The sequence below is a fragment of the Nonomuraea sp. NPDC049646 genome (assembly GCF_044465525.1).
Classification (GTDB): Bacteria; Actinomycetota; Actinomycetes; order Streptosporangiales; family Streptosporangiaceae; genus Nonomuraea.
The window spans coordinates 53886-109288 of sequence record NZ_JBITLU010000026.1 but is presented as its reverse complement, the minus strand read 5'-3'; the positions used below and the strand labels follow the sequence as shown (position 1 = coordinate 109288).

Genomic DNA, 55403 nt, shown 5'->3' with positions numbered 1-55403 from the left:
GGCACGGGCCCGTCGACACCGGCCTGGGCGGACTGCGCCGACAAGCGGCTGGCCGAAGAGCTGCGTTGCGCATCCGTCACCGTCCCGCTGGACTGGGCGAAGCCGTCAGGACGGCGGATCGAGCTGACCGTCGGCCTGCTGCCCGCCACCGGCGCCCAGCGGCGGATCGGTGCCGTGTTCGCGATCCCCGGCGGACCGGGGGCCTCGGGTGTGGCGGAGCTGAGCGAGAACGCGGGCAGCTTCGCCGAGCTGCGCGACCGGTTCGACGTGGTCAGCGTCGAGCCCCGCAACACCATCGACAAGGGCGTGCTGCCCTACGACTGCCTCGTCTCCGGCCCCTGGATCACCTGGCCCGACACCCGCGCGGAGTACGCCGAGCTGGGCAGGCGCAACCAGGCGGCGGCCGAGCGCTGCCGTGCCGCCGACCCCGACTTCTTCGACCACATGGACTCGGCCTCCGTGGCACGCGACATGGAGTCCGTCCGCGCCGCCCTCGGCGAGGACCAGTTGAGCTTCATCGCCAACTCCTACGGCGGTATCCCCGCGATCGCCTACTCCCGGCTGTTCCCCGGCCGGGTGCGCGCGATGGTGTTCGACGGCACGGCCAATCCGTATATGTCCCGGGCGCAGACCAGGCTTCCACACGAGGAGTCATTCGCCCGTTTCGCCGCCTGGTGCACGGCGAGCACTGCCTGCGCGCTGCACGGCCAGGACGTCGGCGAGGTCTGGCGGTCGCTGGTGGCGCGGGCCGACCGCGTCCCGGTGCCCGTCGAGGGCGAGCCGCCGCAGGCCGCCTACAGCGGCTTCGACCTCAAGGAGGCAGCCGCTCCCAGCATCGTCTCCCCAGGCCCCGCGCCCGGCTACCCCCGGTGGACAGAGCTCGCCGAGGCGATCAAGCGGGCCGCCGGCGGGGACGCCTCGGGCTTCGCCGACTACGTCCGGCAGAGCACGAAGAGCCCGAAGGTCCCCTCGTTCACCGGGATGAACATGACCCACTGCCTCGACGGCCTAGGTTTCCGCGACTACGCGGAGTACCGGGCCTCGCGCCGCGAGGGCGAGCGCCTGCTGCCGAACCTGGCCGGAACCGAGCTGTGGCACCCGCTCGCCTGCGTCGGCTGGCCGGCCCCCGCGACCAACCCACCCGCGCCGCTGCCCTCCACAGGCCTGCCGCCTTACCTGGGCGTCGGCTCCTGGACGGACTTCGAGGCCACCGCGGACCTCGTACGGCGGGTGCCCGGATCGGGGACGGTCGAGTACCAGGACCACGGTCACGGCCTCTACAACGCCGGCAAATCCTGCATCATCGCCCACGTCAACCGCTATCTGATCAGCCTGCGCCTACCTGCGGCGGGCACCGTATGCGGCCCGCAGGGAGTACAGCCGGCCACGTGAGCCGCAGGCCACCTCGATCGGCTCCGGGTGGGCGTCGTACCAGGCGCCGGTCACGCCGGGCATCCTCACGGGGCCGCCGCCGCAGCGCGCGCAGGAGAAGGAGATCTCGTCCACGTACAGGCGGTGCGGGCCGGGGCCGGACACTCGCCTCCGGCCAGCGCCTCCAACTCGGCGAGGTATCCGATTGCGGTCATGCTGGATCTGGCCGCCGAGGCCGAACTCCTCCTCGCCCAGGGCAACATCGAACAAGCCTGCGCCCCATGGGGCCGGGCGATGGACCACATGGACGGCGTCGCCTCCGCCCGCACCCGCAGGACCATCACCGAGATGCGGCGCGACCTGTCCCGCTTCGCGCCCGCGGCCTGCGCTGCGCCCAGCAGCTCGACGAGCGCGCCATCAATCTCCTGCGCGCCTGACACGCCACGCGGAAGGCATCGATCGAACCCCCGCGCTCGTCTCCTGGGTGCCGCCAGACGCAGGCGCACCGTGACATTCACGGCCGGGACCCCCATGACGGACGTCTACGGCATACTCCGGCTCGCCCCGCCGGCAGCACGATGGCCCGTCGTCGGTCGCGGGGCCATCTCACCCTGCCCGTGCCTCCTTCAACGGCACGAAGCGATGGCTGCTCAGGGAGTCGGTCCCAGCTGGCGCTGTTGCGCGGGCCGCAGTGGCCGCCATCCGCTGGCGTCGAGCTTGGCCGGCTCCGCCTCTACGTCGACGTTGATGACGCCGAGGAAGTTGATGTTGTCGCTCTGGCCGGGCGAGATGTGCGACCACCGAGTTGGTCAGCACGGTCAGGCACCACGCCTGTTCGGCCTGCTGCTCCGGATGCGGGCGGATGATCGTGCCCTGCTGGGCGTGATGCAGGTCGCGGCGCAGCGCGTGCAGGCTCTCCCCCTTGTTCGGCTGCCGCGAGATCTTCCCCCTGAAGACCGGATCCGACAGCTATTCGGCCAGGTGGACAGTCCTTCTGAGCATGCCCCACTCCTTCAGCGCGGCAGCCAGGGTGTTCTGCCGGGAGGCCGCCGACCACTTGCCTACGATCAGCGAGGCGGTGGCCTGCCCGTACTTCAACGCCCCGGCCATCCGCAGCAGATCCGGCCAGCAGGCGGCCACCAAGTCCTCGTTCCAGCGCGCGCCCAGCAGCGGCCCGGCGTGCGGATAGCGCTTGGCGATCTCGGTCGGGGTCTCATCGCGCACGAGGGTGACCCGGGTCAGGTCCCGCAGGCGCCCGCACGCGTCGGCTCACTGCCCTCTCCGACGGCGGCCGGGGAGACGACCGCGTCACCATGGCGACGTTCAGTTCGGACGGCCACCGGCTTGCCATCACGTACGGTGACCGCGTCGAGCTACGCGACGGCAGCACCGGGCAGTGCCTGCCCGGCCCGCCACCACTGCACTGTCCGGTAACCGCCTCAGAAGTGCCGGGGCGATGCCTGGTGGTCGCCGCCTTCCGGCGCGACGGCCGGGTCCTGGCCTACAGCGACATCTTGCAGACACCGCCGTTCAGGGCATGGCTTTGGGATCTCGACGGCCGACGCCTCAGCGCCACCTCCCCGCCCCTCCAAGACGGAAAGAGCCTCGCATTCGCCGGCGACAGCATCCTGATCGGCGGAAATCCCATCCTCGGCAACGATGCCTCCCACCTCAGCAAGACCATCGTCTGGGATCCGATCAAAGGCGGCATCTCCGCGACCGTGCCCTTCATCAGCGGCCGCCTCGCCGTCGACCCCACCGAGCGGCTACTGGTCAGCTCGCAGGGGCATGTCGCCGATCTCACCGCGGCAGGGCCGACGCGCCGCGCGGGCAGGATCGGCGCGTCCGGCGCGCTGGCCTTCAGCGCCGACGGCGCTACCTCGCCGTCGGCCCGGGGAGCGGGCAGACCGCCCTCTGGAACGGCAACGTACGACGCCACCTCGGCCGCGGACGTCACCGCCCTGGCCTTCTCCCCGGATGCGCGCGTGCTCGCCGTCGGGATGGCCAACGGCGCGATTCAGCTGTGGGACGCCGAAACACGGCAACCCATGGGGCACCCGTTCTCACTGCCGGCGATCTCGTGTTGGCCATCGGCCTGGACGGCGACGTCCTCTACGTCGCCGGCGATCACCTCCCCTACCAGCGCTTCGACCTCATGCCGGAGGACTGGGCCGCCCACTTCCCGGGCTACCATTCCAGCCCACCTGCGGCCGTGACGCGCGGTGAGGCTGATCGGCAGCAAGGTGTGTTCGCGCAGTGGGAGGGCCGGCTCGGGCGGACCGCGGACGCCTCCCAAGGACGTGGGTGAACGCTGTCGTCGGCGACGCCGGCCGGGGCCGGCCGGCGTCGCCTGGTACGTCAGGTCACGGTGAAGCGGATGGGGCCCGCCAGAACCGTGTAGCCGTCGTTGTGGAGGTAGTACGCCGCGTACGCGCCCGGGCCGGGGAGTCTGTCGGTCGGCATCACGAGCGTGCCGGTCGCGCCGGGGGTGTAGCGCCAGTCGATGGACTCGCCGTCCTTGGGGGCCTTGGTGGCCGGGTAGAGGCCGATCCAGTTCTTGTCGCTGACCGTGGCGGGCAGCGTGGAGTAGGTGAAGGTCAGGCTCGTGCCCTTGGGGACCGACGTCGCGCCCAGGGTGACCTTGCCGTCGGGGGCCGCCGCCGCGGCGGGCGGCGCGGCGGTGAGCGGGGCGTCGTCCGGTTGCAGATTGTGGTAGGCCGCCAGGCGGCCCACGATCGTGTCGGCGTACGGGGCCAGCCGGGCGAAGTTGCCCACCAGCGCGGCCCTGGCCGCCTTGTTGAGTGCGGCGAAGTCCTTCGTCGCGCCGGTTAGATGCGGCTGGAGCTTGGTGATGAGCGCGTAGTCGCTGGCGATGCCGAGCGACCCCATCTCCTGGGCCAGTGACGGTGTGCTCACACCGGTGTCCAGCACCCGGCTGACGAACGTGACCCGGTGCATGATCCGCCAGCACGGCGGCTTGGTCTCGGCCTGCTGGGCCCGCTTGAGCGCCAGCGCGTTCGGGTCGGTGCCCCGGTCCAGCCACTCGGGGTCGATCACCTTGCCGTAGAAGTCCTCGAAGTTGTCGGTGGTGGTGTCCAGGTAGAGCGTCATGAACCGGTAGGCGTCGACCCGGCCGGGCACCAGGATCGGCTTGCCCGCCGCGTCGAACTGCGGTTTGTCGCCGACGAACTTCTGCAGCTCGGCGCCGGGCCCGCAGCTCACATCGAGGCTGAACGTGCGGGTGGCCTGTTTGGACTTCTTGCGGGTGACGCTGTACCCGGCACTCATGGACGCCTCCAGGCCGAACTTGTGGCCGAAGTCCATGACGTCGAAGCTGATGGCGTAGTTGCCGCCGAAGGTGGACTTGAAGGAGAACGCCCCCGAGGTGGTCTCGGTGACCTGGTCGGTCGTGGCCGTCGTCTCGGCGAAGAAGCCGCCTGCGGCGGTCCACACGTAGGTGTTGACGATGTTGCGGCGCGAGGCTGATCTGGTGGCCGCGCGATTGGCCTCGGGGTCGCCGCCGGAACCGGCCTCGGTGGTGGCGCCGGTGCCGCCCGTCATCCCGTTCAGCACCTTGGCCGCCTGGCCGTGGGTGGGGTCCCAGGTGTGGGTCTGGATGGACACCGAGTCGTAGAAGCCCTGCAACTGCTGCTGCTCGCGCTGGATGCGCTTCTTGATCCGGTAGGCCTCGGCGGGTCGGTAGTAGCTGTACTCGCCGCTCACCCCGTCCGCGGCGTTGGGGAAGTGCGGGTCGGGGAACGGACGCAGGCCGGGTACCTGGCCGTACTCGTGGAAACCGACGATCCCGTCCAGGGTGCCCTGTTTGGTGTAGCGGGGGTTGATCGGGAACGGGATCAGGTTCCAGTCGCGGGGGATGTCGGGGCTGGGCAGCATCCGGTAGGCGACGACGGCGCCGGTGTGCGTCAAGCGCAATGCGTACATGTCGGCGGTCTCGGACTGCACGACGGCGAAGCCGGTGTTGGCGGGCACCCAGCGGCGTCCGACGGTGGGATTGACGTGCTTGGTGCCGTCGGCGTCCTCCCAGCCGCCGGCGAGGGTGACCTTGCTGGTGCGGGTGGTGTTGGCGCCCTGGGACACCTCCGTGGTGTCGCTCCAGCTGTTGGAGAAGTCGAGGGACAGGTAGAAGCCCCACTCCTGCTTGACCGCGCTCATCGGCTTGGCGGTGCCGGCGCCCAGCGGCGCGAGGACGGCCCAGACCTCGTCGCCGAACGCCTGGTCGAAGGCGATCTTCATCGCGCTGTCGACGCTGACGTCCCGCTGGGAGGACAAGGTGTTGACGACGTTGTCGGCCTGCACGAAGGCGACCGACGAGGTGCCCGCGTAGTCCTTCTTCTCGTCGATCATGTTCTCCGACGGGATCGGCGGCGCGCCCTCGATGTAGCCGATGAGCTGGGGGTCGAACTGCACCTGGCCGACCCAGGTGGTGGCCAGTTCGCCGACCTTGAAACCGGTGCTCAGCGCCCACGACTTGTCGTCCTGGAGGTAGCCGTAGGCCCGCTTGAGCACCCCGATGATCGAGTCGTCCGGGAGCCGCTGCACGTCGCCGTACTCGGTGGCGGCCGGGGTGGTCGCGATCGTGCCGTGGAAGGAGGTCTTGATGCCGGTCAGCGCCGAGCGGATCCGGGCGGCGTCGGTGGAGATCGGCGCCGTGGACAGTACGATCTTCGGACCGGGCGCCGACTGAGTCAGGTGCTGGCCGCTCAGCCCTGCGTCCTTGACCAGCGCCCCGGCCACCGTGTCGTCGGCCTCGAACGGGTAGTAGGCGAGCAGGTGCTGCCGGTCTCCCTTGACGCGGCCGAACATGTTGTCCAGGATCTGCTCCTGCGTACGGGCGGTCCGCCAGACCCGGATCTCGTCCAGGTCGCCGGTGAACCCCTCGCCCACCACCGAGCGTGGCGCGGCGGACCGGGCGACGGCCGCCTGCCTCGCCGGCTCCGTCGCCACGGGGCTGCCGTTGCGGTACAGGGTGAACCTGTTGCCCGCCGGGTCGGGGGTGCGCACCCGGGTCACGGCGCGCAGCGTGGCGGGATAGGAGCCGCACATGTCCTGAGTGGTGGAGCCCTTGGACTCCGGGAACCTCCACCAGGCGACCAGCCCCTGCGCTTTGGGACTGATGGACACGCCGATCTGGTCGGCGTCCCTGGCCACGTTCCAGATCCGCACCTCCGACAGGATGCCCTTCAGGCCGGACACGGTCTTGCCCTCGACCATGCGGCCCAGCTCGGCGGGCGCGTCGTTGCCCACGGGCTTGGCGCCCTTGTAGCGGTGCGTCCCGGCGTCGGCGCCGTCGACGTAGAAGCGGATCTCCACGCCCGTCTCGATGCCGGTCGGGTTCCTGCGCACGACGGCCACCCTGTGGAACCTGCCAGTTGTGAGGGCCATGGTGGATTTGTGCACGACGGGGGCGGCCGTACCGGATCCGGCCTCGAAGGCGAAGGCAAGGCGGTTGTCGTTGTCGACGTACAGGCAGTAGGGCACGGCCGTCTGACCGCCGTCGCCGAGCACGCCCTTCCCGACGAGCCCGTGCCGGCCGCTGGACTCGATCTGGACGAACGCCTCGATGGTCAGGTTCTCCACGATGTCCAGGCCGCCGGGGCCGCCGGCGTCCAGGTAGCCGACGCCGTCCATCCGCATCGCCCAGTCCTGGGTGAACGCGACGGCCAGGTGGGCCCATTCCCCCGGCGGGAACAGGTCGACGGTGCGCACGCTCTGCTCGTTGACGGTCGCGTCGATCTGGTAGGCGAAGGAGCCGTCGCTCTTCAAGAGCTGCGTCAGGCTCAGCGCGTACCGGGTGGGGCCGGTGTCGGTGGCCAGGATCAGGGCGCCGTTGTTGACCACGGTCGGCCTGATCCACGCCTCCATCGTCAGGTCGCCGGAGGCGGCCAGGGCCGCGATGTTGGCGGTGTCCGCCAGGTGCAGACGGTTCTTGGCGTCGCGGTCGAAGGAGAACGCCCGGCCGGGGGAGTCGCCGTGCCAGCGCGGGCCGAGCGGCTGGCTGACGTCGGCGGCGGTCCCGGCGGGGACCGGCCCGGTGGCGCTCTGGGCGTGCGCGCTGACGATCAGCGAACCCGAGGCCACCGACACGCCGGGGGCGCTGCAGGTGGCCTTGGTGTAGTCGTAGGCGGGGGTGCGCACCTTGGCGCCCGTGCCGGCGGTCAGGCCGCCGCTGGTCAGCGTGATCTGCGCCGAGCCGGCCGGGGTCGCCTCGGCCGTCCGGCTGTCGGCGCCGACCGTCACAGCCGAGCCGGCGGTCAGCGCGGTCGCCAGCGGCTCTATCAGCGTCACCACCTTGTCCTGGAGCGACAGCACCGTGCCCAGCTCGGCTCCCTTGGCGGTGCCGTTCAGCACCGAGGCCAGCTGGTCGGCCCGGTCGGGCACCGAGGGGAACGTCTCCTTGGTCGTGCCGCGGCTGACCTCGACCGTGCACAGGCCCGCCCCGGTGGCGGTCACCTTGACCGCGAAGTCGGCCGAGCGCAGGGCCATGTCGCGGGCCGACAGCCGCAACGTGCCGTCGGCGACGGTGAACTGCTTGACCGCAGGGGCGATCGTGGCGGCGTAGTAGGTGGCGAAATACTGGCCGGCGCCGCCGCGGAAGTACAGCGCCACCTCGCCGGTCGAGCTGTCCAGCAGCGCGGGGGCGTTGCCCGTCCAGGCGAAGGACAGCAGCGCACCGAGTGTGGTGAGCCCGGCACGGTCGGTGTGCAGCGTGGGCATCGGCAGCACCGCCTCGGCCGCGCCCGCCTGCGCGCCGGTCAGCGTGGCCAGGGTGTTGAGCGCGGCGTCCAGGGCCGCCTTGTCGGCGCCGAGCCGCTGAGAGGCCTCCAACTGCTGCAGGTACCTCTGCGCCAGCGGCACCGCCTCGGCCATGATCTCGGCCTCCCGCTGCCGCTCCGCGTTCCTGGCCGGTCCGACGATGGTCCTGTTGAGGGTGTACAGGCTGAAGATGCCGCCCCTGGTCAACTCCTCCTCAAGCTGCTTCAGCCGGGCCACGCTGCTCGGCATCCAGTCGGTGAGCTGCTGGTCGGTATAGAGCTTGCCGCGCGCGACGGTCACCGCCTCCTCCGCCTGACGGAGTCGCTCGGTGTCCTTGGTCGGGTCGGGTGTGCCGATCCAGGCCAGGTCGACGACGCCGGGCAGCCTGGCCAGCCGGCCGTCCTTGGAGACGGCGAAGTCCAGGGTGGCGACGTAGGAGCGATCGGCCGGTTCGCCCTTGGGCGGCGGCCCGGAGGTGGCGAAGGCCAGCATCACGCGCGCCTGCCTGCGTTCGGGCACCGGCGCCTGGCCGTAGCCCGTCACCGAGGACTGCTGCTGGTAGTACAGCGTCGCGGTCAGGCCCGCGACAGCCTTTCGGCCGGTGACGGTGAACGACTGGCGGGTGATGCCGGGGCCGTCGTAGACGGGGGCATCGGAGTCGGCCCACACGGGGCCGGGGTCGAAGCGGCCGGAGAACTTGTTGGCGCTCCGGTCTCGGACCTCCACGCCGGCGCCCTCGTCGAGGGGGAAGTAGGCGTACAGGCCGGTCTCGCCGCCCGACAGGCGCTGGCCCCGGGTGGCGAAGTCGGCGCGCGCGATCGTCCAGACCCGCACCTCGTCGATCTGGCCGGTGAACACGTCGGCGGAGGTCTGACCAGGGCCGCGCCCGCCGACCACGATCCGGGCGCTGACGTCGACCTGCTCGGACGTGGTGAGCGAGCCCGCCGCCGCGCCGTTCACATACAGCCGCAGCGCCGCTCCGTCGAAGACGGCCGCCACGTGCGCCCAGACCCCCATCGGCGCCACCGTCGTCGAGGTCAGGGTCTGCGTGCCGTGGCCGAACCGCAGTTTGCCGTCGGCCTGGAGGCTCACGTGCACAGGGCTGTCCATGCTGGTGCGCTGGGTGCGTCCGATGATCAGCCCGGTCCCGGTGGCGGCGGCGGGCTTGATCCAGGCCTCCAGCGTGTACGGCCCCGCCGGCGCGGCCGTGACGTCCACGCCCGCGATCACCGGAGCGCCCGTGCCGTCGAAGCGCAACGCTGTTCCGGCCCGGTCTTGCGGCGGTTTGACGGGAACCAGCAGCTTGCGGGTGTGCGAGTCGATCCCAGGGGACCGTTCCAGCACCGAGGCGGCGTACTTGGGGTCGGGGCTGGTCCACAGTTGGGTTCCGGCGGGGTTGAACAGCCCGTCGGGGCTCTGCTCCAGGTTGTGGCCGTGCACGGTGCCGGAGGCGTCGGCGGTGAAGATCTGCCAGCGGGTGTGCCCGGTGACGGCCGTGGGCAGCGTCAGCGCGGTGAACAGGCCGCCGGTGAGCCGTCCGGCGAACGACAGTTTCATGGTCGGCTCGTAGAACAGCCGGCCCTCCATGTCCCGGGTGCCCAGCGTGTCACCGCCGGAGGCGGGCAGGATCCGGCTGCGGCTGCGCTGGTAGCGGACGTCCACCACCGGCTTGAGCTCGGCGCCCACCAGGACGAAGCGGTCGCACAGCAGCGCGGCGTCGGCCTTGGCCGCCTTGCCTCCGGCGGCGTCGCCGGTCAGCCGCCCGGTGGTCGTCTCATAGACCGAGCCGGCCGCGCCCGCCGCCACCGATTGGCGGAACACCAGCAGGTAGCGGCCGTCGGAAACCACCTGGATGGGGAACTCGGAGGTCAGCCGGGCGGTCGTGGACAGGAACGGGTCCTCCTCGCCGGGCAGCAGCTTCTCCGAGGGCGGCACCTCTGCCGAGCCCAGCTTCTTGACGACCGGCATGACCGCCACCTGAGGTGTCTCGGGGCCCACGTCGACGATCTCGGTGGGGAACACCAGCACGGCCGGGTCGGCGTTCCAGTAGGCCGCGTCGAGTGCGCCGCGCGCCCGGTCGGCCTGGTCCAGGCTGAGCACGCTGTAGTAGACGCGGCGGTCGGCGCCGAGGGCGAAGCCGACCACGGTGCCGTTGTGCCGGACCATTGTCGTGGAGGTGTACTCGCGGTCCTTGTAGACCTTGATCAGGTTCTTGTCGTGCACGAAGTGAGCTCCTTGCCGATCAGTCCGCATCCAGGCGCTGGATGGGTTCGTCGTTGCTGTCGGTGTTCTCGGTGCGCATCGCCTTTTCGAGCGGCGATCGCTGGCACGCTGTGGACGACCTGGTCGGCCTCGTTGAAGTCGACGCTGCGGGCTCCGGCGCAGGTGACGGCGCCTTTCAGGTTCTCCGACGGCACTGGGGGCGCGCCGGCCTCGATCCTGCCGCCAGGTTTGACCGTCGGCATCGCGGCCGCGCCCGCGATCCCGTGACCGACCCCGGTGACCTTCCGCTTGAACGGCGGCTCGGCGGGGCCGTCGGCCGTGTACGCCGCGTCCGGGTCCCCCTTGGCCGCGTCCAGGACGCTGTAGGCGATCCGCCGGCTCGCGTCCATCGCCGGCGTCACATGCGTGTACGCGAGGTCCCCGTGGACGTTGATCAGTGCATCCCCGGCCCCCATCGCCCCCCTCCCCCGCCCGCTTCGCCGTCGAAGCCCTCTCGACGATGAGCCCGACCAAGCGATAGGTCAAGACGATCACGATGGCCACATTCGGCCATCCCACAGCCGCCCATCACACCTGCTCAGGCACCACCGAACGAGGGGCGTACCCGACCGCGACTCCCACGGCCTCAAGAACGCACCCGCCCCGGCCCCGGCGAGATCGAACTCCTCCACCCCACCGCCCGACCGGGCCGATGCCATCGCCGAGCTCTGCGACGACGCCGAGGCGAACCGGGGCAGCGGGAAGATCCGGCCGAGTATTGGCGCCAAGGGCCGACGCGCAGCTCAGGGCCCGCCATGGGCGTCCCGGTGGAGGAGGTCCAGGCGCTCCTGGGGCACGCCTCCCCCGTCACCACCCAGCGCTACGACCGCGGGCCCCGGCCGGGCCGCCGATGCCCCCATCGCAGGCCCCGACCGCGCGCAGGCACGCGATCTGCGCTCGTAACCATGCCGCGCCCCAAGGATCAGCCACTGGTGCTCACTCTCGTGACGAACTGGCGCTGGCTCTCACGTTCATATTCCCCTGTAGTCCGCTTCGAGCAAGTCTTGGGCATGGCCATCGTTTTCTGCTAAGGCCAGTTCGTCCCAACACAGAGCCCAACGGCGCGCACCACCCGGACAATATTTGAGCGGTACACAGGGGAAGGCTAGATCGAACAGCATCGATGTTCTGGTGGTCCAGTCGTACAGGACCACCAGAACGGGACACTCTCTAGCCGCCGAAAACGGCGTGTTCCACCTCGATCAATTGCTCTCCGGTCAGTTTTGGAGGCACTCCTTTCAAATTGTGAACTCTACTGACGAATTCGGCCGGCAGGTCGACTCCGTAGTTAGCTACGTAGTAGCTCATATCGCTCGGCCACATCCAGCAGCCATCGGTTTGTGTAAGGAGCGAACCGATTAGGACGTGCTCCGCCGAGATGATGTCCTGGACCTCGGTCCCCGATACCGCCAGATGTGATCCGTTTCGAAGATATTCGCTCACGAAGCGTCGATCGGCATTGACCTTATTTATGCCGGCAAACAAGCGTAGGGCCGCCCGGATCCCCGTGGCCAAGCTCTCGAAAGAATCCTATTTCTTTCATTTTCGCTACTTCCGAGGGAAGAATGATTTCCATGTACCAGAGGGATGGCGTCGGTAGTCTGGTTGATGGGCACTGACGTGATCTCAGCGAATAGCCAGCAGGTGGTCGTGCTCGAAATGGGTGAGGACGAGCGCCGCGCGGGCGATGTCGCCGATTCCGCTGGGGCTGATGGCGATGTGCTGGAGGGTGCGCCATCGACCTTTGAGCAGGGCGAATCCGCGCTCACCAAGGCACCGCAGGGCACGTAGGAGTCGGCTGTAGGTGCGGTTGTCCGGGCTGAGGACCTGGTCTCCTTCGGGCTGCGTGATCGGGGTGTGAATGCCGATTCCGGCGCCGTCGTAGCCGCTGTCGGCGAGGGTGGGCAGGCCGTGTGCAGCGGCGACGTACAGCGCGCCCAGCACGTGCATGCGAGCGGCGGTGAGGTAGTGAACGGAGCCGGCTTCGACCTCGGCGATCCACAATGGCAGCCCGCCTGGCGACGACAAGGCTTGGAGGTTGCCGGCGTGCTGGTGGGCCTTGCCTGAATACCACACGTCGATGGACTCGCCTATGACGCTGAGCGTCTGCTCGGCACAGCGATCGATCGGGATCAGCACGCCGTCCAGGATCACAGACGCAAGTCCCTCGGCTTGGGCGCGGTCGAGAGTCTCACCAAGACCCGGTGCTTGAGCAGCGAGAACTGCGATTCCTCGTGGACGTAGCGGTAGGCGGTGGCCCGGGAAACGTGGTGATCGCGGCCGAACTTGGGGATGTCGTGCTCGCCTCGGGACCAGCGCAGCACCATGACCGCCTGCCAGAACGAGTCAAGGCCCGGCCGCCCTTCGAGGTGCCGCGCAGCTGGCGCTCATTGCGCAGCAACCGGGCGACGTACTGAACGAGTGCGCGGGAGACGTCGAGCGTGGCACGATGAGTAATCATGTGGAGCCTTTCGGCGGCTGTGCTTTCTTGCGGCGAGAACTCAACTACCGGAGGATCCACGCCTGTCTCCGGCCTTCGACGACTCCTCCCGAAAGGCCCGACACGTCATCGCTCCTGTCCGAGAAGTCCTCAATCGCCCCGAGTTATCTCTCCGAGATCCCCTCAATGGCGCACCACGTCAGCCTCGGGCGGTGCGACCATGGACATCTTCACCGCCGAAGGCGTTCACAACAAGGTTCACCTGCCATGATTGAAGAAGAGATAGTGCGTGCGGTCCTGACATCGGGACTCGATGACTGGATCTCCCTAGACGAGATTCTGTCCTACGCGAAGCCCCCTCAAGCTGCCATCGCCGTGATCCGTGATCTGCTCGATCGAGGGCTGATGCGTGCAGGCGAACTCGGTGAGACAGGTTTCGAGCCCCGAGAAGCCTCCGTCGCGGAAATCGAGCAGGCATGCGTCGCGTTCGATTGGCGTCCCATGGGCGGCTCAGGCTGGTGGTTTGCAAATACCAAACGAGGAAATCACCTCGTCGCCGCAGGCTAGCGAGCTGCAGTCCGGCTAACAAAGGTAATCGACGGTGGTCGGCATACAAAGAAGGTCCTCATGCCGCTCGCCGCCGTGGGCATCCTGGGATGCAGTGTCGGGTTTCCCCGGGAACCTGTTTGGTCCAAAAAATCATCGACCATCAGCCACGCGGCTCAAGCACAGAGCGCTTTGAGGCATCCTGCTGGTGGTGTGGTGGGCCTCGCTCTACATGACCCTCGTCGCTGATCGAGTCCTTTCTGCCAACCCATGGTCATCGCCACGGGCTGAGCGTCGGGGCGCATGGTCGCGCCGGTGGTGAAGCGGGCCTCGGGCTTGAGGAACTGGTGCACCCAGAACGCGATGTCCACCGGCTCGCCGAATACGCCGAGGGGCATCGGCGTCGGGAAGTCGTCGGCGTCGCCGGTCCCACCGGCTGAGCCGAGCATGAGCGGGGTGAGCACGGCGCCCGGCGCGATCGCGTTGAGCAGCACGCCATGCCGCGCCCATTCCGGGGTGACGGCGGTGCGGCGCACCCAGCGGGCGAGCGCGAACTTGGCGGAGGCGGAGGCGTAGGCGGAGATGCTGGGGGCGAGCTCGCGCAGTTCGGCGGGCATCGCTTCCGCAGCGGCACGGGCGTGCTCGCGGGCAGCCTCCTCCTGCCCCGCCAGCGCCAGCTCCACCAGGCGGTCGTCGCTGAGCGGGACGGTGGTGGCGGAGTTGGAGCCGATCACGACGGCGCGCCCGGCGCCCGAGGCCGCCAGCGCGGGCCGCAGGAGGTCCAGCAGCCGGACCGGGCCGAAGTAGTCGATCGACACCACCGCGGCGGCGTCCGGCAGGTTCGGGCCGACGCCCGCGACGGCGGCGACCCTCTCCAGACGCCCTTCGCAGCGGGAGAGGATCTCCCCGGCGGCCTTGTTCCGCCCCTCGACGGTGCCCAGGTCGGCGATGATGTCGGCGTCGCGCAGGCCCACCCCGATGACGGTGTGCCCGGCTTCGGCGAGGGCGGCGGCGCTGGCCGCGCCCATGCCCGAGGCCGATCCGGTGACGGCGAAAGTGGCCATGATGCTCCTCAGAAGGGGATGGTGCGGTCAGCCCCGCGGTGACGAACGCGATGACGGTCGCGGTCTCGGGCAGCGGCACCGCGGCGGCCGGGGCGGGCGCGACCGAACGGCCGTAGACCTCCAGCATCAACGTGAACGCCAGCCGCCACCGCTCGGAGACCTCGCGCACGGACAACACCGGCAGCGCCCGCCCGAGCATGACCTCGAAGGACGCGGCGCCGAACCGGCGTCCGCGCACGCCTGCAAGGCGGCCAGGATCCGCGACCAGATCCCCTCCCGCTGCCAGCGCCGGAACAAGCCATACACGGTGAACCAGTGGCCGTAGCAGGCAGGAACGTCCCGCCACCGCGCCCCGGTCCGGATCACGCCATCGGATCCCATCGATCAACTGCCGCCTGCTCCACCTCGGCGGACGCCTCTTGCCCAACGCGGCAGGCAGATGCGGCTCCAGCGCCGCCCACTGCGCGTCAGTGAGGTCGTGCCGCCTCGTCACCACTACGCCGGCCACGAGGTCTCCGGCGTTTCGTCCTTCTTGGTCGTTGAACCAACTACCGGAGACCTCTACGTTCAACGATCAGCGACACGCCTCAGACCCGGTGGGCGTCGGCGCACTTGCACGGCCGCCTCGCGGGGATGTGCCATGTCGGCCTCGGCCTGACCCTCGGTGTCGGTGGAAGGCTCTGATGGACGCGGGCTGGAGCGATCAGGTCATGGGACTGCCCGGGTCGCCGTCCTCGAGCGCCCGGTACAGCATCGACCTGCCGACGGCGAGCTCGCGGGCGATCTGGATGCCCGGACTGGCCGCGCCCGCGCCGGCGGCGAGCACGCCGCCGGTAACCTCGACCGGACGGCCGACGGCGCGGGTAGTGAGGAGAGTCGCGACGCTTGCCAGAGGGCAGGAGACGGTGTTCGTGAGAGAATCGGGTCGTGGAGCGGCCTGGATGTGTTGCTGTCATCGGGGTAGGCGTTCTCGGAGCCTGTGTGGGCTGGAATTTGGCGCGGCACGGCGTCAAGGTGGTGTTCGTCGAGGCGGGCCGGCCGGGTGAAGGGATCACCGACTGGTCGTTCTCGTGGGTCAACGCCAGTGCCAAGACCGCGAGCAGGCCCTACTTCGACCTGAACGTCGCCAGCATGGCGGCGTACCGCGAGCTTGCCGGGCTCATCGGGCCGGACCCATGGTGGCACCCCGACGGCCACCTGCGCTGGGCGGACGACCCCGCGGCGGAGGCGAGCCTCCTGGAAACGGCCGCGCTGCTGGCCGGCTGGGGCTACCGGGCCGAGGTACGCACGGGAGCCGAGGTACGCCGCCACCTCGAACCCGCGCTCACGGTGTCCGACGAGGTTCCGGTCGTGTTCTTTCCCGACGAAGCCTGGGTGCACGGACGCCATCTCGTCGGCCGCCTGGTCGGCCAGGCCGTCGCGGCCGGGGCTGAACCCCGGTTCGGCACCACGGTCCATGATGTCGGCACCGGCGCCGACGGGAGCGTCCGGACCGTCGCTCTGTCCGACGGCAGCCGTCTCGACGTCGACGCCGTCGTCAACGCCGCGGGACCCGGCGCCGCCCACGTCGCCGGGCTCGTCGCGCGGCACTTGCCGATGCGCCGGGAGCCCGGCCTCGTCACCCGGATCGAGTGTGCTCAGGTGCCGATCCGCCGGACCATGCACGCGCCCCGCGTCGCGATCCGACCTGACGGAGACGCTTCGGTGGTCCTCCACAGCCGCGAGGTCGACGCGCTCATCGACACCGGCGAAGATCCGGCGGCGCTCCAATGGCTGCTCCACGAGTCGGCGCGACAGGTCGTTCCCGGGTTCGAGGACTCCCGCATCGTCGGGACACGGGTGGTCGACCGGCCCATCCCGGGCGACGGCTACCCCTCGGTGGGAGCGGTGCCGTCCGTGCCGGGCTACTACGAGGCCGTCTCCCACAGCGGCATCACGCTCGGGCCGGTGATCGGCCGGCTGCTCGCGTCGGAGATCGTCAGCGGGAGGAGGGACGAGAGGCTCGCCGGCTTCCGCCCGGAACGGTTCTCCCATGACACCCCGGCAAGTTGACGGTACGACCTCTCCCGCAGCGGGTCTGAGCCTGCCGAGGGCACACCACCACGAACGCCCATGAGGGAGGAAGCACGATCGCCTGACCGCGTCGCTGGTGCTGCACCACCTGGAGGACCGGCCTTCGAGGAGGCTGGCTGCAGGAAACAGCGGTGAAGAGTTGATCTTGATGCCTCTTCCGGCTGGATCGCCGGGCCTCGGCCTGTCGGTAAGGTTTGCTCCACCAGCCGCCATCAGTGACATTTCTGCAGGTGAACAGGGACCAGCCCACCGGATACAGGCTGGCCGAGGTCGAGCCGTACGCGGCGCACAGAACGCTTCCACAAGCACCTACGACAGCGACGAGTGTCGGTGGGCCTTTCACCGCACTCGCGACCAGCGCTGGCGGCCCGTCGACCATCTAGATCGTGCTGGACAAGCCGTCAGCGCGTTGCCAGGGTCTTCTCCCCGGCTCACCGTGGAGAAGATCAGAGTCAACGACTGAGCAGGTAACTCCCGGGGGTGGTGCCGACGGTGCGGCGGAAGGCGGCCAGGAAGGCGCTCGCCGTGGCGTACCCCACGTCGTGTGCCACCCGCGACACCGGCTGCCCCTCGGCCAGCAGCGGGAGGGCGGCGCGCAGCCGTACCTGCGTGCGCCAACGGTCGAAGTTCATGCCCGTGTCGCGCACGAACAACCGCGTCAACGTCCGCCTGCTCACGCCCGCCGCGCGGGCGTGAGCCTCCAGGCTGCGCGGGTCGGCGGGGTTGGCCAGCAGGGCGGCCGCCACCACCCTGACCCGCTCGTCGGTGGGCTGGGGCACGTCGATGGGCCGGGTGGGCAGGGGGCGTAGCAGGTCGGGCACCACCGCCTCGGCGCGCAGTCGCGCGTCGTCGGTGAGGTCGGTGCGTGCCAGATACCCGATCAGCTCGGCCAGCAGGCCGTCGACGCCGACCGCCGTGGGCTCGGGCCAGTCCAGCGGGCAGCGCTCCGGAGCCAGGTACAGGCTGCAGAGCACGGCGTCGCGGGTCGCGCCGGTGGTGTGGGTGACACCCGCGGGCAGCCACAGTGCCCTGCTGGGCGGCAGGACCCAGTACACCTCGCCCACGCCGACGCTCAGGACGCCGCGCCGGGTCCAGGCGATCTGGTGGTGGGTGTGACTGTGCGGGGAGATCCAGTCACCCGAGGCGAGCGGGAAGTGGCCGACGATGATCGCGCTCATGTCCTCCATGCGACATAGTCTGGCCTCATCGCGGATTGTGGCCAAATACGGCGGATCATAGCGTCGTCGGGTGCCGATGATTGTGTTGTGTCTTGTCCAGTTCATGCTCGTGCTCGATGACACCGTCGTGAACGTTGCCCTGCCCAGCATTCGCGATGAGCTGGGCTTCAGCGCGTCCGGCTTGCCCTGGGTCGTCAACGCCTACTTCCTGGCTTTCGGCGGTTTGCTGCTGCTGTGCGGCCGGATGGCGGATCTGCTGGGCCGCCGTCGCGTCTTCCTCATCGGGGTGGCGTTGTTCGGGGTGGCCAGCCTGGCCTGCGGGCTGGCTCAGGAGCCGTGGCAGCTCGTGGTCGGGCGGTTCGTGCAGGGCGGCGGTGCTGCGATGGCCAGCCCGGCGGCGATGTCGATGATCACGTTGCTGTATCCGGGGCCGGAGGAGCGGGCCACGGCGCTGGGCATCTGGGGCGGTATCGCGGCCCTGGGCGGAACCTCGGGCCTCGTGCTGTCCGGGGCGCTGACCGAACTGGTGTCCTGGCGCGGCATCTTCCTGATCAACCTGCCCATCGTCGCCGTGGCCCTGGCGTTGCTCCCGCGCCTGGTCCCCGAGTCCCGCGCCCCCGGCCGACGCCGCCTCGACGTTGCGGGCGCGGTCCTGGTCACCGGCGCTGCGGTGTCGCTGGTGTACGGGCTGCTGCGGGCCGGAGAGACCGGCTGGAGCGATCCGATCGTCTACGGGGCCGTCGTGTTCTCCGCGGCCCTGGCGGCGGCGTTCCTGGTGGCGGAGTCGCGGGCGGCGGCGCCGCTGGTGCCCGCATCGTTCCTGGCCTCGCGGACGCGGGCGGTGGCCAACGGCGCGACCCTGCTGTTCTCGATGGCGATGTACGCGATGTCGTTCCTGCTGATGATCCAAGTGCAGACCGTTCTGGGCTACAGCCCGTTCCTGGCCTGCATCGCCTATCTGCCCTACGGCGCCGGCATCCTGGCAGGCATGTGGCTGTCCTCCCGCATTTCGCTCAGGATCGGGACGCGCTGGGCGCTCCCGCTGGCGTTCTTGGTCAACATCGCCGGCCTGCTGCTGCTGTCCGGCGTGGCGGCGGGCGACTCCTACATCGCCCACGTCCTGCCCGGCATGCTCATACTGAGTGTGGGCAACGGGCTGAGCCTGCCCGTCATGGCAGTGACCGCGGTCGATGGCACCACCGAGGAGGACGCCGGTCTCGGCGCAGCCCTGTTCACCTCCGTTCAGCAGGTCGGCGGTGCCGTCGGGGTGGCCGCGCTGGCCATCATGGGCTACTCGGGCGGGCTCACGGCGGGCGCCGTCTGCGTGGCGCTCGGCGCCGTGATCATCGTCGTGCTGCTGCCGTCGCGGGCCGGCGGCCCGCGGCAGACCGCTGGACATGGAGCCGATGGCCGAAACAAGCCGGCAACCGCTCCCCGGCGTCGCACCCACTGATCAGCAGATCACGGATCGCTGGGCCAGTGATTGATGACGACAGACGCGCCGCCATCCTCGCTTGCCGCGCGCGGTGAAGTCATCCACACCATCGCCGCCGGAGTCGGCGTCAGGGCCACTGACCGGCCCCCGACTCCCTGAGATGCTCCGCTGACCGAAGGCGGGCTGAAGGAGTTCGATCTCGATAGCAAGCGCGCCGAGTGCCTCTCCTACTGGCAGGCCAAGTTCGATTCTCGACACTCGCGTCATCGGCGGGGCAAGGGTGGCTTGCAAAACGCTCTCTGAACAGCCCGCGCGTCCGCCACACAGTTCGGTGAGCGTGGCGCCGATCTCGGTGTCGGTGACGTCGGTGAGCGGCCGGTCGCGGCCGAGCAGGGCGATGACGCGGTCGACGGCCGAGGCGTGGGCGCGGTGGGTGTTGGGGTTGGCGGTGCGCGCTGTGGCGAGGAAGGCATCGGCGGCCGCGGCGAGGGGACGCCTCCGCCGCGCAGGGCGGTGATCTCCGGTGCGACGCTCATGCCGGCCGCCGCGCGACCCCGGCGGCGATGTACCGGATAAACGTGCCGGAGTCGCGCACCGCCCCGGCTGACGGTTCTCCTGGTCGCCACGCCGCCATGATCGCTCATGTACGTGAGCTTCGGCTGGGGCGGCGAGGCGGGGCTGCAACCGCATCGGCATGCACGGGGTGCCGGTAAGAACGCTGTCACCAGCCGCAGTGCGCCCCTGGACGACAGTCCAGGGCAGTGACTCGCCAAGCGGACCGCCTCCCCCTCATCGGTGCAGGTCAGCGATACTCGACCGATTCCCCAGGATTACGGCCACTTCGCGAGCAGCTCGACGTCGGTGCCCCCACACGTAGATCTCGCGCCGATTCACGAGGGTTGTTTTGAGGCTCGTCGCAGGGACCAAGCAGTGGGCCATGGCCGAGGCGTCAGCACTGGATGTACGCGCGTCAAGTGCGTGACAGCGCCATCATGAATCAGGTCGTCTCACGGGTGCACCGCCCGCGATTCTCGATCGGCGGAGTCGGTAAAGGTGGCGCCGATCTCCGCCATCCGCTCGGCCGCGTGGCCGGGGTCGATCAACGCCTCGGGGGTGTGGAGGCCGGGCGGCACGGGGGCGCCGCGCAGGCCGAGCAGTCGCTCGACGCCGAGGGCGACGCCGAGCGCCGTCAGGGGGCGTTGCCCTTCCGGGTGGAGGAGGTAGCGGCTCGTCCTGAGTGGTGCCCCCGCGTGGTCCACGCCTTCGAGGTCGATCCTGACCTCCGTGGAGGCGCGCCCGCCGCGCCGCCTGCCCGCCGATTCACCGATCGCGAACGCGAAGCGGACGTTGGGCGCGCCCGTCGCGAGGGCCAGGCTCGGCACGTCGAGAATGGGGACGATCCGGCCGGGCAGGACGGTGCCGTCGACGCTGGTGACCTCCACCTCCGCCTCGGGGCCGGTGACCCAGTGGAAGACGCCGTCGCGGCGGACGTGTCCCGCCGAGGTGGCGGCCAGCAGGCGTTCCATGTCCGCCGTGGCCGCGGGCCCGCCGCTGTCGTGTTCGTCCAGCACCCCGCTGACCTCGATGGTGTCGAGCCGGGCGAACTCCCTGACCAGGCCGAGCACCGCAAGGACGACGAGCCCCGCATACCAGTGGCCGGCCAGCAGGATCGGCGCCGCGCCGGCTCGCAGGCCGGTGGCGACGACTTCGGGTCCGATGTCGACCAGGCCGCTGGAGATGCTGACGTACGGCAGACCGCGGTCCTGGGCGTGACGCAGTCCGTTCAGCTGGCTGTCCCACACCGTTGCCACGACCGCCGAGTAGCCGTCGGCCTCCCGGAGGCCGAGGTCACCTCGCCGCAGATCGATGGTTGTGGCTGTCGCGCCGCCGAGCTCGTCGGCGACCCGTCTGGCGCGGCCGAGATCGCGGCCGGCGATCGTCAGCGGCAGCTCCGGGTACCAGCGGCGCAGCAGGGTGGCGGTCCCCGCGCCTGCCTGGCCGGATCCACCCATGATCAGTACGGAATGCTCCACAGTGACGTCCTCCCACTAACCTACATTCTGTAACTTACATTTTGTAGCTTAAGCTGGAAGGCAACGCAAGGGAGGACGATGGCCACCGGATCGACTCGCCTGTCCAAGCCGGCCAGGCGGGAGCAACTGCTCGACACCGCCATGGCGATCGTGCGCGCCCACGGCACCGACAGCCTCACGCTGCTCAGCCTGGCAGAGGCCGCCGGAGTGAGCAGGCCGGTCGTCTACGACCATTTCGGCACCCGTCCCGGACTGCTGATCGCGCTCTACCGGCGGCTCGACGAGCGGCACCGGGCCGCCTCGGAGGAGGCGCTGCGCGATGCCCCGGCCGTCCCCCGCGAGATCGCCCGCGTGCTGAGCGCCGCCTACTTCGCCTGCGCCACCGACATGCCCGAATGGACCGCGATCTCGGCCGCGCTCAAGGGGAACCAGGAGATGGAGGCGATCGAGCGCGAACTGCTCGATGGCTACACGGACCTGATGGCCACCGCCCTGCGGCCGTACTCCGGGCTCACGCCGGAAGCCCTCCGGCTGCGCTGCGTCGGCGCACTGGGCGCCGCCGAGGCGATCGCCGGGGAGCTGAACCGGGGGCGCGTCACCGTCGCCGAGGCGATCGAGGCGCTGACCGACCTGACCGTCGGCAGCATCGACACCGGCTACGTCACAGCGCCCTGACACACGACGCCGAGGACGGCGCCCCCGGTGCGGCCACGGCCTTGCTCCCGGTGTTCGGGTTCCACTCGGCCGGGCGCCGCCAGCAGGTCATGCCCGAGCCCCGGCCGCTTGCGCCCCGGATGGCGGAAACGCCGCCGACGCCGGGGCGACAACGACTCGATCACCGCCCACAGTTCGTCACCGACCCCCGCGGCTTCGGCTTGGCCCCGTCCTGCGCTCTCTGCTACCGCGAGCGATCAAGCACAACGGAGATCATCCTGCTGGGACCTCTCGACCGCGGGAGGGGCGGCGGCGCAGGTGGTAGGAGCATGCCAGGGCGAGCACCATCGGGCCCCGCAGCGCCGTCGGGATGATGCACGCCTTCGCCGGCGCCTGCCACCAGCCGTTCTCGTACGCGATGCTGTCGGCGACACCGAGCCAGGAGAGCACCATCCAGACCGAGACCGCGGGCAGGAGCAGCCCACCGGCCATGGCAGGGACGTGTGCCGCCGATGATCGGGATCCAGCTTTGGACCACCTCTCCCCAGCCGCGCACCAGACCGATGCCGAGTAGCGCCGCCAACTCGGTGGGCACGCTGAGCCCGAAGACATGGGGGATGCTGATCCACAACGGTGACACAGGACCGTCGTTGAGCTGGCCCATGTCGAAGTGAAAGGCGAACGGCAACCTCCACAGGCACGTGGGGAGCAGCACCCAGGGAGGCGCTCAGGCGGTACGGAGTGCCCGGCGTGGGACGGGTTGTGCGGTGTCGCCGGTGGCCGGGGCCGCGCGCAAGAGTCTGATCGCCACACCTGCACCTTCCACGCACCTTGAGGACAATTGATCACCTGCGACGGTGAATCGCCTCCCCCACGCGAGCCAGTGACGGCTTCGGCACATGGCCGGACGGACGAGGTCAGGCGACGGATCGCGCCACCAGAGCCATGGCCTGCCGCATGGCGTTCCGTACCTCGCCGGGTCCGTCGCCGCGCTGCAGCGCGGTCACTGCGGATGCGCTGACCGCGCCCACCATTGCGCCGACCAGGGCGGAGGCGGTGATCGTGTCGAGTCTGCCGGGGAATGCCCGCTGCAGAGCCTGGGCCAGTTCGGCCTGCGCCGTGAGGTATCGCTGAAGCAGGCGGGCCTGTAGCGCCGGCACCGAGGCCGCCAGCCGTGCCCGCAGTGCCGCGAGCCCGCTGGGGAGGTCGCTGTCCCAGGTGTCGGCGATCATCTGGTCCATCGCCCGCACCAGCACCTCAGGCAGCCCTTCCCCGGCGCGGCGCTCGGCGATCGCCTGCAGCGCCAGATCGACGCGCACGTCGGCATTGGCCAGAAGCACATCCTCCTTGGTCTGGAAGTGGAGGAAGAAGGTGCGGGGGGACACCTCCGCGGCGTCGGCGATCTCGGCCACCGTCACCTGGTCGTAGCCCTTGTCCTCGAACAGGCGCACCGCCGCCTCGATCAGTGCCTGCCGGGTGCGCTGCTTCTTGCGCTCTCGCAGTCCGTGCTTCTCCACCACGCACGGCAGTCTAAGACATCTTCTGAATTAATGCATACTGTGAATTACTACATAGACTGCAGTCAGTGGAGGGAGATCATTCATGGGAAGTCTGGACGGACGCGTCGTCCTCATCACCGGAGCGGGGCGCGGCATCGGGCGGGAAGAGGCGCTGTTCTTCGCCGCCGAAGGCGCCAAGGTCGTGGTCAACGACCCCGGCGTCGCCATCGACGGCACGGGCGGCGACGCCGGGGTAGCCGCGAAGGTCGTCGAAGAGATCATCGCGCGCGGCGGACAGGCCGTGGGCAACACCGACAGCGTCACCGACTGGGACGGCGCCCGCCGCATGGTGGAGACGGCTCTTGAGTCCTTCGGCGACCTGCACGTCGTGGTCAACAACGCGACCATCGAACGGAACATGGGCCTGACCGACCTGTCGGAGGAGGACTTCGACGACGTCGCGGCCGTCAAGCTGAAGGGCACCTTCGCGGTGACGCACTGGGCGGCCCGCCACTGGCGCGACCGGTATCAGGCCGGGGTCCGCGCCGACCGCGCCGTGGTCAACACCTCCTCCGGCTCCGGGCTGCTCAACCCCCTGCCCGCGCAGGTCTCTTATGCGGCAGGCAACGCCGGGGTCGCGGCGCTGACCACCGTGGCGGCCCTCGAACTCGGCCGGTACGGCGTGCGGGTCAACTGCATCTCGCCCTCGATGGCCCGGACCCGCCTCACTCTCGCCGTTCCCGGCATGAGCGAGGAACCGCCGGTGGGCCGGTTCGACCCACTGCACCCCGCCGCCTGCGCACCTGTCGCCGCCTACCTGGCCGGCGCGGCCTGCCCGCTCACCGGTCAGGTGCTGTCGGTACGGGGCGGAACGGTCACGGTCAATCATGGCTGGTCCCTCGGCGCCCACATCCACAAAGACGGGCTGTGGAGCGTGGCGGAACTGGCCGAGAAGGTGAAGGAACTGCCGGTGGACGACCCGTTCGACAAGCTCGCCCAGGCCCTGACCGGCGCACTCGGCACCATCGGACGCGATCAACTCCAGGAGATGATCAACGCCCTGCTCGACCAGGGAGTCCACTCCGGCCCCTGCAAGCAGCCCCCTTCGGCGGGCCGGTGAAGCCATGGCCTAGCGTGATCGCCACGAAGGCGGCTACTCGGTATTTGTGCTGGTTGGCGTGGGCGCAGAAGGGCCGGGTCGCCTTGGGCACCCTGTGGACGGTGGGCCTGGCGCTGCTCGGCGCCGGCCTCGTCAACGCCTGGCTGGCGCTGATGCGGCACCGTACGATGACCAAGATCCGAATGGACGCCAACTTCCGCACGATCGGCCACCCTTCACCTCCCCCACCCCCTTCCACGCGGGCCGAGGCGTGCAGCCGCTGGCGGGCGAAGCGCTCGGCCAGCAGCGGCAGGAAGTTCGCCACCGCCGCCTTGGTGGCGAACTGGTCGATGTCAGGTGCGGCGGCCGACGATGGTGCCGGTGCGGCGGCCTGGGATTATTGACGCCTGGCGGACGTCCGCGCTCCCGCCTCCTCGGCAGTACGGCCGGCGCTCCAGACCATCGTCCGCTGGTGGACCCGCCGGCCGTCGTGCCGGAGGCCGGGCACCAGTGGTGCCGGGCCGTGCTCGGCGAACCCCATGCGCTTGAAGAACCGCACCGCCCGGGTGTTCTCGACCAGGGTCTGCAGGTGGCAACCGGGGGATCCGGCCTTCCCGAGCCGGTCGAGCCATCGGCTCATCAGCCCATCGGCGGCGCCGGTCCCTCGCGCCTCGGGTGCCACGTTGATGTGCAGGTGCGAGGGCCACCTGGCGTCGGCGAACTCGCCGGCGCCAGGCTGCCTGCGGATCGCGGCCCACGCCAGATCGGCCAGGCTGCGCGCGAAGAAGGCCGCGGGCCTGGGCCGGAACACCAGCCGGTAGGTCCGCATCGCCTGCTCCATGCGCTCGCCATCGCCGGGGAACCGCGCACTGTCGAGGCATCCCGTCAGGTAGCCCACCAGGGCGCCCCCGGCGACGGCGACGAAGAGCGAGTCCGGCTCCAGCTCCATGTAGGGGTCCAGGTAGACGGCCGCCTCCGAGTCCACATGCCCCCACAGAGACGCCGTGGGAGCGTCCTCGCCCACGCGCTCGAGCAGCTCACGCAGCTCGGCGCGGTCGCCCGGTGCGAACGTACGTATCTCCATGACGCCTCCCTCATGATGTACGGTCTACTCTGTACGGCATACACGATTATGAGGCCATATGACGTACACAGAGTCCGGCACACGAGAGGATGTTCGATGGCAGAGCTGCCACCCGTCGTGGCGCGGATGTGGGGCCGCGAACCCACCACGCGCAGAGGACCGAGGCCGCGCCTGGACCTGGCCACGATCACGACGGCCGCCATCGAGATCGCCGACACCGAGGGGCTGGCCGCCGTCTCCATGAGCAACGTCGCCGCCCAGGTGGGCGTCGCTCCGATGGCGCTCTACCGGTACGTCGGCAGCAAGGACGAACTGCTGACCGTCATGGCCGACAGCGCCGTGCCCCCACCGCCCGAACGCGGGAACCTGTCCTGGCGCGACTACCTCGCCACCTGGACCCGGCTCACCCGCGACCTCCTGCTGTCCCGGCCCTGGCTGCTCGACCTGCGCCAGAGCACCCCGCCCATGGGCCCGCGCCGACTGCTCTGGCTCGACCGGGCCCTGGACGCGCTGTCCGACACCGGGCTGGACGACGGCCAGAAGTTCAACGCCACCACGGTGCTGAGCGGCTACGCCCTCACCGACGCCACACTGACGCACTCGCTCGGCGCCGGCGGCAAGGACCCCGCGGCCAGGACCAAGGGAGCCGCCGAGTACGGCGAGATACTCACCGAGGTCCTGGACCGCGCGACGTACCCGGCGCTGTCGGCAATGATGCGCTCCGGCCTGCTCAGGGACTCCACCGGCTGGACGGAGGACGCCGACTTCCGGTTCGGCCTCGACCTCCTGCTGGATGGCATCGAGGCACTGATCGCCCGCCCAGCCCGGTAGCCGGCCCCGGCCGCTGGGTGAGGAGGAACGCGAATATCACCTGGCGGTGGGGCATTTCCAGACCCTTGGCAAACGCCCAAACGGCCAACAGCATCAGCGGGCCGAGAAGTCGCCGTCCACCGTTCCGATGTGCTGTGGTGGCTGTTCAGGGCAGGTCGAATGTCAGGGCGCCGCGCTCCAGACGACGACCTGCCCCGTCCTGCTGCTGGACGCCAATTGGAACTGGTACGAGATACGGGTTCGTCAGAGCCATGGACGACGAAGACGCCCGCCGGGTACGCCGGCTCGCCCCCGCAGACCGTCTACCGGCGGATCGACGCCAAGCACGTCATCCACAACGACAAGCCTCACGCATTCGTCGCTGCCATGACCGATTTCGCCGACAAGCTCCCCTTCTCGGGGGGCGGCCGGAAGCGCTACACGTCAATGAACGCCGGTCACAAAGACCCTGTGAGATCGGCGGGGCCTGCGATGTTGTTGATGTCAATGCCGATGGCCCGCCATGGCCGTCAAGGACGGGTTTCCCGACGACCTGGCGGTCAAGCGGGACGGGACAGTCTGGGTGGTCGGCACGGCCGGGGCGCCGATGAAGCCCCATCTGGACAAGGAACAAGGGTGCCTGGTCACGACCGACACCGAGCGCCGGGGGAAGGGGTGGCGGTACGACGCGGGTACGTGGCATGTGGTCGCTCCGCCGCGCAGGTCCTCGGACCACCTGTCCAAGGTCGCTTGCCGAATGTACGGCTGTAGCGCATGGTCAGCGTCCTCACTTCGATCACGTCTCTCCCTCGTTCGCCGGACTGAATCGAGCCTGGCGAGCCGCGGTCCCGGCCTCCATGGGTGCGCGCCCACCTGCCGGGGTGGGAAAACGCCACCCCGGGGGGTGGGGCCGGCCCCACCGCCTTCTCCTCGCCGATCGGGCAGACTGCAGCTGTGACGGGGAGACGACCCTCGCCCGGCGGGCCGGCGTGGCGGGCGGTGACCGGCCTGGCGGCGTACGCGCTGAAGGCGGTGACCGGCCTGGCGCTGAACGCCGTCACCGGCGTGGCCGCGCTGGGGCTGCTCGTCCTGGTGCCGGTGAGCGCCGTCCTGGTGCCGGTGGCCGGGCTCGGGCGGGCGCCGCTCGGCCGGCTGCTCGCGGCCGCCCGCCGCCTGGCCGGGTTCCAGCGCCGCTGGGCGGGCCGGACGCTCGGCCTGGACGGCGACGGGAAAGGCACCGGAAACAGCATCCCGAAGAGCGGCGGCGGTCGGCCGGGGAGGTGGCGGGAGCTGGCCTGGCTGGCCGTGCACGGCGTCACCGGCCCTGCTCCCGTGCTGGCGGTGTGGGCCATGTTGTCCGCCCTGGACTACGTCTTCCTCCGGCTGCGGCCGGCGGAGACGAGCCTGCTCAACACGTTCGCCCTGAGCATGTCCACGGTGGCCATCGCCGTGGTGGTGCTCATGGCCGTCCCGCTGTTCCGCACCGGCCAGGCGCGGCTGGCGCGGCGGCTGCTGGACGCCCGGCCCACGCCGGACACACGGATCAGGGAGCTGACCGCGTCCAGGGCCGCGCTGGTCGACGCGCGCGCGGCCGAGCTGCGCCGCATCGAACGCGACCTGCACGACGGCGCGCAGGCCAAGCTGATCGCCATCCGCATGCACCTGGGGCTGGCCCGCGGCTGCGGCGACCCGGACGAGACCCTGCGGATGATCGACGAGGCGCGGGAGATCGCCGGGCAGGCGCTGGGCGACCTGCGCGACCTGGTGCGCGGCATCCATCCCCCGGTGCTGACCGACCGCGGCCTGGCCGGGGCCATCGAGGCGTCCGCGCTGCTGTGCCCGATGCCGGTGGAGATCGACATCGACCTGCCCGGCCGCCCGCAGCCGCCGGTGGAGTCCGCCGTGTACTTCGCCGCGGCCGAGGCGCTGACCAACGTGACCAAGCACAGCGGCGCCTCCCGCGCCTGGGTGCGGCTGCGGCACACCGCCGGCGTGCTCCGGCTGACCGTGGGCGACGACGGCCGGGGCCCGGTCCGCCGCGACCGGGGCACCGGCGTGCGCGGCATCGAGGACCGGCTGTCCGCCTTCGACGGCTCGCTCACCGTCAGCAGCCGTCCCGGCGGCCCGACCGAACTGACCATGGAGGTCCCGTGCGCGTTGTCATAGCCGAAGATCTCGCGCTGCTGCGGGACGGGCTGGTCCGCCTGCTGTCGGCGCACGGCTGCACCGTCGTGGAGGCGGTGGACAACGGGCCCATGCTGCTGGCGGCGCTGGTCCGGCACCGTCCCGACGTGTCGGTGATCGACGTGCGGCTGCCGCCCGGCTTCACCGACGAGGGCCTGCGCGCCGCGCTGGAGGCGCGCGCCCGGGTGCCGGGGCTGCCGGTGCTGATCCTGTCGCAGTACGTGGAGCAGCTGTACGCCAGGGAGTTGCTGTCCGACCGCTCCGGCGGGGTCGGCTACCTGCTGAAGGACCGGGTGGGCGACGTGGACCGGTTCGTCGACGCGGTGCGCCAGGTGGCCGCCGGCGGCACCGCGATGGACCCGGAGGTCGTCTCCCAGTTGCTGACCCGCCGCGACAGGGACGAACCGCTGGCCGCGCTGACGCCGCGCGAGCGCGAGGTGCTGACGCTCATGGCCCAGGGCCTGTCCAACCTGGCCATCGCCGCCCACTTCCAGGTCACCGACAAGGCGGTCGGCAAGCACACGAACAACATCTTCGCCAAGCTCGGCCTGCCTCCCTCCGACGACCACAACCGGCGCGTCATGGCGGTGCTGACCTACCTGCAGGCCGTGCCCGGCCCGCCGCGATCAACGGGCCCGGCCGCCCGTGAGAGGATTCCCCCGCAAGACGGGTGAAGCCTGGACGGAAAGGCAGCAATGTTCGCGATCTCCCTGGGCGACGACGGTGCGGAGCTGCGTCCGCTGGAGCCCTGGCGGGCCGAGGAGTTCCTGAGCCACATGGACCGCGGGCGCGAGTTCATCGGCCGGTTCATCTCCCTGCCCGACCTCGTCAGCGACCTGGAGTCCGCCAGGTCGGTGCTGCAGGCGTACGCGGACAAGGCCGCGGCCGACACCGGGCGCATCTACGGCATCTGGACCGGCGGCACGCTGGTCGGCGGCGTGCTGTTCCGGACGATGGACGTCCGGCTCGGCACCGCCGAGGCGGGCTGCTGGCTGGAGCCGTCGGCGGCGGGCAAGGGCCTGGTGACCAGGGCCATCCGGGTGATCATCGACTGGGCCGTCGAGGAACGCGGCATCCACCGCGTGGAGTGGCAGGCCGCGGCGGGCAACACCGCCAGCATCGCGGTGGCCCGGCGGCTCGGGATGAGCAAGGACGGCGTCCTGCGCGAGAGCTACCCCCACCGGGGCGTCCGGCACGACGTCGAGGTCTGGTCCGTGCTCGCCCCGGAGTGGCGGGCCGGCCGCCGGACGGGCTGAACCGCGGGCGCGGCTACCCGGCTTCGTCCAGTCGCCTGGTGGTCTGGTCGATGCGGCGGATGCGGCCGTCCGGGGCCAGGCGGCCGAACATGAAGACCTCCGCCGCGAAGGTCGTGCCCTTGCGCAGCCTCGTGCGCAGGGTCCACCGGGCGGCGATCCGGTCACCGGAGACCAGCGTCTCGTGGATCTCGACGCCGGACCCGTCGCCGGCGGCCATCGCCTCCTTGTCGACCTGCCGCCGGACGGGACGGGCGTGGTCGATCATGCGCTGCCGGTCGATCACGAGCCCGTCGTTGCAGTACTCGAAGTCCGGCACGAAGTAGCGGTCGATGATGGCGGCGGGCTCCTCGCAGGAGACGGCCATGTCCCGGGTGTAGGCGGTCAGGAAGTCGGCGAGGTCGCGCTCGCAGGTGATGCCCATTCGGCGTCCTTGAGGGTGTGGGGGTGGCTGCCGTCCCGATCCTCGCCGCCCGCGCCCGCCGCCGTCGTCGTACGGGCGGAGACGGCCGGCGCTACTCCCGCCGTCGTACGCTGCCGCGCGGCTACGGCGCCGGGACCACCCGGCCGCCGTCAGCGCCGGACGGTCACGTCGTTCACGGGGCTGCGCGGCGCCTGCCCGGTCAGGACCCGGACGGCCTCCTCGGCGGCGAACCGCCGCACCGTCTCGATCGCCTGCTCGGAGTAGTAGGCGGCGTGCGGGGTGACGATCACGCCGGGCAGCGTGAACAGCGGGTTGTCCGGACGCCAGTCGCGCTGCTTGGCCGGCTCCTCCTCCATGTCGTCCAGGGCCGCGCCGGCGATCCATCCCTGGGCGAGCGCCTGGTACAGCGCCTCGTCCTGCACGATCGGGCCGCGCGCGGTGTTGACGAGGATCGCGTCCGGCTTCATCCTGCGCAGCGTCTCGCGGTCGAAGGCGTGGTGCGTCCCCGGGGTGAGCGGGGCCTGGATCACCAGGTAGTCGGCGCCCGCCACGAGCTCGTCGAACGACACCGGCCGCACGTGGTGCGCGAGGATCCGGGAGTCGTCCATGAAGGGGTCGTGCGCCCAGACCTCGACGCCGAAGGGCCGCGCGCGGGCGGCGATGAGCTGGGCGATGGCGCCGAAGGACAGCAGCCCGAACACCCGCCCGCGCAGCCGCAGGATCGGCTCGCCGGTCTGCCATTGCCACACGCCGCGCCGGGTGGCGCGGTCGTACTGGCAGATCTTGCGGGCGGCGGCCAGCCAGAGCGCGACGGCGTGGTCGGCGACCTCCTCGGCGCACCACTCGTTCGGCGCGTTGGTGACCTGGATGCCGCGCCTGGTCGCGGCGTCGACGTCGACGATGTCCACGCCCGTGCCGTAGCGGGCGATCACCCGGCAGCGGGTGAGGGCCTCGACGGCGCGGGAGCCGATCTGCGCGTACTGGGTCAGCACGCCGTCGGCGTCGCGGCCCTTCTCGATCACCTCGTCCTCGCTCTTGCACTGCTCGGCGAGGAGGGCGAACCCGGCGGCCTCGACGATCGCGCGTTCGATGTCCACGTCGCCGAAGTCGGAGTCGGCGATCATGATGGTGCCTCTGGCGTCAGTGCGAGTCACGGGGAATCCCCTTGGTGTGTACGAGGTCCTGGTACGACAGGGCCAGCTCCAGGCATCCCCCGCCGTCGAGCTGCCCGACCGTGGCGCGGTAGATCTCCTGCCACGGCGTCTGGTTCTCCAGCGCCGGCGGCGTGTGACTGGCCCACCGCGCGGCGATCTCCTCCTCCGTCAGCAGCACGTCGACGCGCGCGTTGTCCACGTCGACGCGGATGAGGTCGCCGGTGCGCAGGATGGCCAGGTTGCCCCCGGCGGCGGCCTCGGGGCTGGCGTTGAGGATGGACGGCGCGTCGGAGGTGCCGCTCTGGCGGCCGTCGCCGAGCGTGGGCAGCGTGGTGACGCCCATCCGCAGCAGCGCGGACGGCGCCTCCATGTTCACCACCTCGGCCGACCCGGGGTAGCCGATCGGCCCGGTGTAGCGGATGACGAGGATGCAGCTCTCGTCCACGCCGAGGTCCGGATCCTGGATGCGGGCGTGGTAGTCCTCGGGCCCCTCGAAGACGATCGCCCGGTAGTCGCGGACCGCGCGGAACTCGTCGCTGAGCACGGAGGTCTTCATGACGGCCGAGTCGAACAGGTTGCCCGTCATGACGAGCAGCCCGCCGCGCGCGGCCAGCGGGGCGTCGTAGGGGCGGATGACCTCCGGGTCGGCGGGCGGGGCGTCGGCCAGGTTCTCCCCCACGGTACGGCCGGAGACGGTCATGGCGTCGGCGTGCAGCCGCCCGGCCGCCAGCAGCGACCGCATGACGGCGGGCACGCCGCCCGCCCGGTAGAAGTCCTCGCCCAGGAACTCGCCGGCGGGGGCGACGTCGGCCAGCACCGGGACGTCGCCCCCGACGCGCTGCCAGTCGTGGATCGTCAGCGGCACGCCGACGTGCCGGGCGATGGCGTTGACGTGGATGGGCACGTTGGTGGAGGCGGCGATGGCCGAGGCGACGACGATCGCGTTCTCGAAGGCCCGCATGGTCATGATCTTGCGCGGGGTGAGGTCCTCGCGCACCAGCTCCACCGCCCGCAGGCCCGTGTCGTAGGCCATCTGCGCCCGGCGGCGGTAGGGCGCGGGGATCGCCGCGCAGCACGGCAGCGACATGCCCAGCGCCTCGGCCATGCTGTTCATCGACAGGGCGGTGCCCATGGTGTTGCAGTGGCCGATGCTCGGCGCGGAGGCGGCCACGCGCGCCATGAACTCGTCGTGGTCGATCTCGCCGGTGGCCAGCAACCGCTTCGACTGCCAGATCACCAGCCCCGATCCGGAGGCGGCCATGCGCTTGCCCTGGTGGTAGCCGTTGAGCATCGGCCCGCCGGACAGGACGATCGCCGGGATGTTCACCGTCGCCGCCGCGGCCAGGCAGGCGGGCGTGGTCTTGTCGCAGCCCGTCGTCAGGACGACCCCGTCGAGCGGATATCCGTAGAGCACCTCGACCAGCCCGAGGTAGGCGAGGTTGCGGTCGAGGGCGGCGGTCGGGCGCTTGCCGGTCTCCTGCAGCGGATGGACGGGGAACTCCAGCGGGATGCCGCCGGCGTCGCGGATGCCGTCCCTGACCCGGTCGGCCAGGGCGAGGTGGTGGCGGTTGCAGGGCACCAGGTCGCTGCCCGTCTGGGCGATGCCGATGATCGGCCGGCCGGACTGGAGCTCCTTCGGGGTCAGCCCGAAGTTGAGGAACCGTTCGAGGTAGAGCGCGGTCATCTCCGGATTTCCGGCGTTGTCCCACCAGGCCTGGCTGCGCAGGCCGCCGCTCTCGGGATGGCCGGTCGGACGCATCAGCTCGCTCCTCACTCGCGCGGGCCGCCGGCCGGGTGGTGGCGCGCCTCGGGCGGCGATGACTGGCCTACCCTGCTGCCGTCATCGCCCAAACGCCTCAGATCATCGCCGCCATCACCTGCTCGACGCTGCTGACCTCGGGAAACTCGATGAGGCACCACGTCGCGCCGGCGTCCTCGTACGGGCCGGGGTGCACTCCGGGCGGGACGCCGACCGCGACCTCGAAGCCCTCCAGCCCGCCTCGGTGCTCGGCGACGACGGCCAGCATCTCCCGCAGCCCGACCGGGGTCGTCTCGGGACAGAGACCGTCGAAACGGGCGGCACGGCGGAGCGGCGCCCGCCTGACCGACTGGGCGGCGACCCAGACGGGGATCCGCGGCCGCTGCACGGGCTGCGGCTGGAACGCCAGGTCGTCGACGCGGTAGTGGCGGCCCCGGTGGCGGACGGGCAGCCCGGTCCAGAGCCGGCAGATGACGTCGAGGCCCTCGTCGAGCATCTCCGCCCGGACGCGCGGGTCGCCGGTCTCGCCGAGCCTGCTCAGCTCCCCGCCGTTGTCCGAGCCCAGCCCGACGCCGAGCACCATCCGCCCGCCGCTGAGGTGGTCGAGCGCGGCGGCCTGCCTGGCCACCTCGTACGGCCTGCGCCGCGACAGCGGCGTGACCCTGGTGCCGATGCGGATGCGCTCGGTGGCGGCGGCGATCGCGGCCAGGGCGATCCAGGCGTCGCAGACGGCCAGCTCCGCGTTCAGCGGGCGCACGACGTGGTCCCACAGGAAGACGCCGTCGAACCCGGCGTCCTCGGCGCGGGCGGCCAGGTCGGCGAGCACCCGCGGGTCGGCCAGCTCCCCGAACGGCGGCAGGTACAACGCCCGGCGCATCACAGCAGGCCCTTCAGGTGCGGCGCGGTACGGCTGCGCGGGCTGGCGGCCACCTGCGCCGGCGTGCCCGCGGCCACCACCGTGCCGCCGGCCGAGCCGCCTCCCGGCCCGAGGTCGATGACGTGGCCGGCGGTCGCCACCACCCGCATGTCGTGCTCGGCGGCCACGACCGTGCCGCCGCCGCCGACCAGGTCGTGCAGCCGGTCCATGAGCACGTCGGTGTCGTGCGGGTGCAGGCCGGTGGACGGCTCGTCGAGCAGGTAGAGCGTGGACTCGGCGCGGCGGCCCTGCAGCTCGGCGGAGAGCTTGATGCGCTGGGCCTCGCCGCCCGACAGCTCGGTGGCGGGCTGCCCGAGCCGCAGGTAGCCGAGCCCCACCTCGTGCAGCGTCTCCAGCGGGCGGCGTACCGCGGGGACGTCGCCGAAGAAGCCGGTGGCCTCGTCGACCGTCATCTCCAGGACCTGGGCGATCGTGCGGTCGCGGTAGGTCACGCGCAGCGTGCCGGGGTTGTAGCGGGCGCCGCCGCAGTCGGGGCAGGGCGCGTACGTCGTGGGCAGGAACAGCAGCTCGACCGCGACGTAGCCCTCGCCCTGGCAGGTCTCGCAGCGTCCGCCGGGCACGTTGAAGGAGAACCGGGCCGGGCCGTAGCCGTGGGAGCGCGCGCCGTCGGTGGCGGCGAACAGCTTGCGCACCGTGTCGAACAGGCCGGTGTAGGTGGCCAGGTTGGAGCGCGGGGTGCGGCCGATGGGCTGCTGGTTCACCCACACCACCCGCCGCTCCCCTTCCGCGGCCTCGGCGAGGGCCGCCAGCAGGCTGCTCTTGCCCGCCCCTGACACGCCGGTGACGGCGGTGAACACGCCCAGCGGCACGTCGACGTCCACGCCCCGCAGGTTGTTGCGGGTGAGCCCGCGCAGCTCCAGGCAGCCGGCCGGCCGGTGCGCCGGGCGTTCCGGCACGACGGTGTGGAACAGGTAGCGACGGGTCACCGACGCGGCGACCTCGCGCAGCCCGGCGACCGGCCCGCTGTACAGGACGCGCCCGCCGTCGCCGCCCGCGCCGGGGCCGACGTCCACCACCCAGTCGGCCTGGCGCACGACGTCCATGTCGTGCTCGACCAGGCAGACGGTGTTGCCGGTGTCGCGCAGGCGGCGCAGCAGGTCCGACAGCGCGGCGGAGTCGGCGGGGTGCAGGCCGGCCGACGGCTCGTCCAGCACGTACACGACGCCGAACAGCCCGGCGCGCAACTGGGTGGCCAGCCGGATCCGCTGCAGCTCGCCGCTGGACAGGGTCGGCGCGGGCCGGGCGACGCTCAGGTAGCCAAGCCCCAGCTCGTCCAGCACCTCGATGCGGTCGAGGATGTCGCGGGTGAGCGCGCCCGCCGGTCCCGGCTCGTCGCGGTGCGGGCGGAGCACGCCGGCCAGCTCGCCCATCGGCATCGCGGCCAGCTCGACGACGGTGCGGCCCGCGTACGTGACCGCCAGCGCCTCGGGACGCAGCCGCCGCCCGCCGCAGAGCGGGCAGGTGCGGGCGGTCATGAACCGTTCGGCGCGCAGGCGGCTCTTCTCGCTGGCCGAGGAGGCGTACGCCTTGAGCACCAGCCGCCGGGCGCTGGCGTACTTGCCCTGGTAGGGACGGTGGATCCGGCCCGCCTCGCGGACGGGATGGACGGTGACCACCGGCTCCTCGTCGGTGAACAGGATCCATTCGCGCTGCTCCGGCGGCAGGCTGCGCCAGGGCGCGTGGATGTCGTAGCCGAGCGTCGCCAGGATGTCGCGCTGGTTCTTGCCCTGCCAGGCGCCCGGCCACGACGCGATCGCGCCCTCCGCGATGCTCAGCGACGGGTCGGGCACCAGCGACTCCTCGGTGACCTCGTGCAACACCCCCTGCCCCTGGCACTGCGGGCACGCCCCGGCGACGGTGTTGGGCGAGAACGCGTCGGAGTCCAGGCGCGGCGCGCCGGCCGGGTAGGCGCCGGCGCGGGACATCAGCATGCGCAGCGAGTTGGAGACCCGGCTCAGCGTGCCGACCGTGGACCGCGCGGACGGCGTGGCCCGCCGCTGGCCGAGCGCGACCGCGGGCGGCAGGCCGGTGATGTCGTCGACGTCGGGCATCGGCAGCTGCTGCAGCAACCGCCGCGCGTAGGGCGCGACCGACTCCAGGTACCGGTGCTGCGACTCGGCGAAGATCGTGCCGAACGCCAGCGACGACTTGCCCGACCCGGAGACCCCCGTGAACGCCACCAGCGCGTCGCGCGGGATCGCCACGTCGACGTCCCGCAGGTTGTGCACCCGCGCGCCGCGCACCCGGATGCCGCTGCCCACCTCATCTTCCACTCTGCGCAATCTACCCATCGCCCGCCGGGCAACCGCCGGGCGACCACCGGGCGACCACCGGGCGAGGCTCAGGCCGCCCGCAGCGGGCGCAGCGCCGACCCCCAGGCCAGGACCTGGTCCAGGACGGCGTTCAGCCGGTCCTCGTGGGCGGCGGCGGGCCGGAAGCCGTCGGCGAAGTCGGTGTGGATCGACAGCCCGACCTGGTTGGCCACGGTGGCCACGCCGAGCAGGCCGAGCACGTGCCGCAGGTGGGCGATGGCCCGGGGCGCGCCGTCCACGCCGTAGCCGACGAAGCCGGCCGCCTTGTTGGTCCACTCGGCGTACAGGAAGTCGAGGGCGTTCTTGAGCGCGCCCGGGTAGGAGTTGTTGTACTCCGGGGTCACGATGACGAACGCGTCCAGCTCCGAGACCGTGGCCGACCAGCGCCTGGTGTGCTCGTGCCGGTAGTTGCCCATGGCGGGGTGCTCGGGTTCGTCCAGGTTGCCCAGGTTGTAGTCCTTCAGGTCGATGAGCCGGTAGTCGGCGTCGCCCCGCTTGGCCGCCAGATCGCGGACCCAGTGGGCCACCGCCTCGCCGTTGCGGCCAGGCCGGGTGCTGCCGAGGATGATGCCTACCTTGAGCATGTCCTTCTCCCTCAGTTCGGTTACGGAACCCAACCGTAGGGAGAGCATTTGAGATACTGAATGCGCTGCTATCCACCATTTATACGCGAGCGTCTCAGCCCTTAGACTCAGCTCCATGGACGTGCTGAGCGACGTGATGGCCTTCATGCGGTGCGGGCGCCCCACCTCCTCCCGCATCTCCTGGCGGGCGCCCTGGGGGGTGGCGTTCCGCTCGGTGCCGGGGTCGGCGGGCTTCCAGGTGGTGCTGCGCGGGTCGTGCTGGCTGATCCCGCCGGACGGCGAGCCCGTGCCGCTCAGCGTGGGCGACGTGGTGTTCCTGCCGCACGGCGACGACTTCGGGCTGGCCGACGATCCCGCCCGGCCGCTGGCCGAGGCCGACTGCGAGCCGCACTCGGAGTTGTTCGCGTCGGCCGGGTTCGGCGGCACCGGGGCCGAGACGGTGGTCCTGTCCTGCGGCTACCGGCTCGACCTCGACCGCACCCACCCGATCCTGGCCTCGCTGCCCGGCGTGATCCACCTGCCCGCGACGCTCGGCAGCCGCCCGGAGCTGCGGGCCGCCGTCGAGCTGCTGGCCGCCGAGATCGACAGCCCGCGGCCCGGCACCGACACCGTCGTGTCGTCCCTGCTCGACATGTTGCAGCTGTACGTCCTGCGCGCCTACTTCGAGACCCAGGACGAGCTCTGCACGATCTCCGGCTGGGCCGCCGCGCTGGCCGACCCCGTCGTCGGCCGGGCGCTCGACGCCATCCACCGCGACCCGGCCCGCCGCTGGACCGTCGAGTCGCTGGGCGCGCACGCGGGCATGTCCCGGGCCGGTTTCGCCCGCCGCTTCACGGGGCTGGTGGGGCAGCCGCCGCTGGCGTACCTGACGTGGTGGCGGCTGATGAGCGCGGCCCGCCTGCTGCGCGAGTCCGACGCGCCGGTGGCGCGGGTGGCCGAGCAGGTGGGGTACGGGTCGGAGTTCGCCTTCGGCAACGCCTTCAAACGCGAGTTCGGCGTCGCCCCCGGCCGCTACCGCCGCTCGGCGGCCTGATCCCCGCGGCCGCCATCGCAGGTCGGCGGCCTGATCCCCCCGGTCGCCATCGCAGGTCGGCGGCCCGGTCCCCCGGCCCCGCGAGCCGGGCGGGTCAGGGGCCCCAGCGTTCCTGGGCGTACTGACGGCGGACGCCGGCGGACTCGCCGATCCGGGTCCAGGAGCGGCCGTCCTTGCGGGCCGCGCGCACGGCGGCGTCCAGGTGGCCCTGGGCCCGGCGCACGGCCTCGGCGGCCTGGCGGACGGCGACCAGGCTCGGCGGGTCGAGGTGGGTCTCCCACTCCGCGCGGATCGCGACGGCCACGTCGTCGGGGGCGGCGCCGGACAGCAGGCATTCGCTCAGCGCGTAGATGCGCCGGGCCGCGAAGTCGTGGCGGGTCTGGGCCACGCGTTCCCACAGCGGCCCCTGCCATCCGCAGGCGCAGTGGCCGCGCCAGCCGATCGCGGTGCGGCCGTCCACGACGTCGCCGCGGCCGTAGCCGATGCGGCCGTCGGAGCCGATCGGGTGCACCCTCGCCCCGCCGTCGGCCGGGCCGGTGGAGACCCGGCCGTCCGGGAAGACGGCGGCATCCCAGCCTTCGTGGCGCCCGTCGTCGCCCTCCCACCACTTCATGACACGCCCCCTCCAGAGATCGTCCGGATCAGCTGGCGACTCCATGGTGGCAGGCGGCACCGGCCCTTGCGAGGGCCCGCGGATTACGGTGTCACGCTGGGGGGATATCGGCCCGGCGGCGGGTCGCCGACTGGATCGGTCCACACGCTGACCAGGTCGTGCCTTCCGCCGGGGCCCCTCGTCCGGCCAGCCTGGGTGGCATGCTCAGCGCCCTCGTCGTCATCGACGTCCAGAACTCCTTCCTGCAGCTTCCCGACTGGCGGCACACGTCCAGGCCGGACATCGTCCCGCAGGTCAACCGGCTGGCCGCGGCCGCCAGGCAGGCCGGGGACGCGGTCGTGTGGGTGCTCGGGTCGCGGCCCGGCTCGGGCACGGTCTTCGATCCGGCCCGGGGGTTCGTCCAGCTGATGGACGGCCTGGAACCCCTTCCGGACGAGCCGATCCTCACCAAGTCGGCGCACAACGCCTTCACCACCACCAACCTCCACCAGTTCCTCACCCGGCGCGGCGTCAGGCGGCTGACCGTCTGCGGCATCCGGACCGAGCAGTGCTGCGAGACCACCACGCGCCTCGCCTCCGACCTGGGCTTCGAGGTCGACTTCGCCATCGACGCCACCGCCACCACGCCGGTCCCCCACCGCGACGCGCCCGACGACGTCCCCTTCGACGAGCTCGTGCACGACCCGCGCACGCTCGGCGTGGACGAGATCCTCGCCCGTACCGAATACGCTCTGTCGGGTCGTTTCGCCACGATCAGGACCGTGGACGAGCTCACCGGGAACTGAGGAGGCGCCGGTCATGTCCCGAGTCGTCTTCCTGCTCATCCCGCGGGTGCACCTGCTCGACGTGGCCGGGCCCGCCCAGGTGTTCTCCACCGCCGCCGACCTCGGCCGGCCGTACACCATCGACTACGTCGCCGAGGAGCGCGAGGTGGCCAGCGTGCAGGGGCTGACGCTGCACGCCCGCACCTCGTGGCCGTCCCTGACGCCCGACGACCTGATCGTCGTGCCGGGCTGGCGGGGGCCGGCCCGGCCGGCGGGCGGCGAGACGTTGCGCCGGCTGCGCGAGCACCACGCGTCCGGCGGCACGGTGGCCAGCGTGTGCGCGGGGGCCGACGCGCTGGGCCGGGCCGGGCTGCTCGACGGCCGCCGGTGCACGACCCACCACAGCGTCCAGGACGAGCTGGCCCGCCTCTACCCGCGGGCCGGCGTCGTCAGGGACGCGCTGTACGTCGAGGACGACCGGGTCGTCACCTCGGCGGGCGTGGCCAGCGGCATCGACGTGGCGCTGCACCTGGTGACCACCCGGCACGGGCCGTACGCGGCGGGGCAGGTGGCCCGCGCGATGCTCGTGCACGCCCACCGCGACGGCACCGCGGAGCAGGTCAGCCCGCTGCTGCGACGGCGTTCGCACGTGGACGATACGGTCCACCGCATCCAGGACCTGATCGAGACCCGGTTCACCGAGCGGCTGCCGTTGAGCCTGCTGGCCGGGGCCGCGGGATGCAGCGAGCGCACGGTGACCCGGCTGTTCCGGCGGGCCACCGGGCTCACCCCGCTGGCCTACCAGACCGCGCTGCGGCTGGAGCGGGCCGAACACCTGCTCGGCCGCGGCGCGACCGCCGAGGTCGCCGCGCGCGAGGTGGGCTTCGCCGACGCCCGGATGCTGCGCCGGTTGCGCACCCGCGCCACCGCCTCCTGAGAGTGGGCGCGACAGATCAGGCTGCGGGACAGGGCGGCGGGTGAGAGCTGCGGGTCAGAGCGAGGCGGTGCGGTAGCGGGAGCGGAACTCGGCCAGCAGTTCGTCGGTGACCTGCGCGCCCGCGGCGACGGCCGCGTGCACCTCGCGGAAGTACCCCTCGTAACCCGCGGGCGTGTAGAGGCACAGCGCGCGCACGACGCCGTCGCCGGCGTTCCTGAACCCGTGCGGGGTGCCGCGCGTCGCCGCCAGCAGGTGGCCCGGCCCGGCTGTCACCTCGCCGTCGCCGTCGTGCAGGGTCAGCTCGCCGTCGAGGACGTAGAAGTACTCGTCGTGGCCCTGGTGGACGTGCGGGCGCGCCCCGACGACGCCGGGGTCCAGCGTGAACTCCTCGAACGCGAACCGGTCCCCGGTGTGCTCCCCGGTCAGCCGGAAGAAGTGCCGGACCCCGGCGACGTCGATGAGCTCGCCCTCGGCGGGACGCCGGAGCAGGGGACGCGGTTCCGGGCTCTCGTTCGCGATCATGCCCGGCATTCTGCCACCCGCGGGAACGACGCCCTCACCTCCACACGAAACGGCGAAAGAGGATAATCCGGATCATGGGAAAGACCTACGACCGGATCGACGGCCGGTTGCGCGCGTTCATCGAGTCACAACCCATCTTCTTCACGGCGACCGCCCCCTTGGCCGGCGACGGCACGGTCAACCTCTCGCCCAAGGGCCTGAAGGGCTCGTTCGCCGTCCTGGACGACCACACCGTGGCCTACCTCGACTTCGCCGGCAGCAACGCCGAGACCATCGCCCACCTGCGCGAGAACGGCCGCGTCACGCTGATGTGGTGCGCCTTCGACGGCCCGCCGAACATCGTGCGCGTGCACGGCCACGGCGAGCCCGTCTTCCGCGACGACCCCCGCTGGGCCGGGCTGCTGCGGCACTTCCCGGACATCGACCCGGCCCCGCACGGCCTGCGCGCGATCATCGTCGTGACCGCGCGGCTCATCCGCGACACCTGCGGGTACGCCGTCCCCTTCATGACCTACGACGCCGACCGCCCGCTGCACGGCTCCCGCTTCGCCCGCGAGGACGACGAGTCGCTCGACGCCTACTTCCACAAGAAGGAGCACGTGGCGACCAGCATCGACGGCCTTCCCGGGCTGCCGCTCCCGCTGCCCCCACTCCCCCCGCTCCCCCGCGAGGGCTGACCGGACGGGCCGCCGTCACAGGACGGCGAGGGCCTTGGCGATGTTCCACTCGGCCAGCTCCAGCATCCAGCGCCGGCCGGGGAAGTCGGTCCCGGCGATGCGCAGCGGGCCCTCGATCAGCGAGAGCACCTGGGCGTACCGGTAGAGCTCCAGCCGGTGGGGGTCGAGGGCGATCGGGCGCAGCGCGGGGTAGGCGTCCTCGAAGCGCATGCGCAGCCAGGCGTGCTCCCACTCGGCGTCGAAGTAGGTCAGGCCCTCCAAGTCGATCAGGACGGGTTCGCCCGCGGGCGTGACGAGCACGTGGTCCGGCCCGAGCTCGCCGTGCACGAGCACGTACCGTTCGCGGGGGGCGACCGCCTCGCGCAGGCGGCGTACGTGGGCGGCGATCCGGTCGTGCGCCTCGCCCATCCTGGCGTCGCGGGCGGCGACGGCGGCGAGGTGGGCGAGCGCGCGGTCCAGGACGACGTCCTCGGCGGGCCGGGAGGGCCGGGCCCGGCCGTCGGCCAGGTGGGCGAGCTTGCCGTAGGACGGGCCGGGGGTGGCGTGCATGCGGCGCAGGGCGTCGCCGAGCGCGGCCAGCGGCCGGGCGGCGGCGGCCGGGTCGCCTTCCATCAGGGCCTCCAGCGTGGTGGCGCCCGCGTCCTCGACCAGGGCGCTGGCCGCGCCGAGGTGCCGGCCGCCCAGACGTAGAGGATCACGCTGGTGGCGTCGTCCAGCCGGAGCCGGTAGACGCCCTTCTTGCTGCCGCCGGTCAGCCGGTCGAGCGCGGCGGGCCGCCGGTCGGCGCCGAACTGCTCGGCGACCAGGTCGCGGACGTCGTCGGGGCGCAGGAAGGTCCGAGTCATGATCGTTTTCTATCACCTACGGGAGCCCGGCCATAGAAAACAAAACTCTGATCTGGTTTTATGGATGCAGAGCGCCGGGGAGGTCCCGGCGGTTCCCCCTCAAGGAGCGACGATGAAGCTCACCCAGGCCGCTGCGGCCACGTTCGGGCTCGACGACGAGGCATGGAAGCGGCACGCCAACCCGTGGAGCGTGTGGACCCGGATGGCCGGGCTGGCCCCCATCCTGCTGCCGATCTACTTCCGCGACGCGCTCGGCTGGTGGTCCCTGGCCCCGATCGCGGCGGGCGTGATCTGGATGTGGCTCAACCCCCACGCGTTCCGGCCGGTCCACGAGCCGCGCAGCTGGGCGTCGAAGGGCATCTACGGCGAGAAGCTGTACGCCGCCGACCACTCCCCGGCCGCCGCGGCGCACCGCCGGACGATCCGCCGGCTGCTCGCCATGGCCGCCGCCGGCCTGGGCGTCATGGTGTACGGGCTCGTCCGGGTCGAGCCGTGGCCGTCCCTCTTCGGCCTGACGCTCATCATCGTCTCCCAGCTGTGGCAGATCGACCGGTTCGTGGCCATCTACGAGGAGGGCCTGCGCCGCGCCGCCGCCGCGGGTTCGTGACAACATTCGATCGGCACGATCGTTTGCAGGAAGGTTGTCCCCGATGCCGCCCGCGTTCACCGCAGAGGAGAAGGCCCGCATCACCGCCCTGTTGCTGGCGAACGGCGAGAAGCTGTTCACCGGCCAGGGCCTGCGCAAGACCTCCCTGGAGGAGCTGATGGCCCCCACGGGGGTGGCCAAGAGCAGCTTCTACGTCTTCTTCGACTCCAAGGAGGCGCTGTACCTGGAGCTGATGCTGCGCCAGACCGGCGAGGTGCGGCGCCGGGTCATCGACGGCGCGCTGATGAGCGCCGACGACCCGCGCGAGGCGCTGCGCCGCTTCCTGCACGCCACCGTCGAGGAGCTGTCGGTCAACCCCCTGTGGCGCCGCCTGATGACCCATCCGGAGGAGATGCAGGCGGTGGCCCGCAAGCTCGACCCCGAACGGGTCGCCGCGATGTCCGGCAGCCCGGCCGCCGCCCTCACCGAGTACGTCACCGCCCGCCGGGCCGCGGGCGAGCTGGTCGACGCCGAGCCCGCCGTCATCATCGGCGTGCTGCAGTGCGTGCTGCTGGTGCCGATGTTCGCCGAGCGGCTCGGCGACCCGGCCCTGCACCCCAGGATCATCGACCTGCTCATCGACGTCGTCGCCTCGGGGCTGGCCCGTCCCGGCGGATGACGTCGTGACCGCCCTGGGGTGAGCTCGCGGGGGTGCAGAAAACTGCAGGGGGAGTCGAGTGTCAGCCGCAATGGCGGCCGCCGCGCGATCGGCGAGGCTGCTGAGCATGGCAAACACCGCAACCACGGCAATCCCCCACCTGGCCGGCGGCCGGCGAAGACACGCCTGGCTGGCGGCGGGGATCGTGCTCGGGCTGTTCGGCACGAACAGCGAATGGTCGATCCCGCTGGCCGGATGGCTGTTCTCCGTCGGCCTCATGCGCTTCACCCGCAGCTCGGGCGTGCCGGCCGGGCTCGCGGCCGTCGGCCTGTCGGCCGCCGCGACGACGGTGGTCTTCGTCGCGGCGGCGGGCCGGCTCACCGTCCTGCCGATCCTGCTCGGCTGCCTGCTGCTCGGCCTGGTCCTGAGCCTGCCGCTGCTGGCCGACCGGCTGCTCGTCCGGCGGCTCGGCCCGCTCACCGGCACGCTGGTCTTCCCGGCCGCCCGGGTGACGGCCGAGTTCCTGATCGCCACGCTCACCCCGCTGGGCACGATCTTCGGGCCGCTGGCCGCGACGCAGTCGGCGAACCTGCCGCTGCTCCAGACGGCGTCCGTCACCGGCGTCTACGGGATCAGCTTCCTGATGGCCTGGGCCGCGCCGGTCGTCAACCTCGCGCTGGAACGCCGGATGGCCTGGCCGTCGATCCGGGGCGTCACGCTGACGTACGTCGCGGTGCTGGTCTCGGCGCTGCTCGGCGGCGGCCTGCGGCTGGCGACCGCCCCGGCCGCGCCGGAGCTGGTACGCGTCGCCGGGATCAGCGCCTCCCTGGCCGCCGAGCAGCGCATGCGGGAGATCGACGACGTCCACACCCCGCGGGTCCTGCCCGCGCAGAAGCCGACGCTGCGCAGGGCGTTCGCGGTGATCGACGACGACCTGTTCGCCCGCACCCGGATCGAGGCCGACGGCGGCGCCCGGGTCGTGGCCTGGGCCGAGACCGCCGCGGTCGTGCTCGGCGAGGACTACCCCGGCTTCCTGCGCAGGGCCCAGGACCTGGCCAGGGAGAAGGGCGTCTATCTCGACATGGGGGTGGCCGTCGTCCTCGACGGGGAGCCGCGCTCCCGCGACCTGGCCGTGCTGGTGACCCCCGAGGGGCGGGTGGCGTCGGTCTTCGACAAGGCGCATCCGGTGCCCGGCATGGAGAGCCTGCGGCCGGGCGACGGGGTCGTGCCGGTGACCGGCACGCCGTACGGGCGGCTGGCCCACGTCGTCTGCTTCGACGCCGACTTCCCCGCCACGCTGCGCACCCGCGCCGACGTGATGTTCGTGCCGGCCAACGACTGGAAGGGCATCGAGCGCACGCACGCGGCGAACGCGGTGTTCCGGGCGGTGGAGAACGGCTACAGCCTCGTCCGGCCGGCCAGTAACGGCCTGGCGATCACCGTCGACGCCTACGGCACCCCTCTGGCCAGGGCGAACTACTTCGGCACGGCGCAGCAGAGCATGGTCGTCTCCGTCCCGACCCGCGGCGTCTGGACGCTGTACGGCCTGGTCGGCGACCTGTTCGCCGGGCTGTGCGCCGCCGCCCTGGCGGGGCTGACCGGGCTCGCCGCGCTCCGGCGGGCCGCGTACCGGGGCTGACCATGGGATTTCCGGAGGAAGGTGCGATGATGCCACGGGCGCGGAACGGGAGGACCCGGATGACGGGGAGACGAGGAGTGCGGGCGAGACTCGCGACGCCGCTGCGCGCGCTGGCGATGATCGGGCTGTCGGTGGCGGGCGTGCTCGCGGCCGTCCTGGTCGTGATCAGCGCGGTCCCGGCGGCGGCCGGCGTGGGCCGGGGGGCGTTCCGGCGGGCGGTGTCGCTGCAACGCGCGGTCGCCGACGCGGCCCGGCGGCTGGCGGGCCGGCTCGGCGTGCGCGTCGAGCGTCCCTACGGGCCCGGGACGGACGCGTCCGCGCTGCTGAAGGACCCGGCGACCTGGCGGGACGTGCTGTGGGGCGTCCTCGACCCGCTCATGGGCACGTGGGCGTCCGCGCTGGCGCTCGGCATGCCGCTCTACGGCCTGTACGGCGTGGCGGTGCAGCCGTTCGTGTGGCGGGCCAACCTGCGGGCCGGGGGCGCGAACGCCTACGGCGTCATCCACGTCACCTCGACGGCCGCCGCGCTGGCGGCGATCCCGGTCGGGCTGGCGCTGATCGCGCTCGGCCTGTACATCGGCCCCCCGCTGCTGCGCCTGCGCGCCCGGTGGGGCGGCGCGCTGCTCGGGCCCTCGCGCACGGCCGCGCTGGAGCAGCGGGTCGAGACGCTGGTCGAGACGCGCGCCGGCAGCGTCGACGCCCAGGCCGCCGAGCTGCGCAGGATCGAGCGCGACCTGCACGACGGCGCGCAGGCCCGGCTGGTCGCCCTGGGCATGGGGCTGGGCCACGCCGAGCGGCTGTTCGACGAGGACCCGGAGGCGGCCCGCGCCCTGCTGTCCACGGCCCGCGAGTCCTCCTCCAAGGCCCTGGACGAGCTGCGCGACCTGGTACGCGGCGTGCATCCGCCGGTCCTGGCCGACCGCGGCCTGGCCGACGCGATCCGGGCCCTGGCCCTGGACTGCCTGCTCGACGTCGAGGTCACCACCGACCTGGCCGGACGGCCCGCGCCGCCGGTGGAGTCGGCCGTCTACTTCGCGGTCAACGAGCTGCTCGCCAACACCAGCAAGCACGCCGGGGCGGCGACCGTCCAGATCACGCTGCGCCACCGGCACGGGATACTCAGCTGCGACGTCGTGGACGACGGCGGCGGCGGCGTCGATCCGGCCGACGGCACCGGGCTGCGCGGCATCCAGACCCGGCTGGCCGTCTTCGACGGGACGATCGCCGTCGACAGCCCGCCCGGCGGGCCCACCCGGGTGCATCTGGAGGTGCCGTGCGCGATCAGGTCCGAGTAGTCGTCGCCGAGGACCTGTTCCTCATCCGGGACGCGCTGGTCCGCATGCTGACCGAGCACGGCTTCACGGTCGTGGCCGCCGTCGACAACGGGCCGTCGCTGCGCAAGGCGCTGGCCGAGGAGCGGCCGGACGTGGCGGTCGTCGACGTGCGACTGCCGCCGTCGTTCACCGACGAGGGTCTGCAGGCCGCGATCCAGGCGCGCCGCGACCGGCCCGGCTTCCCGGTGCTGGTGCTGTCGCAGTACGTGGAGCAGCTCTACGCCCGCGAGCTGCTGGCCGACGGCGCCGGGGCGGTCGGCTACCTGCTGAAGGACAGGGTGGCCAACACCGCGCAGTTCATCGACGCGGTCACCTCGGTGAGCCGGGGCGGCACGGCGATGGACGCGCAGGTCATCGCCAAGCTGCTGACCCGCGGCGACGCGCGTGGCCGCACCGGCGAGCTGAGCCCGCGCGAGCGGGAGGTGCTGAGCCTGATCGCCGCCGGGCGGTCCAACGCGGCGATCGCGCACCAGCTCGTGATCTCCGCCAGCGCGGTCAACAAGCACATCGCGGGCATCTTCGGCAAGCTCCAGCTGCCCGAGTCCGAGGACGACAACCGCCGGGTGCTGGCCGTCCTGGCCTATCTCAACCGCTGACCGAGGCGCGGCGGGCGTAGTCGCCGATGGCGGGGCGCAGCAGGTCGTACGCCTGCCGGGCGGTGCGGGCGAGGGCCGCGAAGATCTGCTCGGACTCCTCCCCCGCCAGGACCCGGCGCTGGGCCTCGTCGAACAGCAGCCGCTCCACCCCGGCGAGCGCGGCGGCGACCAGGCGGGGCGTGAGGCCGCCGTCGCCGGTCTCCTCGGCCAGGACGGCGGCGAGCCTGGCCTCGGCCTGGTCGTGGAGCTGGCGCAGGCGGGCCCGCAGCACGGGCGTCTCGCGTACCATCCGCTGCCAGTCGGCGCCCGCGTCGGGGATCGCGCCGTCGCGGCGGCGCAGCCGTTCGTCGTAGTCGCGCTGGGCGGCCTCCAGGGCCGACTCGCCGGGCTGCCGCCCGGACACGGCCCTGGCCAGGCCGCCGACCACCTCCTCGTGCCGGTCGAGGATGAGGTCCTCCTTCAGCGGGAAGTGGTTGGTGACGGTCATCTTGGCCACGCCGGCGGCGGCGGCGACGTCGGCGATGGTGACGTCGTCGTAGCCGCGTTCCAGGAACAGGCCGGTCGCGACGTCGGAGATGAGCTGCCGGGTCTGGTGTTTCTGGCGCTCCCGCAAGCCCTTGGATCGTTCGGTCACGCGCTCTGCCCTTCCATACAGTCATTAGGTTTGACCTAACGATTAGGTCGGACCTAGTGTTTGGAATCGTCCTAGTCAATCGATCCTAAGGGTGTTCGATGACCAGCACCTCCGCCGCCGGGGCCGCGCGCGACCGGCTCGATCCGCATCTGCTGCGCATGGGGATCGTCCTGATCGCGGCCCCGATCCTGGCCACCATCGACGCCACCGCCGTGGGCATCGCGGCCGGCGCGATGGCGGCGCACTTCCGCACGTCGCTGACCGACGTGCAGTGGGTGGCGGCCGGCTACCTGCTCGCGATCGCGGTGGTCATGCCCCTGTCGGGCTGGCTGAGCCGGCGGTTCGGGGCCAGGCGCACGTGGATGGCCGCCGTGGCGGTCTTCACCGCCGGCTCGGCCCTGTGCGGCCTGGCCTGGTCGCTGCCGGCCCTCATCGCGTTCCGGCTCGTGCAGGCCGTGGGCGGCGGGCTGATGAACCCCGTCGGCCAGACGATCCTGGCCCAGGCGGCCGGGCCGTCCCGGATCGGCCGGGCCATGAGCGTGCTGACGATCCCCGTCATGTTCGCCCCGGTGCTCGGGCCGATCGTGGGCGGCCTGGTCGTCCAGCAGCTCGACTGGCGCTGGATCTTCTACCTCAACCTGCCCGTCTGCCTGCTCGTCCTGCCGGTGGCCGCCCGCGTCCTGGCCCGGGACGAGAACGACGAGGACGGGCCCGCGCCCAGGCTCGACCTCCTGGGCCTGGCACTGCTCTCCCCCGGCCTGGCGGCGGTGGTCTACGGGCTGACGACGGCGGGCGGAGGCCAGGGGGCGTGGACGCCGTCCGTGCTGGTCGGCGCGGGGCTGGCGCTGGTCGCCGGCTACCTGGTGCACGCGCTGCGCACCCGCCGCCAGCCGCTGATCGACGTACGCCTGTTCGCCAGGGGCGGGTTCACCGCGGCCTGCGTGGCGCTGTTCCTGCTCGGGGCCTCGCTCTACAGCTCCATGATCCTGCTGCCGCTGTTCTTCCAGCACGACCGGCACGCCGGCACGCTCTCGACGGGCCTCCTGCTCACCCCGCAGGCGCTCGGGGCCGCCGTGGGCTCGTTCGCCGCGGGGCGGCTGGCCGACCGCCACGGCCCGCGTGCCGTCGTGACCGGCGGGCTCGTGCTCTCGCTGGCCGGGCTGCTCGCCTTCACCCAGGCCCCCGCCCGTCCGGACACCTGGCTGCTGACCCTCTGCCTGGTCCTGTACGGCCTGGGTATCGGCGGCGTCTCCGCGCCCACCATGGCCGCGGCGTACGCCTCGGTCGACAGGCGGCAGACGCCGGGCGCGGCCGGCGCGCTGAACGTCGTCAACCGGCTCGGCGGCGCGCTGGGCACCGCCATCCTCACGACCGTCCTGGACAGCGGGCTGCGCCGGGGCGACGGCCCGGCGCACGCCTACGGCACCGCCTTCTGGTGGGCCTTCGGACTGTGCCTGGTCACCCTGGTTCCGGTGGCGTTCCTCCGCTCGGCCCGCCGTGATGGTCGGCCAGGCGGGTGAGCAGGTCGACCAGGCGCTCGCGGTCGGCGAGGGGCAGCGGGGCGAGGAACTCGTCCTGGGCGCGGGCCAGCAGCCGGTCGAGCTCGGCCAGCCGGCGGCGGCCCTCCGCCGTGATGGTGACGATGTTGCGGCGGCGGTCCCCCGGGTCGGGCGCGCGTTCGACGAGCGCGCGCCCGGCCAGGTCGTTGACGGTCGCCACCATGTCGCTGCGGTCGATGCCGGTACGCCGGCCGAGCTCCGCCTGGCTCGCCGGGCCGTACTCCTCCAGCGCGGCGAGCAGCGCGTAGTGGTAGCGCCGGACCTGGGCCTGGGCGAACGCCTGGTCCACGATCCGGTTGGCGGTCAGCGCCGCGTGGTTGGCCAGCCTGCTCGGCAGCGCGCGCAGCCGCTCCGGCAGCCCGCCCTCTGGGGTGTTCACAGAGGCAATCTAACAACTCGTTGGCGCCACCCACGATTGGCTGTATTGTTGGCCGAACCAACGTTGGTCCGACCAACTATTTAGTGAGGTGCACCATGTCCGACACCGATGTCAGCCCCGGCCCGACGCACGACGTGGCGGCCCTGGCCGCGCTGATCCGGGGCCGCACGCTCCTGCCGGGCGACGACGGCTTCGCGGACGCCTGCTCCGGCTGGCTGCTGACGGTCGAGCACCGGCCCGCGGTGGTCGTGGTCGCCGCCGACGCAGGCGACGTGGCCGCCGCCGTCACCTACGCGGCCCGGACGGGACGTGCGGTGGCCGTGCAGTCGACCGGGCACGGCAAGTCGCTGCCCGCCGACGGAGCCGTCCTCATCGCCACCGGCGGGCTGCGCGAGATGACCGTGGACCCGGACGCCCGCACCGCGCGGATCGGCGCGGGCCTGCGCTGGGGCGAGGTGGTCGCCGCCGCGGCCCCCCACGGGCTCGCGCCGCTGTGCGGATCGTCGGCCGAGGTCGGGGTGATGGGCTTCCTGACCGGCGGCGGGCTCCCGCTGGCCGCCCGCACGTACGGGTTCGCCGCCGACCGCGTCCGCTCGCTCGACGTCGTCACCGCCGACGGCCGGCTGCGGACCGTCTCGCCCGGCGCGGAGCCGGATCTGTTCTGGGCGGTACGCGGCGGCAAGGGCAACTTCGGCGTCGTCGTCGCGGCCGAGATCGAGCTGCTGCCGCTGCGCACGGTCCACGGCGGCGAGCTGTACTACCCGGGCGAGGATCCCGGGCACACCGCCCACGTCCTGCGCTCCTACCTGGCCTGGGCGAGGGAGCAGCCGGAGGAGATGTCGTCCTCCGTGACGCTGGTGCGCTTCCCCGACGCGCCGCAGTTGCCGCCGGAGTTCCGCGGCCGCTCGATGGTGCAGGTCCGGACGGTGTACGTCGGGGACGAGGAGCAGGGCGCCCGCCTGGTGCGGCCGTTGCGCGCGCTCGGCCCGGAGAAGGACACCTGCGCGGCCATGCCGTACAGCCGGATCACCGAGATCTACCAGGACCCCCGCCACCCGGTCTCGGCGCACCTGCGCAGCGCGCTGCTGCGCGAGCTGGACGACGACGCCGCCGCGGAGCTGGCCTCATTCATCGACCCGGCCCGGACGGAGGGCCCGTTCCCCGGCATCCAGCTCCGCCACCTGGGCGGGGCGCTGGACCGGCCACCCGCCCGCCCGCACGCCGCCGGCACCCGGGGCGCGGCCTTCCTGCTGTGGATGCGGCTGCCGGCCCCGCCCGGACGGGCCGAGGCGGCGCGCGCGGCCGCCGACGAGGTGCTGGACCGGCTGCGGCGCTGGGACACCGGCGCCATGCTGCCGGGCTTCCTGTTCGACCACGACGTGACCCCGGACCGGGTCAGGCGGGCCTGGTCCGAGGCGGACCACCGGCGGCTGTCCGCGCTCAAGGCCCGGTACGACCCGGACCGGCTGTTCCGCGTCAACCACAACATCGCCCCGGCCGCGCCGTGAGGCGGCGCCGGCCCGGAGCGGTCCGGGCCGGCGCCGTCCGGCCCGGTCACACCTGGCGGAAGTACCACAACTGCTGGCCCGCGTACTCGTCGCAGGTCCACTGCTGGATGTTGGCGCCGTTGTGCGTCCAGCCGTGGTCGACGTCGAGGCACTTGCCGCTCTTCTGGTTCTCCAGGAAGTAGAAGGTGTTCCACCACGCGTCGGTGTAGGCGTACTTCCAGCGCCACATCTGCTGCGGGACGTTCACGCACTCCCACTGCTTGACGTTCGCGCCGTCGAAGGTGTAGCCGTTGTCGACGTCCAGGCACTTGCCGCTGTGCTGGGCGCGCAGGAAGAACCACTCGCTCCCGGGGGCCACCCGCTGGAACTGCCAGTGCTGCTGCGGGACGTTCACGCACTCCCACTGCTTCACGTTCGCGCCGTCGAAGGTGTAGCCGTTGTCGACGTCCACGCATTTCTCCGGCGCGGGGAAGCGCCTGCGGATCTCGAACAAATAGGACCAGGGCTCGGCGAGCGTGCGCTCGCGGGCCGCCACGGCCCCGGAGGCCGGAGCCGCCGCCGACCACAGGGGCACGGCGACCGACACGACCATGATCACGGCCAGCAGCCCCCGGCGGCCGATCCGTCGAAGATGTACGCCCTTGCGCACCGTATGCTCCTTTCCGCTGTTCCGTCCCTTGCAGGGTGCGCCCGCGGCGGCGGGAGGGCATGAGTACCGCCCTACTCAAGTGGGCCGGACGCGGCGGCGGGCTGGCCATCGAGGGGTGGGAGCGTCCATGATCGGCTCATGCTCAGCACCAGTGAGGGCGCGCCGACGAGCGCCTACGTGACCCGCCGGCCGCTGCTCGCCGGCGCCAACCCGTACGTCACCCTCTACGACGGCGACGTCCCCACCGGGTACGCCTCCCTGTGGCAGGTCGACTGGTCCACCCACGGCGCCGGCGCGGCGATGGTGGTGTGGACGCCCGGCCGGCTGCGCGTCGTGAGCGACGACCCGGAGCTCGGGACGTGGATCGAGGAGCACTTCGTCCGGCACTTCGACGAGGCCACGGCGCTGCCGTCCTGGCCCGCCGCGCGGGTGGAGCGGGCCGCCGTGGACCTGCGCGTGGACCCCGCCACGGGCACGCACGCCGACGCGGCCGGCCTGGCGGTCAGCATCACCGGGCCGCTGGACGCCAGGCCGTTCTCGATGGCCGACTTCCCGCTGCTGGGCGTCAGCCACGGGCTGTCGATGCAGATCATCCCCTGCGAGCACGCCTCGATCACCGTGGACGGCGTCCCCGTGCCGGGCCGGCCGGCCGTCACCTGGCCCGGCGGCCGGCCCGTCTCCTCGGCCATCACCACCGTCCACGAGGCGTGGAGCAGCTGACCGCAGGCCCTGGCCGGGAAGGGCGGGCCAGCAGGGCGAAGCGATGGGCGCGGGCGGTCAGCGGCCGGCCGCCCGCCATCCGCTCGTGCAGGGCGCGCAGGCGGCGGCCGTACCGGACGGCGTCGAAGTCGGGCACCTGCCACGGCACCATCCGCAGGAACAGCACGAGCGCCCCGACGTCGTGGAACGTCGTCCGCAGCCGCGCCCGCGCGCTCCACGTCACGGTGAGCCCGGCCTCGGCCAGCCCCGCGGCGGCACGGGCGAGGTCCCAGCCGCGATAGGCGGGCGGCGGCGCGCCCAGGGCCCGGTTGACCTCTTCGAGGTCGCGGCCGCCCACCTGCTGGGTGACGAAGACCCCGTCGGCGGCCAGCACGCGGCGGACCTCGCGCGGGTCGTAGGACTCGTGCCGGTTCGCCACCACGGTGAACGCGCCGGCGGGGAACGGCAGCACCTCGTCCTCCCGGATCGCGGCCACCTCGACCCCGAGCGGCTCCAGGCGGCGGCGGGCGATCGGCAGGTTGGGCGGGTGGCCCTCCGTGGCGGCGGTGCGCGGCGGCAGCGGGGCCAGCCCGGCCAGGAACTCGCCGCCGCCGGTTCCCATGTCCAGCAGCGAGGCCGCGCCGCACAGCCGGTCCCGCAGCAGGCGCTCGTAGCTCCAGGGCGGCGGCTCCTCGACGACCCGGCCGCGAAGGGCGGTGAAGTCCCAGCCCTCGATCGCCGCCGCCGACGCCCGCGCGACCAGTTCGCCGTACTCCATGACCGGGATCGTCCCCGAGGGCGCGGGCGTCCGTCATGTGGTTTTCCGACGGAGGGCGGGGCGATCGGGGACTTTCGGCCCTGACCGGCGCGTCGTCCCGCCGGGAAGGGTGGAGGCGAGGGGCGGCCCGGGGAGCGGCACGCGCGTGCGCGCGCCCCGGCCGCCGTCGAAGCGACCCTGCTGTGAGGACGTGACCATGTGCAATTACTGCGGCTGCCGGGAGTTCCCACTGATCGGCCGCCTGTCCCAGGAGCACTGGGACATCCAGGAGTGCGCGGGGGCGCTGCGCCGCGCCGTCGGGGAGCTGCGCCACGGTGACGCCGTGAGGCTGCTGGCGGACCTGATGGCCCGGCTCGTCCCGCACACCGACACCGAGGAGAGCGGGCTGTTCGCCGAGCTGCGCGCCGAGGGGTCGCTGGCCGAGGAGGTGGAGCGGCTGTGCGCCGAGCACGCCGACATCCACGGCGTCCTCGGCGCGATCGACCCGGCCGCGCCCGACTGGCCCGCCGTGCTGGACGCCGTCGACCGCCTCCACCGGCACATCGACCACGAGGAGCACGGCCTGTTCCCGGCGGCCGTCATCATGCTGCCGCTGGCCGCCTGGGACCGCATCACGCCCGGCCAGTCCCCGGCGACGACCGGCTGACCGGCTCGCCGTCACCTGCTCACCGTCGGCTGCTCACGGTCGGCTGCTCACCGTCGCCGGCCGGGCTCACGCGTACTGGCGGCGGCGGGTCAGTCCTGCGGGGCGCCGACCTTGAACAGGCCGTGCGCGCCCGCCTCCGCCTGCCGCATCGTGTGGTCCACGATCGGGTACGTGCCCGCCTCCGGGAAGACCAGCTCGGCGAAGCCGCCCTGCGCCGGGGCCAGGTCGAGCGCCTGCGCGCCGCCCGCGTCGCCGGTGCGCAGCCGGTAGGCGCCCTCCTTGTAGACCGTGTCGAACGGCGCGCCCACCACGTGCAGCGACGTGCCCGAGCTGGGACCGGCGGCCACCGCCCAGATGCGGACCCGCTCCCCCGCCGTGGCCGCCAGCGGGGCGTGGTCGTAGCCGGCGGCGGTGCCGTTGAACATCCAGCCGTCCGGGGCGCCCTGCCGGATCTTGGCGACCTGCGCCGGGCCGCCCGGCTCGCCGAGATACAGCTCGCCCTGGACCAGCAGGTACTCGCGGTCGGCCTTGGGCAGGTCCGGCGGGTCGATGACGACGGCGCCGTACATGCCGTTGGCGATGTGCTGGGTCATCGGCATGGTCGAGCAGTGGTAGAGCCAGGCCCCGGCGTAGTCGGCGCGGAAGCGGTAGGTCAGCCGCTCGCCCGGCTGGATCGTGCGCATCGGCCCGTCCGGGGCGGTGGCGCCGGCGTGGAAGTCGATGCCGTGGCCCATGGTGGCGGCGTTGACGAAGGTCACGACGAACACGTCCCCGACCTTGCCGCGCAGCACCGGGCCGGGCATGGCGCCGTTGAACGTCCAGACGCGCTGGCGCACCCCGGGCGCGACCTCCTGGACGAGCCGGTCGTCGGCGCGGATCTCGACGTGGTGCTCGGTGCCGCCGGGCGCGGGCCTGAGCGTCGCGTCGTGGGGTCGCCAGCCGGACGACATGGGCGCCGCCAGGTCGAGCGGGCCGTGCATGGCGGGGGCGGCTTCGGCCGACGTGTGCCCGGCGTGGCCGGTGGCCTCCTGGGGGCGGGACGCCGCCGAGGCGCCGGTCGGGGTCAGGCGCATGGTCATGCCCGCGGCGCGGTGCCCGGCGACCGTGCACCAGCCGTCCACCGGGCCGCCCAGCGGCGCCAGGCGCAGGGTCGCGCTCTGGCCGGGGGCCAGCGTCGGGGTGCGTTCGCCGGTCGCCAGGCGCAGGTCGTGCCGCTGGGCGTCGGCGTTGGTGACGCGCAACGTCAGCACGGTCCCCACGGGGGCCTCGATCACGGCGGGGCGGATGCGCATCCCGGACAGCGTCACCTCGACCGTGCGGGAGCCGGTCGCGGTCACCGCCGCCGGTCCCGACCCGCCGGACGTGGCGACGACGACCGCGGCGGCCGTCACCAGGCACCCGGCGACCACCCCGGCGAC

51 protein-coding genes and 2 pseudogenes (2 of these 53 cut by a window edge) are annotated in these 55403 nt (G+C 72.1%); 24 read left to right on the top strand and 29 right to left on the bottom strand.

All coding sequences use genetic code 11. The annotated features are described in order from the left end of the window. Positions 1 to 1392 carry the 3' portion of an alpha/beta fold hydrolase gene (locus tag ACIBQ8_RS47005; protein WP_397195399.1) on the top strand. 858 nt of this gene lie to the left of the window's left edge, so the window shows 1392 of its 2250 coding nt (coding positions 859-2250); its start codon lies off the left edge, out of view; its stop codon occupies positions 1390 to 1392. Positions 1393 to 1977: 585 nt separating this feature from the next. Here the strand turns inward: ACIBQ8_RS47005 and ACIBQ8_RS47000 are convergent. After that, a pseudogene (locus ACIBQ8_RS47000) lies at positions 1978 to 2622 on the bottom strand (Tn3 family transposase). 62 nt (positions 2623 to 2684) lie between these two features. Between ACIBQ8_RS47000 and ACIBQ8_RS46995 the strand changes: the two are divergent. Continuing rightward, complete coding sequence (locus tag ACIBQ8_RS46995; RefSeq protein WP_397195398.1) at positions 2685 to 3587, top strand: WD40 repeat domain-containing protein; 903 nt, start codon at positions 2685 to 2687, stop codon at positions 3585 to 3587. 142 nt (positions 3588 to 3729) lie between these two features. On the opposite strand, the gene ACIBQ8_RS46990 is transcribed toward ACIBQ8_RS46995, so the two are convergent. The 4 genes and pseudogenes from ACIBQ8_RS46990 to ACIBQ8_RS46975 all read right to left on the bottom strand — a co-directional run bounded on the left by ACIBQ8_RS46990 (position 3730) and on the right by ACIBQ8_RS46975 (position 12868). Further along, positions 3730 to 10368, bottom strand: a complete 6639-nt coding sequence (locus ACIBQ8_RS46990) for a LamG-like jellyroll fold domain-containing protein (protein WP_397195397.1) — start codon at positions 10366 to 10368, stop codon at positions 3730 to 3732. Then, a complete protein-coding gene (locus ACIBQ8_RS46985; RefSeq protein WP_397195396.1) occupies positions 10350 to 10823 on the bottom strand; it encodes a hypothetical protein in 474 nt (157 codons plus the stop codon). Before ACIBQ8_RS46985 ends, ACIBQ8_RS46990 begins: the two co-directional genes overlap by 19 nt. A gap of 754 nt (positions 10824 to 11577) precedes the next feature. Next, a complete protein-coding gene (locus ACIBQ8_RS46980; protein ID WP_397195395.1) occupies positions 11578 to 11922 on the bottom strand; it encodes a hypothetical protein in 345 nt (114 codons plus the stop codon). A 111-nt stretch (positions 11923 to 12033) separates the two neighbouring features. Beyond that, positions 12034 to 12868, bottom strand: a pseudogene (locus ACIBQ8_RS46975) (transposase family protein). Positions 12869 to 13114: 246 nt separating this feature from the next. Between ACIBQ8_RS46975 and ACIBQ8_RS46970 the strand changes: the two are divergent. Continuing rightward, entirely contained in the window at positions 13115 to 13414 is a 300-nt protein-coding gene (locus tag ACIBQ8_RS46970) for a hypothetical protein (RefSeq protein WP_397195394.1), read from the top strand. A 155-nt stretch (positions 13415 to 13569) separates the two neighbouring features. On the opposite strand, the gene ACIBQ8_RS46965 is transcribed toward ACIBQ8_RS46970, so the two are convergent. The 3 genes from ACIBQ8_RS46965 to ACIBQ8_RS46955 all read right to left on the bottom strand — a co-directional run bounded on the left by ACIBQ8_RS46965 (position 13570) and on the right by ACIBQ8_RS46955 (position 15283). After that, complete coding sequence (locus ACIBQ8_RS46965) at positions 13570 to 14457, bottom strand: SDR family oxidoreductase (RefSeq protein ID WP_397195393.1); 888 nt, start codon at positions 14455 to 14457, stop codon at positions 13570 to 13572. A 126-nt stretch (positions 14458 to 14583) separates the two neighbouring features. Next, positions 14584 to 14838, bottom strand: a complete 255-nt coding sequence (locus ACIBQ8_RS46960) for a transposase (protein ID WP_397195392.1) — start codon at positions 14836 to 14838, stop codon at positions 14584 to 14586. A 322-nt stretch (positions 14839 to 15160) separates the two neighbouring features. Continuing rightward, positions 15161 to 15283 (bottom strand): hypothetical protein, encoded by a 123-nt coding sequence (locus ACIBQ8_RS46955; protein ID WP_397195391.1) that lies wholly within the window; start codon positions 15281 to 15283, stop codon positions 15161 to 15163. Positions 15284 to 15384: 101 nt separating this feature from the next. Between ACIBQ8_RS46955 and ACIBQ8_RS46950 the strand changes: the two genes are divergently transcribed. After that, positions 15385 to 16509: an NAD(P)/FAD-dependent oxidoreductase gene (locus ACIBQ8_RS46950; RefSeq protein WP_397195390.1), complete on the top strand. Its 1125-nt coding sequence runs from the start codon at positions 15385 to 15387 to the stop codon at positions 16507 to 16509. Between the two features lie 473 nt (positions 16510 to 16982). Here ACIBQ8_RS46950 and ACIBQ8_RS46945 read toward each other — a convergent pair whose 3' ends face one another. Beyond that, positions 16983 to 17717 carry an AraC family transcriptional regulator gene (locus tag ACIBQ8_RS46945; protein ID WP_397195389.1) on the bottom strand — a complete coding sequence of 245 codons (735 nt, stop codon included), beginning with the start codon at positions 17715 to 17717 and terminating at the stop codon, positions 16983 to 16985. A 67-nt stretch (positions 17718 to 17784) separates the two neighbouring features. On the opposite strand from ACIBQ8_RS46945, the gene ACIBQ8_RS46940 reads away from it, so the two are divergent. After that, complete coding sequence (locus tag ACIBQ8_RS46940; RefSeq protein WP_397195406.1) at positions 17785 to 19161, top strand: MFS transporter; 1377 nt, start codon at positions 17785 to 17787, stop codon at positions 19159 to 19161. On the opposite strand, the gene ACIBQ8_RS46935 is transcribed toward ACIBQ8_RS46940, so the two are convergent. After that, complete coding sequence (locus ACIBQ8_RS46935) at positions 19162 to 19839, bottom strand: hypothetical protein (RefSeq protein ID WP_397195388.1); 678 nt, start codon at positions 19837 to 19839, stop codon at positions 19162 to 19164. Positions 19840 to 20150: 311 nt separating this feature from the next. Then, positions 20151 to 21176 (bottom strand): hypothetical protein, encoded by a 1026-nt coding sequence (locus ACIBQ8_RS46930; protein ID WP_397195387.1) that lies wholly within the window; start codon positions 21174 to 21176, stop codon positions 20151 to 20153. A gap of 78 nt (positions 21177 to 21254) precedes the next feature. On the opposite strand from ACIBQ8_RS46930, the gene ACIBQ8_RS46925 reads away from it, so the two are divergent. Continuing rightward, a complete protein-coding gene (locus ACIBQ8_RS46925; protein ID WP_397195386.1) occupies positions 21255 to 21851 on the top strand; it encodes a TetR/AcrR family transcriptional regulator in 597 nt (198 codons plus the stop codon). A 252-nt stretch (positions 21852 to 22103) separates the two neighbouring features. On the opposite strand, the gene ACIBQ8_RS46920 is transcribed toward ACIBQ8_RS46925, so the two are convergent. Further along, positions 22104 to 22322, bottom strand: coding sequence for a hypothetical protein (locus ACIBQ8_RS46920; protein WP_397195385.1), 219 nt, complete (start codon positions 22320 to 22322; stop codon positions 22104 to 22106). Positions 22323 to 22747: 425 nt separating this feature from the next. Continuing rightward, positions 22748 to 23350, bottom strand: coding sequence for a TetR/AcrR family transcriptional regulator (locus ACIBQ8_RS46915; protein WP_397178882.1), 603 nt, complete (start codon positions 23348 to 23350; stop codon positions 22748 to 22750). Between the two features lie 82 nt (positions 23351 to 23432). Between ACIBQ8_RS46915 and ACIBQ8_RS46910 the strand changes: the two genes are divergently transcribed. Then, positions 23433 to 24449 carry an SDR family NAD(P)-dependent oxidoreductase gene (locus ACIBQ8_RS46910; protein ID WP_397195384.1) on the top strand — a complete coding sequence of 339 codons (1017 nt, stop codon included), beginning with the start codon at positions 23433 to 23435 and terminating at the stop codon, positions 24447 to 24449. On the opposite strand, the gene ACIBQ8_RS46905 is transcribed toward ACIBQ8_RS46910, so the two are convergent. Together ACIBQ8_RS46905 and ACIBQ8_RS46900 are read right to left on the bottom strand one after the other, a co-directional pair. Continuing rightward, positions 24382 to 24753 (bottom strand): hypothetical protein, encoded by a 372-nt coding sequence (locus ACIBQ8_RS46905; protein ID WP_397195383.1) that lies wholly within the window; start codon positions 24751 to 24753, stop codon positions 24382 to 24384. The genes ACIBQ8_RS46910 and ACIBQ8_RS46905 overlap by 68 nt on opposite strands. Before the next feature lie 72 nt (positions 24754 to 24825). After that, positions 24826 to 25512 (bottom strand): GNAT family N-acetyltransferase, encoded by a 687-nt coding sequence (locus ACIBQ8_RS46900; protein ID WP_397195382.1) that lies wholly within the window; start codon positions 25510 to 25512, stop codon positions 24826 to 24828. 96 nt (positions 25513 to 25608) lie between these two features. On the opposite strand from ACIBQ8_RS46900, the gene ACIBQ8_RS46895 reads away from it, so the two are divergent. The 4 genes from ACIBQ8_RS46895 to ACIBQ8_RS46880 all read left to right on the top strand — a co-directional run bounded on the left by ACIBQ8_RS46895 (position 25609) and on the right by ACIBQ8_RS46880 (position 29762). Next, complete coding sequence (locus ACIBQ8_RS46895; protein WP_397195381.1) at positions 25609 to 26343, top strand: TetR/AcrR family transcriptional regulator; 735 nt, start codon at positions 25609 to 25611, stop codon at positions 26341 to 26343. Between the two features lie 933 nt (positions 26344 to 27276). Continuing rightward, a complete protein-coding gene (locus tag ACIBQ8_RS46890; RefSeq protein ID WP_397195380.1) occupies positions 27277 to 28488 on the top strand; it encodes a histidine kinase in 1212 nt (403 codons plus the stop codon). Then, a complete protein-coding gene (locus ACIBQ8_RS46885; RefSeq protein WP_352326912.1) occupies positions 28473 to 29180 on the top strand; it encodes a response regulator transcription factor in 708 nt (235 codons plus the stop codon). The genes ACIBQ8_RS46890 and ACIBQ8_RS46885 overlap by 16 nt, the downstream gene beginning before the upstream one ends. Before the next feature lie 21 nt (positions 29181 to 29201). Further along, positions 29202 to 29762 (top strand): GNAT family N-acetyltransferase, encoded by a 561-nt coding sequence (locus ACIBQ8_RS46880; protein WP_397195379.1) that lies wholly within the window; start codon positions 29202 to 29204, stop codon positions 29760 to 29762. Positions 29763 to 29775: 13 nt separating this feature from the next. Here ACIBQ8_RS46880 and ACIBQ8_RS46875 read toward each other — a convergent pair whose 3' ends face one another. The 6 genes from ACIBQ8_RS46875 to ACIBQ8_RS46850 form a co-directional block, all read right to left on the bottom strand. After that, the gene (locus ACIBQ8_RS46875) at positions 29776 to 30183 is read right to left on the bottom strand and encodes a nuclear transport factor 2 family protein (protein WP_397178888.1); all 408 of its coding nucleotides are present in this window, start codon (positions 30181 to 30183) and stop codon (positions 29776 to 29778) included. A gap of 149 nt (positions 30184 to 30332) precedes the next feature. Further along, the gene (locus ACIBQ8_RS46870; protein WP_397178889.1) at positions 30333 to 31337 is read right to left on the bottom strand and encodes a C-terminal binding protein; all 1005 of its coding nucleotides are present in this window, start codon (positions 31335 to 31337) and stop codon (positions 30333 to 30335) included. Further along, entirely contained in the window at positions 31324 to 33096 is a 1773-nt protein-coding gene (locus tag ACIBQ8_RS46865) for an IlvD/Edd family dehydratase (protein ID WP_397195378.1), read from the bottom strand. Before ACIBQ8_RS46865 ends, ACIBQ8_RS46870 begins: the two co-directional genes overlap by 14 nt. A gap of 97 nt (positions 33097 to 33193) precedes the next feature. Continuing rightward, positions 33194 to 33973, bottom strand: coding sequence for an LLM class flavin-dependent oxidoreductase (locus tag ACIBQ8_RS46860; RefSeq protein ID WP_397195377.1), 780 nt, complete (start codon positions 33971 to 33973; stop codon positions 33194 to 33196). Beyond that, positions 33973 to 36306, bottom strand: coding sequence for an ATP-binding cassette domain-containing protein (locus tag ACIBQ8_RS46855; RefSeq protein WP_397195376.1), 2334 nt, complete (start codon positions 36304 to 36306; stop codon positions 33973 to 33975). Before ACIBQ8_RS46855 ends, ACIBQ8_RS46860 begins: the two co-directional genes overlap by 1 nt. Positions 36307 to 36374: 68 nt before the next feature. After that, the gene (locus ACIBQ8_RS46850) at positions 36375 to 36929 is read right to left on the bottom strand and encodes an NADPH-dependent FMN reductase (protein WP_397195375.1); all 555 of its coding nucleotides are present in this window, start codon (positions 36927 to 36929) and stop codon (positions 36375 to 36377) included. 115 nt (positions 36930 to 37044) lie between these two features. Here ACIBQ8_RS46850 and ACIBQ8_RS46845 point away from each other — a divergent pair, with 115 nt between their 5' ends. Further along, positions 37045 to 37962, top strand: a complete 918-nt coding sequence (locus tag ACIBQ8_RS46845) for an AraC family transcriptional regulator (protein WP_397195374.1) — start codon at positions 37045 to 37047, stop codon at positions 37960 to 37962. Positions 37963 to 38056: 94 nt separating this feature from the next. On the opposite strand, the gene ACIBQ8_RS46840 is transcribed toward ACIBQ8_RS46845, so the two are convergent. Then, positions 38057 to 38575 carry a hypothetical protein gene (locus tag ACIBQ8_RS46840; protein WP_397178895.1) on the bottom strand — a complete coding sequence of 173 codons (519 nt, stop codon included), beginning with the start codon at positions 38573 to 38575 and terminating at the stop codon, positions 38057 to 38059. A gap of 200 nt (positions 38576 to 38775) precedes the next feature. On the opposite strand from ACIBQ8_RS46840, the gene ACIBQ8_RS46835 reads away from it, so the two are divergent. Further along, positions 38776 to 39360, top strand: coding sequence for a cysteine hydrolase family protein (locus ACIBQ8_RS46835; protein WP_397178896.1), 585 nt, complete (start codon positions 38776 to 38778; stop codon positions 39358 to 39360). Positions 39361 to 39373: 13 nt separating this feature from the next. After that, positions 39374 to 40276, top strand: coding sequence for a GlxA family transcriptional regulator (locus ACIBQ8_RS46830; RefSeq protein WP_397195373.1), 903 nt, complete (start codon positions 39374 to 39376; stop codon positions 40274 to 40276). Between the two features lie 54 nt (positions 40277 to 40330). Here ACIBQ8_RS46830 and ACIBQ8_RS46825 read toward each other — a convergent pair whose 3' ends face one another. Next, positions 40331 to 40798 carry a cupin domain-containing protein gene (locus ACIBQ8_RS46825; protein ID WP_352326554.1) on the bottom strand — a complete coding sequence of 156 codons (468 nt, stop codon included), beginning with the start codon at positions 40796 to 40798 and terminating at the stop codon, positions 40331 to 40333. 74 nt (positions 40799 to 40872) lie between these two features. Between ACIBQ8_RS46825 and ACIBQ8_RS46820 the strand changes: the two genes are divergently transcribed. After that, positions 40873 to 41475, top strand: a complete 603-nt coding sequence (locus tag ACIBQ8_RS46820; RefSeq protein ID WP_397178898.1) for a pyridoxamine 5'-phosphate oxidase family protein — start codon at positions 40873 to 40875, stop codon at positions 41473 to 41475. Positions 41476 to 41490: 15 nt separating this feature from the next. Here ACIBQ8_RS46820 and ACIBQ8_RS46815 read toward each other — a convergent pair whose 3' ends face one another. Then, the gene (locus ACIBQ8_RS46815) at positions 41491 to 42336 is read right to left on the bottom strand and encodes a phosphotransferase (protein WP_397195372.1); all 846 of its coding nucleotides are present in this window, start codon (positions 42334 to 42336) and stop codon (positions 41491 to 41493) included. Positions 42337 to 42432: 96 nt separating this feature from the next. Here ACIBQ8_RS46815 and ACIBQ8_RS46810 point away from each other — a divergent pair, with 96 nt between their 5' ends. From ACIBQ8_RS46810 to ACIBQ8_RS46790, 5 genes are all read left to right on the top strand, one after another. Then, entirely contained in the window at positions 42433 to 42927 is a 495-nt protein-coding gene (locus ACIBQ8_RS46810; protein ID WP_397178900.1) for a DUF6653 family protein, read from the top strand. A 43-nt stretch (positions 42928 to 42970) separates the two neighbouring features. Beyond that, positions 42971 to 43585 carry a TetR/AcrR family transcriptional regulator gene (locus ACIBQ8_RS46805; RefSeq protein ID WP_397195371.1) on the top strand — a complete coding sequence of 205 codons (615 nt, stop codon included), beginning with the start codon at positions 42971 to 42973 and terminating at the stop codon, positions 43583 to 43585. 106 nt (positions 43586 to 43691) lie between these two features. Next, on the top strand, positions 43692 to 45203 hold the full coding sequence (locus tag ACIBQ8_RS46800) for a nitrilase-related carbon-nitrogen hydrolase (protein ID WP_397195370.1): 1512 nt from the start codon (positions 43692 to 43694) through the stop codon (positions 45201 to 45203). 77 nt (positions 45204 to 45280) lie between these two features. Continuing rightward, entirely contained in the window at positions 45281 to 46498 is a 1218-nt protein-coding gene (locus ACIBQ8_RS46795; protein WP_397195369.1) for a sensor histidine kinase, read from the top strand. A gap of 44 nt (positions 46499 to 46542) precedes the next feature. Then, a complete protein-coding gene (locus ACIBQ8_RS46790) occupies positions 46543 to 47133 on the top strand; it encodes a LuxR C-terminal-related transcriptional regulator (RefSeq protein ID WP_397178973.1) in 591 nt (196 codons plus the stop codon). Here ACIBQ8_RS46790 and ACIBQ8_RS46785 read toward each other — a convergent pair. Then, complete coding sequence (locus ACIBQ8_RS46785; protein WP_397195368.1) at positions 47123 to 47767, bottom strand: TetR/AcrR family transcriptional regulator; 645 nt, start codon at positions 47765 to 47767, stop codon at positions 47123 to 47125. The genes ACIBQ8_RS46790 and ACIBQ8_RS46785 overlap by 11 nt on opposite strands. Before the next feature lie 98 nt (positions 47768 to 47865). Here ACIBQ8_RS46785 and ACIBQ8_RS46780 point away from each other — a divergent pair, with 98 nt between their 5' ends. Next, positions 47866 to 49287 (top strand): MDR family MFS transporter, encoded by a 1422-nt coding sequence (locus ACIBQ8_RS46780; RefSeq protein ID WP_397178905.1) that lies wholly within the window; start codon positions 47866 to 47868, stop codon positions 49285 to 49287. Here ACIBQ8_RS46780 and ACIBQ8_RS46775 read toward each other — a convergent pair. Then, positions 49226 to 49705, bottom strand: a complete 480-nt coding sequence (locus ACIBQ8_RS46775; protein ID WP_397195367.1) for a MarR family winged helix-turn-helix transcriptional regulator — start codon at positions 49703 to 49705, stop codon at positions 49226 to 49228. The two genes, ACIBQ8_RS46780 and ACIBQ8_RS46775, sit on opposite strands and share 62 nt — an antisense overlap. Positions 49706 to 49800: 95 nt before the next feature. Between ACIBQ8_RS46775 and ACIBQ8_RS46770 the strand changes: the two genes are divergently transcribed. Continuing rightward, on the top strand, positions 49801 to 51213 hold the full coding sequence (locus ACIBQ8_RS46770; RefSeq protein ID WP_397195366.1) for an FAD-binding oxidoreductase: 1413 nt from the start codon (positions 49801 to 49803) through the stop codon (positions 51211 to 51213). Between the two features lie 46 nt (positions 51214 to 51259). Here ACIBQ8_RS46770 and ACIBQ8_RS46765 read toward each other — a convergent pair whose 3' ends face one another. Beyond that, positions 51260 to 51862 (bottom strand): RICIN domain-containing protein, encoded by a 603-nt coding sequence (locus ACIBQ8_RS46765; protein ID WP_352328617.1) that lies wholly within the window; start codon positions 51860 to 51862, stop codon positions 51260 to 51262. A gap of 138 nt (positions 51863 to 52000) precedes the next feature. Between ACIBQ8_RS46765 and ACIBQ8_RS46760 the strand changes: the two genes are divergently transcribed. Beyond that, positions 52001 to 52582, top strand: a complete 582-nt coding sequence (locus ACIBQ8_RS46760) for a hypothetical protein (RefSeq protein ID WP_397195365.1) — start codon at positions 52001 to 52003, stop codon at positions 52580 to 52582. On the opposite strand, the gene ACIBQ8_RS46755 is transcribed toward ACIBQ8_RS46760, so the two are convergent. Beyond that, positions 52551 to 53339 (bottom strand): class I SAM-dependent methyltransferase, encoded by a 789-nt coding sequence (locus ACIBQ8_RS46755; RefSeq protein ID WP_397195364.1) that lies wholly within the window; start codon positions 53337 to 53339, stop codon positions 52551 to 52553. The two genes, ACIBQ8_RS46760 and ACIBQ8_RS46755, sit on opposite strands and share 32 nt — an antisense overlap. Positions 53340 to 53535: 196 nt before the next feature. Between ACIBQ8_RS46755 and ACIBQ8_RS46750 the strand changes: the two genes are divergently transcribed. After that, on the top strand, positions 53536 to 53985 hold the full coding sequence (locus ACIBQ8_RS46750; protein WP_397178910.1) for a hemerythrin domain-containing protein: 450 nt from the start codon (positions 53536 to 53538) through the stop codon (positions 53983 to 53985). An 89-nt stretch (positions 53986 to 54074) separates the two neighbouring features. On the opposite strand, the gene ACIBQ8_RS46745 is transcribed toward ACIBQ8_RS46750, so the two are convergent. After that, positions 54075 to 55403: the end of a multicopper oxidase domain-containing protein gene (locus ACIBQ8_RS46745; protein WP_397195363.1), read on the bottom strand. Its footprint extends 1380 nt past the window's final position; only the last 1329 of its 2709 coding nucleotides appear in the window; the start codon falls outside the window, past its right edge; its stop codon occupies positions 54075 to 54077.

Bases quoted from the DNA above. Each gene is read 5' to 3' on its own strand.
- ACIBQ8_RS46995 (WP_397195398.1), top strand. From the start codon at position 2,685: ATGGCGACGTTCAGTTCGGACGGCCACCGGCTTGCCATCACGTACGGT.
- ACIBQ8_RS46985 (WP_397195396.1), bottom strand. From the start codon at position 10,823: ATGGGGGCCGGGGATGCACTGATCAACGTCCACGGGGACCTCGCGTAC.
- ACIBQ8_RS46970 (WP_397195394.1), top strand. From the start codon at position 13,115: ATGATTGAAGAAGAGATAGTGCGTGCGGTCCTGACATCGGGACTCGAT.
- ACIBQ8_RS46965 (WP_397195393.1), bottom strand. From the start codon at position 14,457: ATGGCCACTTTCGCCGTCACCGGATCGGCCTCGGGCATGGGCGCGGCC.
- ACIBQ8_RS46960 (WP_397195392.1), bottom strand. From the start codon at position 14,838: ATGGGATCCGATGGCGTGATCCGGACCGGGGCGCGGTGGCGGGACGTT.
- ACIBQ8_RS46945 (WP_397195389.1), bottom strand. From the start codon at position 17,717: ATGGAGGACATGAGCGCGATCATCGTCGGCCACTTCCCGCTCGCCTCG.
- ACIBQ8_RS46940 (WP_397195406.1), top strand. From the start codon at position 17,785: ATGATTGTGTTGTGTCTTGTCCAGTTCATGCTCGTGCTCGATGACACC.
- ACIBQ8_RS46935 (WP_397195388.1), bottom strand. From the start codon at position 19,839: ATGCCGATGCGGTTGCAGCCCCGCCTCGCCGCCCCAGCCGAAGCTCAC.
- ACIBQ8_RS46925 (WP_397195386.1), top strand. From the start codon at position 21,255: ATGGCCACCGGATCGACTCGCCTGTCCAAGCCGGCCAGGCGGGAGCAA.
- ACIBQ8_RS46920 (WP_397195385.1), bottom strand. From the start codon at position 22,322: ATGGCCGGTGGGCTGCTCCTGCCCGCGGTCTCGGTCTGGATGGTGCTC.
- ACIBQ8_RS46910 (WP_397195384.1), top strand. From the start codon at position 23,433: ATGGGAAGTCTGGACGGACGCGTCGTCCTCATCACCGGAGCGGGGCGC.
- ACIBQ8_RS46900 (WP_397195382.1), bottom strand. From the start codon at position 25,512: ATGGAGATACGTACGTTCGCACCGGGCGACCGCGCCGAGCTGCGTGAG.
- ACIBQ8_RS46895 (WP_397195381.1), top strand. From the start codon at position 25,609: ATGGCAGAGCTGCCACCCGTCGTGGCGCGGATGTGGGGCCGCGAACCC.
- ACIBQ8_RS46880 (WP_397195379.1), top strand. From the start codon at position 29,202: ATGTTCGCGATCTCCCTGGGCGACGACGGTGCGGAGCTGCGTCCGCTG.
- ACIBQ8_RS46875 (WP_397178888.1), bottom strand. From the start codon at position 30,183: ATGGGCATCACCTGCGAGCGCGACCTCGCCGACTTCCTGACCGCCTAC.
- ACIBQ8_RS46865 (WP_397195378.1), bottom strand. From the start codon at position 33,096: ATGCGTCCGACCGGCCATCCCGAGAGCGGCGGCCTGCGCAGCCAGGCC.
- ACIBQ8_RS46860 (WP_397195377.1), bottom strand. From the start codon at position 33,973: ATGCGCCGGGCGTTGTACCTGCCGCCGTTCGGGGAGCTGGCCGACCCG.
- ACIBQ8_RS46850 (WP_397195375.1), bottom strand. From the start codon at position 36,929: ATGCTCAAGGTAGGCATCATCCTCGGCAGCACCCGGCCTGGCCGCAAC.
- ACIBQ8_RS46845 (WP_397195374.1), top strand. From the start codon at position 37,045: ATGGACGTGCTGAGCGACGTGATGGCCTTCATGCGGTGCGGGCGCCCC.
- ACIBQ8_RS46840 (WP_397178895.1), bottom strand. From the start codon at position 38,575: ATGAAGTGGTGGGAGGGCGACGACGGGCGCCACGAAGGCTGGGATGCC.
- ACIBQ8_RS46835 (WP_397178896.1), top strand. From the start codon at position 38,776: ATGCTCAGCGCCCTCGTCGTCATCGACGTCCAGAACTCCTTCCTGCAG.
- ACIBQ8_RS46830 (WP_397195373.1), top strand. From the start codon at position 39,374: ATGTCCCGAGTCGTCTTCCTGCTCATCCCGCGGGTGCACCTGCTCGAC.
- ACIBQ8_RS46825 (WP_352326554.1), bottom strand. From the start codon at position 40,798: ATGATCGCGAACGAGAGCCCGGAACCGCGTCCCCTGCTCCGGCGTCCC.
- ACIBQ8_RS46820 (WP_397178898.1), top strand. From the start codon at position 40,873: ATGGGAAAGACCTACGACCGGATCGACGGCCGGTTGCGCGCGTTCATC.
- ACIBQ8_RS46810 (WP_397178900.1), top strand. From the start codon at position 42,433: ATGAAGCTCACCCAGGCCGCTGCGGCCACGTTCGGGCTCGACGACGAG.
- ACIBQ8_RS46805 (WP_397195371.1), top strand. From the start codon at position 42,971: ATGCCGCCCGCGTTCACCGCAGAGGAGAAGGCCCGCATCACCGCCCTG.
- ACIBQ8_RS46800 (WP_397195370.1), top strand. From the start codon at position 43,692: ATGGCAAACACCGCAACCACGGCAATCCCCCACCTGGCCGGCGGCCGG.
- ACIBQ8_RS46790 (WP_397178973.1), top strand. From the start codon at position 46,543: ATGCTGACCGAGCACGGCTTCACGGTCGTGGCCGCCGTCGACAACGGG.
- ACIBQ8_RS46780 (WP_397178905.1), top strand. From the start codon at position 47,866: ATGACCAGCACCTCCGCCGCCGGGGCCGCGCGCGACCGGCTCGATCCG.
- ACIBQ8_RS46770 (WP_397195366.1), top strand. From the start codon at position 49,801: ATGTCCGACACCGATGTCAGCCCCGGCCCGACGCACGACGTGGCGGCC.
- ACIBQ8_RS46760 (WP_397195365.1), top strand. From the start codon at position 52,001: ATGCTCAGCACCAGTGAGGGCGCGCCGACGAGCGCCTACGTGACCCGC.
- ACIBQ8_RS46755 (WP_397195364.1), bottom strand. From the start codon at position 53,339: ATGGAGTACGGCGAACTGGTCGCGCGGGCGTCGGCGGCGGCGATCGAG.
- ACIBQ8_RS46750 (WP_397178910.1), top strand. From the start codon at position 53,536: ATGTGCAATTACTGCGGCTGCCGGGAGTTCCCACTGATCGGCCGCCTG.